General features: G+C 62.6%; 51 protein-coding genes, 1 tRNA gene and 1 pseudogene (1 of these 53 only partly in view). 33 read left to right on the plus strand and 20 right to left on the minus strand.

Translation table 11 applies throughout. From position 1 onward, the window contains the following. Nucleotides 1–79: 79 nt before the first annotated feature. Nucleotides 80–156: transfer RNA gene (locus ACW9IN_RS22730), tRNA-Arg, on the minus strand. 275 nt (nt 157–431) lie between these two features. Between ACW9IN_RS22730 and folD the strand changes: the two genes are divergently transcribed. Next, the gene (gene folD / locus ACW9IN_RS22735; protein WP_457367916.1) at nt 432–1,286 is read left to right on the plus strand and encodes a bifunctional methylenetetrahydrofolate dehydrogenase/methenyltetrahydrofolate cyclohydrolase FolD; all 855 of its coding nucleotides are present in this window, start codon (nt 432–434) and stop codon (nt 1,284–1,286) included. A 42-nt stretch (nt 1,287–1,328) separates the two neighbouring features. Here folD and ACW9IN_RS22740 read toward each other — a convergent pair whose 3' ends face one another. Next, a complete protein-coding gene (locus tag ACW9IN_RS22740) occupies nt 1,329–1,763 on the minus strand; it encodes a hypothetical protein (RefSeq protein ID WP_457367917.1) in 435 nt (144 codons plus the stop codon). A 26-nt stretch (nt 1,764–1,789) separates the two neighbouring features. Next, the gene (locus ACW9IN_RS22745; RefSeq protein ID WP_457367918.1) at nt 1,790–2,257 is read right to left on the minus strand and encodes a Panacea domain-containing protein; all 468 of its coding nucleotides are present in this window, start codon (nt 2,255–2,257) and stop codon (nt 1,790–1,792) included. Nucleotides 2,258–2,582: 325 nt separating this feature from the next. On the opposite strand from ACW9IN_RS22745, the gene pbpG reads away from it, so the two are divergent. Then, nucleotides 2,583–3,506 carry a D-alanyl-D-alanine endopeptidase gene (gene pbpG, locus ACW9IN_RS22750; RefSeq protein ID WP_457367919.1) on the plus strand — a complete coding sequence of 308 codons (924 nt, stop codon included), beginning with the start codon at nt 2,583–2,585 and terminating at the stop codon, nt 3,504–3,506. 58 nt (nt 3,507–3,564) lie between these two features. Here the strand turns inward: pbpG and ACW9IN_RS22755 are convergent, their stop codons facing one another. Further along, the gene (locus ACW9IN_RS22755; protein ID WP_457367920.1) at nt 3,565–4,227 is read right to left on the minus strand and encodes a peptidase C39 family protein; all 663 of its coding nucleotides are present in this window, start codon (nt 4,225–4,227) and stop codon (nt 3,565–3,567) included. Nucleotides 4,228–4,417: 190 nt separating this feature from the next. Here ACW9IN_RS22755 and ACW9IN_RS22760 point away from each other — a divergent pair, with 190 nt between their 5' ends. Continuing rightward, nucleotides 4,418–4,579: a hypothetical protein gene (locus ACW9IN_RS22760; protein WP_457367921.1), complete on the plus strand. Its 162-nt coding sequence runs from the start codon at nt 4,418–4,420 to the stop codon at nt 4,577–4,579. Here ACW9IN_RS22760 and ACW9IN_RS22765 read toward each other — a convergent pair. Further along, nucleotides 4,576–4,986, minus strand: a complete 411-nt coding sequence (locus tag ACW9IN_RS22765) for a PA0061/PA0062 family lipoprotein (protein ID WP_457367922.1) — start codon at nt 4,984–4,986, stop codon at nt 4,576–4,578. The genes ACW9IN_RS22760 and ACW9IN_RS22765 overlap by 4 nt on opposite strands. A gap of 226 nt (nt 4,987–5,212) precedes the next feature. On the opposite strand from ACW9IN_RS22765, the gene ACW9IN_RS22770 reads away from it, so the two are divergent. The 3 genes from ACW9IN_RS22770 to ACW9IN_RS22780 are packed head-to-tail and all read left to right on the plus strand — an operon-like array spanning nt 5,213 to nt 10,995. Beyond that, on the plus strand, nt 5,213–8,434 hold the full coding sequence (locus ACW9IN_RS22770) for an efflux RND transporter permease subunit (RefSeq protein ID WP_457367923.1): 3,222 nt from the start codon (nt 5,213–5,215) through the stop codon (nt 8,432–8,434). Then, nucleotides 8,424–9,593 carry an efflux RND transporter periplasmic adaptor subunit gene (locus tag ACW9IN_RS22775; RefSeq protein ID WP_457367924.1) on the plus strand — a complete coding sequence of 390 codons (1,170 nt, stop codon included), beginning with the start codon at nt 8,424–8,426 and terminating at the stop codon, nt 9,591–9,593. Before ACW9IN_RS22770 ends, ACW9IN_RS22775 begins: the two co-directional genes overlap by 11 nt. Next, nucleotides 9,577–10,995 carry an efflux transporter outer membrane subunit gene (locus tag ACW9IN_RS22780; protein WP_457367925.1) on the plus strand — a complete coding sequence of 473 codons (1,419 nt, stop codon included), beginning with the start codon at nt 9,577–9,579 and terminating at the stop codon, nt 10,993–10,995. Before ACW9IN_RS22775 ends, ACW9IN_RS22780 begins: the two co-directional genes overlap by 17 nt. A 91-nt stretch (nt 10,996–11,086) precedes the next feature. Here ACW9IN_RS22780 and ACW9IN_RS22785 read toward each other — a convergent pair whose 3' ends face one another. Both ACW9IN_RS22785 and ACW9IN_RS22790 read right to left on the minus strand, forming a co-directional pair. After that, a complete protein-coding gene (locus ACW9IN_RS22785) occupies nt 11,087–12,370 on the minus strand; it encodes a Zn-dependent hydrolase (RefSeq protein ID WP_457367926.1) in 1,284 nt (427 codons plus the stop codon). Between the two features lie 154 nt (nt 12,371–12,524). Further along, nucleotides 12,525–14,012 carry an NCS1 family nucleobase:cation symporter-1 gene (locus ACW9IN_RS22790; RefSeq protein WP_457367927.1) on the minus strand — a complete coding sequence of 496 codons (1,488 nt, stop codon included), beginning with the start codon at nt 14,010–14,012 and terminating at the stop codon, nt 12,525–12,527. Nucleotides 14,013–14,602: 590 nt separating this feature from the next. Here ACW9IN_RS22790 and hydA point away from each other — a divergent pair. The 3 genes from hydA (at nt 14,603) to preA (ending at nt 18,830) form a co-directional block, all read left to right on the plus strand. After that, nucleotides 14,603–16,042, plus strand: a complete 1,440-nt coding sequence (gene hydA, locus ACW9IN_RS22795; RefSeq protein ID WP_457367928.1) for a dihydropyrimidinase — start codon at nt 14,603–14,605, stop codon at nt 16,040–16,042. 146 nt (nt 16,043–16,188) lie between these two features. Continuing rightward, a complete protein-coding gene (locus ACW9IN_RS22800) occupies nt 16,189–17,556 on the plus strand; it encodes an NAD(P)-dependent oxidoreductase (protein ID WP_457367929.1) in 1,368 nt (455 codons plus the stop codon). Continuing rightward, entirely contained in the window at nt 17,556–18,830 is a 1,275-nt protein-coding gene (preA, locus tag ACW9IN_RS22805) for an NAD-dependent dihydropyrimidine dehydrogenase subunit PreA (protein WP_457367930.1), read from the plus strand. Before ACW9IN_RS22800 ends, preA begins: the two co-directional genes overlap by 1 nt. Before the next feature lie 150 nt (nt 18,831–18,980). On the opposite strand, the gene ACW9IN_RS22810 is transcribed toward preA, so the two are convergent. After that, the gene (locus ACW9IN_RS22810) at nt 18,981–19,601 is read right to left on the minus strand and encodes a TetR family transcriptional regulator C-terminal domain-containing protein (RefSeq protein ID WP_457367931.1); all 621 of its coding nucleotides are present in this window, start codon (nt 19,599–19,601) and stop codon (nt 18,981–18,983) included. Nucleotides 19,602–19,744: 143 nt separating this feature from the next. On the opposite strand from ACW9IN_RS22810, the gene ACW9IN_RS22815 reads away from it, so the two are divergent. The 10 genes from ACW9IN_RS22815 (at nt 19,745) to ACW9IN_RS22860 (ending at nt 28,879) form a co-directional block, all read left to right on the plus strand. Beyond that, complete coding sequence (locus ACW9IN_RS22815) at nt 19,745–20,203, plus strand: GNAT family N-acetyltransferase (RefSeq protein ID WP_457367932.1); 459 nt, start codon at nt 19,745–19,747, stop codon at nt 20,201–20,203. Then, a complete protein-coding gene (copC, locus tag ACW9IN_RS22820; RefSeq protein ID WP_457367933.1) occupies nt 20,197–20,562 on the plus strand; it encodes a copper homeostasis periplasmic binding protein CopC in 366 nt (121 codons plus the stop codon). Before ACW9IN_RS22815 ends, copC begins: the two co-directional genes overlap by 7 nt. 3 nt (nt 20,563–20,565) lie before the next feature. After that, nucleotides 20,566–21,423 carry a copper homeostasis membrane protein CopD gene (copD, locus tag ACW9IN_RS22825; protein WP_457367934.1) on the plus strand — a complete coding sequence of 286 codons (858 nt, stop codon included), beginning with the start codon at nt 20,566–20,568 and terminating at the stop codon, nt 21,421–21,423. Between the two features lie 291 nt (nt 21,424–21,714). Continuing rightward, complete coding sequence (locus ACW9IN_RS22830) at nt 21,715–22,977, plus strand: OprD family porin (protein WP_457367935.1); 1,263 nt, start codon at nt 21,715–21,717, stop codon at nt 22,975–22,977. A gap of 293 nt (nt 22,978–23,270) precedes the next feature. After that, nucleotides 23,271–24,095, plus strand: coding sequence for an NAD-dependent epimerase/dehydratase family protein (locus ACW9IN_RS22835; RefSeq protein ID WP_457367936.1), 825 nt, complete (start codon nt 23,271–23,273; stop codon nt 24,093–24,095). A 30-nt stretch (nt 24,096–24,125) separates the two neighbouring features. Further along, complete coding sequence (locus ACW9IN_RS22840) at nt 24,126–25,001, plus strand: SMP-30/gluconolactonase/LRE family protein (protein WP_457367937.1); 876 nt, start codon at nt 24,126–24,128, stop codon at nt 24,999–25,001. 50 nt (nt 25,002–25,051) lie between these two features. Then, complete coding sequence (locus tag ACW9IN_RS22845) at nt 25,052–26,014, plus strand: TRAP transporter substrate-binding protein (protein WP_457367938.1); 963 nt, start codon at nt 25,052–25,054, stop codon at nt 26,012–26,014. 64 nt (nt 26,015–26,078) lie between these two features. Continuing rightward, nucleotides 26,079–26,606 carry a TRAP transporter small permease gene (locus ACW9IN_RS22850; RefSeq protein ID WP_457367939.1) on the plus strand — a complete coding sequence of 176 codons (528 nt, stop codon included), beginning with the start codon at nt 26,079–26,081 and terminating at the stop codon, nt 26,604–26,606. Between the two features lies 1 nt (nt 26,607). Beyond that, the gene (locus ACW9IN_RS22855; RefSeq protein WP_457367940.1) at nt 26,608–27,888 is read left to right on the plus strand and encodes a TRAP transporter large permease; all 1,281 of its coding nucleotides are present in this window, start codon (nt 26,608–26,610) and stop codon (nt 27,886–27,888) included. Nucleotides 27,889–27,982: 94 nt separating this feature from the next. Further along, a complete protein-coding gene (locus tag ACW9IN_RS22860) occupies nt 27,983–28,879 on the plus strand; it encodes an aldose 1-epimerase (RefSeq protein WP_457367941.1) in 897 nt (298 codons plus the stop codon). A gap of 143 nt (nt 28,880–29,022) precedes the next feature. Here ACW9IN_RS22860 and ACW9IN_RS22865 read toward each other — a convergent pair whose 3' ends face one another. The 5 genes from ACW9IN_RS22865 to ACW9IN_RS22885 all read right to left on the minus strand — a co-directional run bounded on the left by ACW9IN_RS22865 (nt 29,023) and on the right by ACW9IN_RS22885 (nt 34,322). Next, the gene (locus ACW9IN_RS22865) at nt 29,023–30,168 is read right to left on the minus strand and encodes an HlyD family secretion protein (protein WP_457367942.1); all 1,146 of its coding nucleotides are present in this window, start codon (nt 30,166–30,168) and stop codon (nt 29,023–29,025) included. Next, a complete protein-coding gene (locus ACW9IN_RS22870) occupies nt 30,165–31,808 on the minus strand; it encodes an MFS transporter (RefSeq protein ID WP_457367943.1) in 1,644 nt (547 codons plus the stop codon). The genes ACW9IN_RS22865 and ACW9IN_RS22870 overlap by 4 nt, the downstream gene beginning before the upstream one ends. Nucleotides 31,809–31,886: 78 nt before the next feature. Continuing rightward, the gene (locus ACW9IN_RS22875) at nt 31,887–32,693 is read right to left on the minus strand and encodes a sulfite exporter TauE/SafE family protein (RefSeq protein WP_457367944.1); all 807 of its coding nucleotides are present in this window, start codon (nt 32,691–32,693) and stop codon (nt 31,887–31,889) included. Further along, nucleotides 32,694–33,938: an FAD-dependent oxidoreductase gene (locus ACW9IN_RS22880; RefSeq protein WP_457367945.1), complete on the minus strand. Its 1,245-nt coding sequence runs from the start codon at nt 33,936–33,938 to the stop codon at nt 32,694–32,696. A gap of 48 nt (nt 33,939–33,986) precedes the next feature. Then, nucleotides 33,987–34,322 (minus strand): ArsR/SmtB family transcription factor, encoded by a 336-nt coding sequence (locus ACW9IN_RS22885; protein ID WP_053256978.1) that lies wholly within the window; start codon nt 34,320–34,322, stop codon nt 33,987–33,989. A 95-nt stretch (nt 34,323–34,417) separates the two neighbouring features. On the opposite strand from ACW9IN_RS22885, the gene ACW9IN_RS22890 reads away from it, so the two are divergent. Continuing rightward, on the plus strand, nt 34,418–35,281 hold the full coding sequence (locus ACW9IN_RS22890; RefSeq protein ID WP_457367946.1) for an MBL fold metallo-hydrolase: 864 nt from the start codon (nt 34,418–34,420) through the stop codon (nt 35,279–35,281). Nucleotides 35,282–35,416: 135 nt separating this feature from the next. Here the strand turns inward: ACW9IN_RS22890 and bkdR are convergent, their stop codons facing one another. Next, nucleotides 35,417–35,905 (minus strand): Bkd operon transcriptional regulator BkdR, encoded by a 489-nt coding sequence (gene bkdR, locus ACW9IN_RS22895; RefSeq protein ID WP_457367947.1) that lies wholly within the window; start codon nt 35,903–35,905, stop codon nt 35,417–35,419. Between the two features lie 195 nt (nt 35,906–36,100). On the opposite strand from bkdR, the gene ACW9IN_RS22900 reads away from it, so the two are divergent. From ACW9IN_RS22900 to ACW9IN_RS22920, 5 genes are all read left to right on the plus strand, one after another. Continuing rightward, a complete protein-coding gene (locus ACW9IN_RS22900) occupies nt 36,101–37,336 on the plus strand; it encodes a thiamine pyrophosphate-dependent enzyme (RefSeq protein ID WP_457367948.1) in 1,236 nt (411 codons plus the stop codon). 2 nt (nt 37,337–37,338) lie between these two features. After that, nucleotides 37,339–38,397 carry an alpha-ketoacid dehydrogenase subunit beta gene (locus ACW9IN_RS22905; protein ID WP_457367949.1) on the plus strand — a complete coding sequence of 353 codons (1,059 nt, stop codon included), beginning with the start codon at nt 37,339–37,341 and terminating at the stop codon, nt 38,395–38,397. Next, a complete protein-coding gene (locus ACW9IN_RS22910; RefSeq protein ID WP_457367950.1) occupies nt 38,398–39,657 on the plus strand; it encodes a dihydrolipoamide acetyltransferase family protein in 1,260 nt (419 codons plus the stop codon). Nucleotides 39,658–39,660: 3 nt separating this feature from the next. Then, nucleotides 39,661–41,040: a dihydrolipoyl dehydrogenase gene (lpdA, locus tag ACW9IN_RS22915; protein WP_457367951.1), complete on the plus strand. Its 1,380-nt coding sequence runs from the start codon at nt 39,661–39,663 to the stop codon at nt 41,038–41,040. Between the two features lie 224 nt (nt 41,041–41,264). Next, nucleotides 41,265–42,284, plus strand: coding sequence for a branched-chain amino acid aminotransferase (locus ACW9IN_RS22920; RefSeq protein WP_457367952.1), 1,020 nt, complete (start codon nt 41,265–41,267; stop codon nt 42,282–42,284). A 69-nt stretch (nt 42,285–42,353) separates the two neighbouring features. Here the strand turns inward: ACW9IN_RS22920 and ACW9IN_RS22925 are convergent, their stop codons facing one another. Then, nucleotides 42,354–43,247 (minus strand): GNAT family acetyltransferase, encoded by an 894-nt coding sequence (locus ACW9IN_RS22925; RefSeq protein ID WP_457367953.1) that lies wholly within the window; start codon nt 43,245–43,247, stop codon nt 42,354–42,356. A 241-nt stretch (nt 43,248–43,488) separates the two neighbouring features. On the opposite strand from ACW9IN_RS22925, the pseudogene ACW9IN_RS22930 reads away from it, so the two are divergent. Both ACW9IN_RS22930 and ACW9IN_RS22935 read left to right on the plus strand, forming a co-directional pair. Then, nucleotides 43,489–43,728 (plus strand): annotated as a pseudogene (locus ACW9IN_RS22930) (ornithine cyclodeaminase); the annotation flags it as partial. A gap of 205 nt (nt 43,729–43,933) precedes the next feature. Then, nucleotides 43,934–44,431: an Lrp/AsnC family transcriptional regulator gene (locus ACW9IN_RS22935; protein WP_457367954.1), complete on the plus strand. Its 498-nt coding sequence runs from the start codon at nt 43,934–43,936 to the stop codon at nt 44,429–44,431. A gap of 250 nt (nt 44,432–44,681) precedes the next feature. On the opposite strand, the gene ACW9IN_RS22940 is transcribed toward ACW9IN_RS22935, so the two are convergent. The 4 genes from ACW9IN_RS22940 to ACW9IN_RS22955 all read right to left on the minus strand — a co-directional run bounded on the left by ACW9IN_RS22940 (nt 44,682) and on the right by ACW9IN_RS22955 (nt 48,738). Next, nucleotides 44,682–45,515 carry a TIGR03915 family putative DNA repair protein gene (locus ACW9IN_RS22940; protein ID WP_457367955.1) on the minus strand — a complete coding sequence of 278 codons (834 nt, stop codon included), beginning with the start codon at nt 45,513–45,515 and terminating at the stop codon, nt 44,682–44,684. Next, complete coding sequence (locus ACW9IN_RS22945; RefSeq protein WP_457367956.1) at nt 45,512–46,732, minus strand: putative DNA modification/repair radical SAM protein; 1,221 nt, start codon at nt 46,730–46,732, stop codon at nt 45,512–45,514. The genes ACW9IN_RS22940 and ACW9IN_RS22945 overlap by 4 nt, the downstream gene beginning before the upstream one ends. Nucleotides 46,733–46,798: 66 nt before the next feature. Beyond that, entirely contained in the window at nt 46,799–48,136 is a 1,338-nt protein-coding gene (locus ACW9IN_RS22950) for a lysine N(6)-hydroxylase/L-ornithine N(5)-oxygenase family protein (protein WP_457367957.1), read from the minus strand. Between the two features lie 119 nt (nt 48,137–48,255). After that, nucleotides 48,256–48,738 carry a sigma-70 family RNA polymerase sigma factor gene (locus tag ACW9IN_RS22955; RefSeq protein ID WP_457367958.1) on the minus strand — a complete coding sequence of 161 codons (483 nt, stop codon included), beginning with the start codon at nt 48,736–48,738 and terminating at the stop codon, nt 48,256–48,258. A gap of 257 nt (nt 48,739–48,995) precedes the next feature. Between ACW9IN_RS22955 and ACW9IN_RS22960 the strand changes: the two genes are divergently transcribed. The 6 genes from ACW9IN_RS22960 (at nt 48,996) to ACW9IN_RS22985 (ending at nt 56,409) form a co-directional block, all read left to right on the plus strand. Beyond that, complete coding sequence (locus ACW9IN_RS22960) at nt 48,996–50,168, plus strand: efflux RND transporter periplasmic adaptor subunit (RefSeq protein WP_457367959.1); 1,173 nt, start codon at nt 48,996–48,998, stop codon at nt 50,166–50,168. 1 nt (nt 50,169) lies between these two features. Further along, nucleotides 50,170–52,143 (plus strand): MacB family efflux pump subunit, encoded by a 1,974-nt coding sequence (locus ACW9IN_RS22965; RefSeq protein WP_457367960.1) that lies wholly within the window; start codon nt 50,170–50,172, stop codon nt 52,141–52,143. Continuing rightward, complete coding sequence (locus ACW9IN_RS22970; RefSeq protein WP_457367961.1) at nt 52,136–53,551, plus strand: efflux transporter outer membrane subunit; 1,416 nt, start codon at nt 52,136–52,138, stop codon at nt 53,549–53,551. Before ACW9IN_RS22965 ends, ACW9IN_RS22970 begins: the two co-directional genes overlap by 8 nt. 103 nt (nt 53,552–53,654) lie before the next feature. After that, complete coding sequence (locus ACW9IN_RS22975) at nt 53,655–54,416, plus strand: alpha/beta fold hydrolase (RefSeq protein WP_457367962.1); 762 nt, start codon at nt 53,655–53,657, stop codon at nt 54,414–54,416. Between the two features lie 66 nt (nt 54,417–54,482). Further along, nucleotides 54,483–55,346 carry a LysR family transcriptional regulator gene (locus tag ACW9IN_RS22980; RefSeq protein ID WP_457367963.1) on the plus strand — a complete coding sequence of 288 codons (864 nt, stop codon included), beginning with the start codon at nt 54,483–54,485 and terminating at the stop codon, nt 55,344–55,346. 58 nt (nt 55,347–55,404) lie between these two features. Beyond that, nucleotides 55,405–56,409: a LacI family DNA-binding transcriptional regulator gene (locus ACW9IN_RS22985; RefSeq protein ID WP_457367964.1), complete on the plus strand. Its 1,005-nt coding sequence runs from the start codon at nt 55,405–55,407 to the stop codon at nt 56,407–56,409. On the opposite strand, the gene ACW9IN_RS22990 is transcribed toward ACW9IN_RS22985, so the two are convergent. Beyond that, a protein-coding gene (locus ACW9IN_RS22990) for an SDR family oxidoreductase (protein WP_457367965.1) crosses the window boundary here: on the minus strand, nt 56,406–56,823 show its 3' portion. Its footprint extends 308 nt past the window's final position; 418 of the gene's 726 nt are visible here — the last part of the coding sequence; its start codon lies beyond the right edge, outside the window; it ends in the stop codon at nt 56,406–56,408. The genes ACW9IN_RS22985 and ACW9IN_RS22990 overlap by 4 nt on opposite strands.

Below are 56,823 nucleotides of genomic sequence, written 5' to 3' on the forward strand. Positions count from 1 at the left end.
ACAACAGGAGTCACAATCCTGTGCTCTACCAACTGAGCTACGCCCACCATATTGCGCTACTTGTGCCAAAGCTGCCTAATGGCGCACCCGGCAGGACTCGAACCTGCGACCATCCGCTTAGAAGGCGGATGCTCTATCCAGCTGAGCTACGGGCGCCTTATTAATCTGTACTCTTGGAGGATTACAAACTAAGTGCTTCCAGCCTTGCAGAACAACAATTCCGCTCGACCTTCTTAACCAGTGCTAGGCTGTGCCCGACAAGTGCGACGAATAGTATAGACGGCCTCGAAAGCCGTCAAATCTTTTTTGAAAAAAACTGATTTTATTTAAGGGGTTAGGGCAATTTGCAGACCAAGCGCCTTTGCCCTCACGCCTTGGCGTGCGAGAATGCGCGCACTTTTCTTCCCCCTCTCGATGGTTAATCACGCGTAATGACTGCACAACTTATCGACGGCAAATCAATCGCCGCCAGCCTGCGCCAGCAGATCGCCCAACGAGTCACCGAGCGCCGCCAGCAAGGCCTGCGCACCCCGGGCCTCGCGGTGATCCTGGTCGGCAGCGATCCTGCCTCTCAGGTTTATGTCTCGCACAAGCGTAAAGACTGTGAAGAGGTCGGCTTTATCTCCAAGGCCTACGACCTGCCTTGCGACACCACCCAGCAGGCCCTCACCGAGCTGATCGACGGCCTCAACGATGACCCGAACATCGACGGCATCCTGCTCCAACTGCCGCTGCCCGAGCACCTGGACGCTTCCAAACTGTTGGAGCGCATTCGTCCCGACAAAGACGTCGACGGTTTCCATCCTTACAACGTCGGCCGCCTGGCCCAGCGTATCCCGCTGCTGCGCCCATGCACCCCGAAAGGCATCATGACCCTGCTGGAAAGCACCGGGGTTGATCTGTACGGCCTCGATGCCGTGGTCGTTGGCGCCTCCAACATCGTTGGCCGTCCCATGGCCATGGAATTGCTGCTGGCGGGTTGCACCGTGACCGTCACCCACCGTTTCACCAAGGACCTCGCCGGCCACGTTGGCCGCGCCGATCTGGTGGTGGTCGCCGCCGGCAAGCCGGGGCTGGTCAAGGGCGAGTGGATCAAGGAAGGCGCGATTGTCATCGACGTGGGCATCAACCGCCAGGACGATGGCAAGCTGGTCGGCGACGTGGTGTACGAAACCGCCCTGCCCCGCGCCGGCTGGATCACCCCGGTACCTGGCGGCGTCGGTCCGATGACCCGCGCCTGCCTGCTGGAAAACACCCTGTACGCCGCAGAAACCCTGCACGGCTGATAGCCGGCCGTACTGAAAAGCCCCGCCTTATCGCGGGGCTTTTTATTGTCCAGGCTTTTTATCTTTCTTGAGGGGTGTCTTCGCGTCACCCGACTTTGCTCGTCCGTACAGCCAATAGGCTGCGATGCCGTACAAACCAAGCACCGTGGTCGTGGTAGAGGTCATGAACGCGATCATGACCGCATCCGACACGTTGAATTTTATGTATCTGTAGCTTCCCGGGATTGGAAAGAACCACTGTCCAAACCCGTCCAGAAGCAATGCGACCCACAGAAAAACGATCCATCCGACCGTCAACCCAAACAACAGCCAGGCATGCCATTTGCGCAACCCGTGAATATCATTGTCGTGTCGGCGGCGCTGGTCCTGATCCAGGTTGTTGCGTTCAAACGCAAGCTTCTCCCGATCAAACACATCACGAAGTGGTGACCCGTCAACCGGGGTGGGCGCGTCAAATACACTGGTTGGCGTGATCAATGGCGGCGCCCCCTCGACTTGCCTTGTCATAACATTGAATGAGAAGGCTGGCTCAGGATGTAGCGGTAAAAATTCTTGATGCTCTCATTGGGAATGATCGAGTTCATGCCAGAGGTTGTCCAGGCAACGCTCCAGGGTGTACCCGGTTGGTGTGTGGCGGCGGATAGCTTCACCCCGTCCGCACCGCCATAAACTTGCGCAACCTCTCTCATTACCGCAACTTCCTGAGGCAGAAACTGCTCAGTTGGAGCATAGGGGACATGCGTCACGGGAGCGGAGCGAAAGTCCCTGACAGCCTGATAGACACTCCGTATCACCGGGCCGTATTGCCACGCTTCAACAGGTTCTTTTATCAATGGGGCGTCATTTCTTGCCAGCATGTAACCCTGTGCGATGTACACAAGCTTCAACAACTGCATGGGCGTGACAGCCGTTATTCCAGCAGCCCAGCATTCATTCAGGATCTGCTGGGCGACGGCGCGAGCATCTCTCATCGGTTACCCTCCTGTATAAATTACCAGTCCTGGAAAATGAGGTGCGAGTCTCTCGAAGTCAAGATAGCGTGTCAATCCAATGTTGACACGCTGCTGACCCTAAACACAGACGCCCTTAAAACCTTTCGACAATCCCGATCAACCACAGCCGATTCGAAGCGCCAACCCCAAACTTCGTCGATACAAGCCTCACCAATCATCGTCTTACCGCCTTTATTTAAAGGCTCTCTATCGCTTTCTGATCCATACTCCTAAAATGTAACGGCATTTATCAAAAAGCCGTTCCCGGACGGTATTTCCTTACTTTTTTAGCGAGTTCACCCGCGTGAAAATTCGTCTCTCTATTGTCAGCCTATTTTTTGCACTTACAGGCACTTTCGCACACGCCGCCGAAACCACTTTGGCCCCGCGTGATACTTCCAAACTGCAAATTGCTTCCGGCAGTGCCATGCTGGTGGACCTGCAGACCAACAAGGTCATTTATTCGAGCAACCCCGACGTGGTGGTGCCCATCGCTTCGGTGAGCAAGTTGATGACGGGCCTGGTCGTGCTGGACGCCAAGCAGAACATGGATGAATACATCGACATCAACATCAAGGACACGCCGGAAATGAAAGGCGTGTTTTCCCGCGTGAAAATCGGCAGCGAAATGCCGCGCAAAGAGATGCTGCTGATCGCCCTGATGTCCTCGGAAAACCGCGCCGCCGCCAGCCTGGCCCATCACTACCCAGGTGGCTATCCAGCGTTCATTGCCGCCATGAACGCCAAGGCCAAGGCGCTGGGCATGACCAGCACCCACTATGTCGAACCCACCGGCCTGTCGATCCACAACGTGTCCACCGCCCGTGATCTGAGCAAGCTGCTGGCCGCCGCGCGCCACTACCCGATGCTCAGCCAACTGAGCACCACCAAGGAAAAGACCGTCGCGTTCCGTAAACCCAACTACACCCTGGGTTTCTCCAACACCGACCACCTGATCAACCGCGCCAATTGGGACATCAAGCTGACCAAGACCGGATTCACCAACCAGGCCGGACACTGCCTGGTGCTGGTCACCAGCATGGGTAATCGTCCGGTGTCACTGGTTATCCTGGACGCCTTCGGCAAGTTCACCCATTTCGCCGATGCCGGTCGTATCCGCAACTGGGTCGAGACCGGCAAGAGCGGCTCGGTGCCTGACGTCGCTCTGCGCTACAAGGCCGACAAGAACCTGAAGAACCGCCCGACCGCCGCCGAAGTGCGCCGCTAAACACGCCATGCCTTTGTGAATGCAAGCCCGCTCCCACAGGGGTTTGCAGTGTTCTTTTTTACTTTTTCTCCGCCAACACTTTCAGGGCCTGCGCCGCCGCCTGCTCCTGGCCGGCCTGGGCCGTCGCATTCGCCGCCTCGCGCCAGCGCTGCGCGTCCACATTCGCCGGCAACTGGCTCGGACGCTGAGTCAGGATTGCCCACTGTCCGGCGCTCTTCCACGCCGATTCGAAATCGCTGAACCCCATCAGCAACCGCCGGTCCAGTCCCGAGCGCAACACCAGGGTGCTCTTCTGCTGGTTGAAGCCGACCACCACCACATACCGCGACCCCGACCAGAAGCTCGAATTGATCCGCGCCATCACCGGATACCCCGCCGCCACTTGTGCCAGCACCGCTGTCAACCGGGTATCCAATGGGTACACCATCAGCCCGTACTCACGCGCCAACACCTGCATATTGCGTTCAAGGTCCGCCTCGGCGCCCGGCAAGCGCAAAGGTTTATCCAGCAGACCCGGTGTCATCACAATGCCTTGTTGCGACAGCATGCTGGCCAAAGCCGCAGGACCGCTCTGATACGCCTCACTGCGAAAGGTCGGCACGCCATTGAGCTCGACACGCTCCGGCAAGCCAGGCAGCTTCGACGGGGCCCCGGAGCACGCGACCAGGCCCAAGGCACAGGCCAGCAACACGGATGTTTTAAGGTTCGACCGTAACCGCAATTTTCTACCCTCTTGATCAACTGCCGGTAAGGGCCACGATCATAGCCCAATCGTGTTGATACAACGGGTGCGGATATAGCAAAGAAGTTGGACGGACTCGACCATTGGTCAATAGCACGCAACCGTCAGGTAGCTAGACTGTCCATTGAGAAGACTGTGTGTGCCCCGTACGGGGCGAAAGGAGGCCCGAATGAGCCTTGCAACAACGATTTTCCTGTTGGTCTGCGGTTGGCTGGCGGTAGCCGGCGCCATGTTGTGGGGGGTGTTGCGCATCACCCGTCGGCACCACCACCCCCACGTCAAACCTGCGGTTCGCGCCAAACCCCATAAAGCGGCGGCGCACCACGCTTAGCCCGGCATACAACTGAAGTCTTGAGTCGCCGCCACTTCCTTGCCGTGACCGTCTTTTAGCGAGGCGCGCACGGTGGTACCCAGGCTGGACTCCACCAGGGTGTAATGCTCACCCGCCTTGAAGTGCTTGTACTCGACACGCCCCTGGCAGTCCTGCTGGTTGTCGTCGCCGGGCTCCTCCTCGAACAGCGTCACATCCAGGCTGTGATCACCCGGGGTCACCTCGAAGAAACGTCCGTCATCCACACGCTTGCCATCCACACGTTCCGCCATCAGGTCATTCGGTGCCTCTTCTTTCAGGCCGATCCAGGCTTCGCTCGGATCCGCCTTGGGGATTGGGCCGGCACAGGCCGACAGCAGCAAAACAGCACCCAGGGCGGGGATCAACAACAAAGGTTTAAGTGACATGGCAGGGCTCCAAAAGGACATCGATAAACGCGGTGGACGGCACTCAACTGTGTCGCGTCCGATGGGCTACAAGCTTGAGGAGCCACCCTTTGTAGAACAAATGAATACATATGAAACGATCTTCAGCCCCTGACTAAATGTTCCTTCATATCGCTGAAAGGTGCGTGTTAGGTGGGTCGGGCAAGACTGCCGGGGTTTGCAATTCTGCACCGACGGAGGTTCACGCATGCTCGGGCTGGTAAAGACCGCACTGCAAAAGCCGTACACGTTTATCGTGTTGGCCATATTCATCTGCATCATCGGGCCGATGGCGGCCCTGAGAACCCCCACCGATGTATTCCCCGATATCGGCATCCCCGTGGTCGCCGTGGTCTGGCAGTACAACGGCCTGTCGCCGGACGCCATGGCGGGCCGCGTGATCTACACCTACGAACGTTCCCTGAGCACCACCGTCAACGACATCGAACACATCGAATCGCAATCGCTGCCCGGCATGGGCATCGTCAAAATCTTCTTTCAACCCGGTGTGGACATCCGCACCGCCAACGCCCAAGTGACCGCCGTGTCACAAACCGTGCTCAAGCAGATGCCGCCCGGCATCACGCCGCCGCTGATCCTCAACTACAGCGCCTCCACGGTGCCGATTCTGCAAATGGCGTTCTCCAGCCCCAGCCTCTCGGAAGCCAAAATCCGCGACCTGGTGCAGAACAATATCCGTCTGCCCCTGAGCGCCCTGCCCGGCCTGGCCATGCCTACGCCAATGGGCGGCAAACAACGGCAGATTACCCTCGACCTCGACCCGCAAGCGCTGGCCGCCAAAGGCCTGTCGGCACAGGACGTGGGCAATGCCCTGGCGCTGCAGAACCAGATCATCCCGGTGGGCACCGCCAAGCTCGGTCCCAACGAATACACGATCCTGCTCAACAACAGCCCCAAGGCCATCGATGAACTCAACGAGTTGCCGATCAAGACCGTCGACGGTGCACTGATCACCATCGGCCAGGTCGCCCACGTGCGTGACGGCTCGCCACCGCAGACCAACATCGTGCGCGTCGACGGCCACCGCGCCGTGCTGATGCCGGCATTGAAAAACGGCAGCATCTCCACCCTGTCGATCATCGACGGCATCCGCCAGATGCTGCCGCGCATCAACGAAACCCTGCCGCCGTCATTGAAGACATCACTGCTGGGCGACGCGTCGGTGTTCGTGAAAGAGTCGGTCGGCAGCGTGGCCCAGGAAGGCATCATCGCCGCCCTGCTGACCAGTGCGATGATCCTGCTGTTCCTCGGCAGTTGGCGTTCGACCCTGATCATCGCCGCGTCGATTCCCCTGGCGGTGCTCTCGGCCATCGCACTGCTGGCCGCCACCGGGCAAACCCTCAACGTCATGACCCTCGGCGGGCTGGCGTTGGCGGTGGGGATTCTGGTGGACGACGCCACGGTGACCATCGAAAACATCAACTGGCACCTGGAACAAGGCAAGGCGGTGAAGACCGCGATCCTCGACGGCGCCGCGCAAATCGTCGGCCCGGCGTTCGTTTCGCTGCTGTGCATCTGCATCGTGTTCGTACCGATGTTCCTGCTGCAAGGCATCGCCGGCTACCTGTTCCGGCCGATGGCCCTGGCGGTGATCTTTGCCATGGCCAGTTCGTTCATACTTTCGCGCACACTGGTGCCGACCCTGGCGATGTTCCTGCTCAAGCCCCATGTGCCGGAACAAGGGCCGGGGCATCACCCGGAAGATGCCTTCATCAACCACCACGAGGGCGAGCAGCACACCAAACCGCGCAATGCCGTGCTGCAATCGCTGCTGAATTTCCAGCAGGGTTTCGAGCGGCACTTCTCGAATATCCGCGACACCTACCACGGCCTGCTGACGCTGGCACTGGGCAATCGCAAGCGCTTCATCTTCGGCTTCCTGGCCTGCGTCCTCGCGTCGTTCCTGCTGCTGCCGAGCCTGGGCCAGGACTTCTTCCCGGCCACCGACGCCGGTGCCCTGGCCTTGCACGTGCGCCTGCCGCTGGGCACGCGTATCGAAGAGAGCGCGGCTGCCTTCGACCGCATCGAAGCACGGATTCGCGAAGTCATCCCCGCCGAAGAACTCGACACCATTGTCGATAACATCGGCATCCCGCTCAGCGGCATCGACATGGCCTACAGCAGCAGCGGTACCATCGGCCCGCAGGATGGCGACATTCAGGTCACCCTGAAAAAAGACCACGCACCTACCGCCGACTACGTGAAAAAACTGCGTGAAGCCCTGCCCGAAAGCTTCCCCGGCAGCCACTTCGCCTTCCTGCCCGCCGACATCAGCAGCCAGATCCTCAACTTCGGTGCGCCGGCTCCGCTGGACGTGAAAATCTCCGGACGCAGCGACGCCGAAAACCGCGCCTACGCAGTCGAGCTGGAGCGTCGCCTGTCGCATATCCCGGGCATCGCCGACCTGCGCATCCAGCAGTCCACCGGCTACCCGTCGCTGCAAGTGAACGTGGACCGCCTGCGTGCCAACGGCCTGGGCATCACCGAGCGGGATGTGACCAACAACATGGTCGCCTCCCTCGCCGGCAGTTCCCAGGTCGCGCCAACCTTCTGGCTCAACCCGGCCAACGGCGTGTCCTATTCGATCGTTGCCGCCACCCCGCAATACCGCCTCGACAGCCTGCCCTCGCTGGAAGCCTTGCCGGTCACCGGCGCCGACGGTCAGTCGCAAATCCTCGGTGGCGTGGCAAGCATTTCCCGCGTGGAAAGCCCGGCAGTGGTGACCCACTACAACATCGAACCGACCCTGGACCTGTACGCCAACGTGCAAGGCCGCGACCTCGGCGGCGTGGCGCGTGATGTGCAAAAGGTGCTGAATGACACCGCCTCGATGCGCCCCAAAGGCGCGGTGATCAGCCTGCACGGGCAGATCGATGCACTGCACGAAGCCTTCAGCGGCCTGAGCTTCGGCCTGCTCGGCGCGGTGGTGCTGATCTATCTGCTGATCGTGGTCAACTTCCAGTCCTGGGCCGACCCGTTTGTGATCATCACTGCATTGCCCGCCGCATTGGCCGGCATCGTGTGGATGCTGTTCCTCAGCGGCACATCGTTGTCAGTACCTGCGCTCACCGGGGCGATCCTGTGCATGGGCGTGGCCACCGCCAACTCGATCCTGGTGGTGAGCTTTTGCCGGGAGCGCCTGGCTGAACATGGTGATGCGCTCAAGGCCGCGCTGGAAGCCGGTTACACACGTTTTCGCCCGGTGTGTATGACCGCCCTGGCGATGATCATCGGCATGCTGCCGCTGGCTATCTCCCAAGAACAAAACGCCCCCCTCGGCCGGGCGGTGATCGGTGGCCTGATCTTCGCCACCGTCGCCACCCTGCTGTTCGTTCCCGTGGTCTTCAGCCTGGTCCACGGTCGTCATCCTACTCGCGCCACTGCTGGAGAAACGCCCCATGCCGTCTGATCACAAACCCTCACGCAAGCGTCTGATGCTCATGGGGGCCGGCGGCCTGACTCTGGCCGCCCTGTTGGTCGCCAACGGCCTGCACGCCCGCACCCTGCACGAACAATCGGTGACCGCCTGGACGGAAACCGCCGCCATCCCCCAGGTGATGGTGTTCCAGCCCAGGCAAAACGCTGCGGGTGACACACTGCGCTTGCCGGCGCACCTGGAAGCCTGGAGCAAGGCACCGATCCACGCCCGGGTCAGTGGCTACCTCAAGGACTGGAAAGCCGATATCGGCACCCAGGTCAAAGCCGGGCAAGTCCTCGCCGAGATCGACAGCCCGGACCTGGACCAGCAACTGGCGCAAACCCACGCCCGCCTGGTCCAGGAACAAGCCGACGCACGCTTGGCCGAAACGACTGCCAAGCGCTGGCAGAACCTGCTGGCCAGCCATTCGGTGTCACGCCAGGAAGCTGACGAAAAAACCTCCAACGCCGCTGCCTCCAAGGCCAACGCCGAAGCGGCCGCCGCCGACTACGCGCGCCTCTCGGCGCTGGAAAGCTACAAGACCCTCCGCGCGCCGTTCGCCGGCACCATCACCGCGCGCAACACCGATATCGGCCAACTGATCAAGGCCGATACCGACAGCGATCCGGAGCTGTTCAACATCGCCGACACCCATCAATTGCGCCTCTATGTGCCCGTGCCGCAGAACTATGCGGCAGTGATCCACCCAGGCCTCGAAGCCGAGCTGACCGTACCGGAACACCCGGGCGAGCACTTCAAGGCGCGGCTGATCGGCGACTCCACCGCCATCGACCGACGCTCCGGCACGCTGCTCGCGCAGTTCGTCGTCGACAATCCCAACGACGCCTTGCTGCCCGGTGATTACGCAGAAGCGACCCTGCCGATTCCGGCAGACACCCATGGCGTGAGCATCCCGGCCAGTGCGCTGATCTTTCGTGCCCAAGGCACTCAGGTTGCGGTGCTGGATGCGCAGAACCATGTGCACCTGCAAGCCATCCATATCGGCCTCGACCTGGGCGAACGACTGGTGATCGATCAGGGCCTGAAACCTGCCGATCGCGTGATCGACAACCCACCTGATGCGCTGCGCGAAGGCGACCCGGTGCAACTGGCCGATGCCTCGGGAGGTGCGCATGCGCCCAAGGCTTAAGCTCCTCGCGGCCTTGATGCTGCTGGCGTTGCAAGGCTGCTCTATGGCGCCCACGTACAAGGTGCCAAGCGCGGACCTGCCCGCCAACTATCGCGAGCAGACCCTCAACGGCCCCTGGCACAGCGCGCAACCATCCGACCGACTCGCGCCCGAGTGGTGGAAGCTCTACCACGATTCACGCCTGAATGACCTGCAACAGCAACTGCTCAAGGCCAACCCGGACCTGGCAGCGGCGCTGGCGCACTTCGATGCCTCCCAGGCGTATGCCAGCCAGTTGCACGCCGGCCTGTTCCCGCAGATCACCGCCAGCGCACAACCCCTGCGCCAGCGGCAATCGGACTCGCGACCGCTGCGCGGCGACACGCAGCCTTCGGTGTACAACAGCAACACGGCCGGGTTTTCGTTGAGCTACGACCTGGACCTGTGGGGCAAAATCCGCAACCAAGTAGCGGCCGGCGATGCCCAGGCGCAAGCGTCCGGCGATGACCTGGCCGTAGCGCGTTTGAGCCTGCAGCATCAGTTGGCGACCTTGTACGTGCAGCTCAACGGGCTGGATGCACAGAGCCGAATCCTCAACAGCTCACTGGAGGATTTCAGCCAGGCGTTACAACTGACCCGCAGCCGCTACGAAGGCCAGATTGCCTCGGAACTGGACCTGACCCGCGCGCAAAACCAGCTGGCCGAAGCCAAGGCGCAACTGGATGAGGTGCGTGGCCAGCGCAACCTGACCGAACATGCGATTGGCGAACTGGTGGGGGTGGCAGCCAGCAACTTCACGCTGCCGCCGAGCCAACAATTGATCGTGTTGCCTGGCATCCCTTCGCAGTTGCCGAGCCACCTGCTGCAACGGCGTCCGGATATCGCCGCAGCCGAGCGCCGGGTGTTCGCCGCCAACGCCAACATCGGCGTGGCCAAGGCGGCGTGGTACCCGGACTTCAGTTTGACTGGGCTGATTGGCGGACAGACCCAAGGGGTTGGCAACCTGCTTTCGGCTGGCAATCGATATTGGGCGCTGGGACCTTTAGTCAATCTGCCGATCTTTGACGGCGGGCGCTTGAGCGCCAATGAACGCCAAGCCAAAGCCGAATTCGAAGAGGCCTCGGCGCAGTACCGCAGCCAGGTGCTGAAAGCGGTGCGCGAAGTGGAGGATAACCTGGGGCAACTGCGAGACCTGCAACAGGAGGCGCAGGATGAACAAGCGGCAGCAGATGCGGCGCTGCACACCCAGGCGCTGGCGATGAACAGCTACCAGGCGGGAGCGGTGAGTTATCTGGATGTGGTGACCGCCCAGACGGCGGCGTTGCAGGCGCAGCGCACGTTGCAAGCGGTGCAGACGCGGCAGTTGCAGGCGAGCGTGGGATTAGTCACAGCGCTGGGCGGCGGCTGGCAACCCGGCGCCTGATCGAACGCCATCGCGGGCAAGCCCGCTCCCACATTCGATCGGGTTCACACCGTTCAATGTGGGAGCGGGCTTACACTGCGATGACGGCATTTCAGGCGGCGAGCTTGCCGCTGGCAATTGCGGCGGACGCGGCCACCATCGCCCGCAACAATACCGCACACCCCGCCGCCAGATCATCCGGCGCGGCGTTCTCGATTTCGTTATGGCTGATGCCCCCTTCGCACGGCACGAAGATCATCCCCGCCGGGCCCAGTTCGGCCACGAAGATCGCGTCGTGCCCTGCCCCGCTGACGATGTCCATGTTCGACAAACCCAAGCCATTTGCCGCATCACGCACGGCACTCACGCAGCCTTTGTCGAAGTACAACGGCGGGAAGTCCGCCGTGGGTTCCATCTCGAAACTCAAGCCATGTTTGGCGCAAGTCTCGTCGATCACCTGACGCACCTGGGCAATCATCGAGTCCAGCCGGGCTGGTTCCAAGTGACGGAAATCCAGAGTCATGCGCACTTCACCCGGAATCACGTTGCGCGACCCCGGATACGCCTGCAGGCAACCCACCGTGCCGCACGCGTGGGGCTGATGCCCCAGCGCCGCCGCGTTCACCGCCGCCACCACTGCGGCCGCGCCGACCAGGGCGTCCTTGCGCAGGTGCATCGGAGTGGGGCCCGCGTGAGCTTCAACGCCACGCAGTTTCAAGTCGAACCACTTCTGCCCGAGGGCCCCCAGCACCACGCCGATGGTTTTCTTTTCGTCCTCAAGGATCGGGCCTTGTTCGATATGCGCCTCGAAATACGCCCCCACCTTGTGCCCACTGACGGCACGCGTGCCGGCATAGCCAATCGCGCTCAACGCATCCCCCACGCTGACGCCGTCCGCATCGACCTTGGCCAGGGTGTCGGCCAGGGTGAATTTCTCGGCAAACACGCCGGAGCCCATCATGCACGGCGGAAAGCGCGAACCCTCTTCATTGGTCCACACCACCACTTCCAGCGGCGCCTCGGTTTCCACGTTCAGATCGTTAAGGGTGCGCAGAACCTCCACGCCGGCCAGCACGCCGAAACAACCGTCGAACTTGCCACCGGTGGGCTGGGTGTCGATGTGGCTGCCGGTCATCACCGGTGGCAGGTTGGGATTGCGCCCGGGGCGACGCGCGAAGATGTTGCCGATACCATCGACCGTGACGGTGCAGCCGGCGTCCTCGCACCATTGCACGAACAGGTCGCGGGCCTTGCGGTCGAGATCGGTCAGTGCCAGACGACACACACCGCCCTTGGGCGTGGCGCCGAGTTTGGCCAGGTCCATCAGGGACTGCCACAAACGGTCGCGGTTGATGTGCTGATGGGTGGATTGCAGAACGTCGAGCGCAGCGTTCATGGGGATCTCCTCAGGCTACATTTTTATGGACTGACTCAAAACTTGGAACTGGCTTGTGTGGGAGCTGGCTTGCCTGCGATAGCGGTGTATCAGTTGACCCTGTTTTAGCAGCCACTCCGCCATCGCAGGCAAGCCAGCTCCCACATTGAACGCATTACAACGGGGATTTGACGGTGACCGGGCTGGCCGCGCGCTTGGCATTCAGGCCGTAATACATCAACCCGCCCAACGCCGAACCGGTGAACCAGCCATAGCTGTAGAACCAGTTGAACGCATCGCTGCCCAGCGACAGCAGCGTCAGCACCACCGGCACACCAAAGGCGATGAAACCGCTCCAGTTCCACGCCGGGTACACGTCATCGCGGTACAAACCGGCCAGGTCGAGTTGTTGTTTGCGGGTAATGAAATAGTCCACCACCATGATCCCGGCGATGGGCCCCAGCAGGCTCGAGTAGCCCAGCAACCAGTTGGAATAGACCGTTTCCAGGCTGACGTCCGAGATGATCAGCCCGAGTTTTTTCAGCAGCTCATGCCCCATCAGCGCCAGCCCCACCAGCCCGGTGAGGATCACCGCCGTGGTGCGGTTGATCAGTTTGGGCGCGATGTTCTGGAAGTCGTTGGTGGGCGAAACGATGTTCGCCGCCGTGTTGGTGGACAAGGTGGCGATGATGATCAGCAACATCGCGATGGCCACCCACACCGGGCTCTGGATATGCCCGATCAGAGTCACGGGGTCGGACACACTGACGCCCACCAGTTTCACCGAAGCGGCGGTCATGATCACGCCGAGGGCCGCGAACAGGAACATGGTCAGCGGCAGGCCGAAGATCTGCCCGAGGATCTGGTCCTTCTGGCTTTTGGCGTAGCGGCTGAAGTCGGGAATGTTCAGGGACAGGGTGGCCCAGAACCCGACCATGGCAGTGAGACCCGCCATGAAGTACCCCGTGAGGCTTGCGCCTTCAGGGCGTTTGGGCGGGATCGCCATCAGCTCGCTGATCGACACATTGGGCATCGCCCACACCAGCAAACCAATACCCACCGCCACCAACAGCGGTGCCGACAGGGTTTCCAGACGCTTGATCGACTCGGCACCGCGCAGCACCACCCACAGGTTGAGGGTCCAGAAAATCATGAAGCCGATCACTTCACCGGTGCCGCCCAGGGACTTCCAACCCTCGAAAATCGAGCCCAGGAACAGGTGAATCGCCAGCCCGCCGAACATCGTCTGGATACCGAACCAACCGCACGCCACCAGCGCGCGGATCAGGCACGGCACATTGGAACCCAGGATGCCGAAGGAGGAGCGCAGCAATACCGGAAACGGAATGCCGTACTTGGTACCCGGGAACGCGTTGAGGGTCAGCGGCAGCAGCACGACGATGTTGGCGAGCAGAATCGCCATCAGTGCCTCGCCCACCGACAAACCGAAATACGCGGTGAGTACGCCGCCCAGGGTGTAGGTGGGTACGCAGATCGACATGCCGACCCACAGCGCAGTGATGTGCCACTTGTTCCAGGTGCGTTCGTGCACCTTGGTCGGTGCCATGTCGTGGTTGTAACGAGGGCTGTCGAGGACGTCGGGGCCGGCGTCGAGTTCGTACAGGCCGTTGCGCTCAATGACTTGCGATCTGTTCTGTTGCATGGCCGCTCCACGGTTTTTTCGAATTATTGTTGCTCACCCAACGCTTCGCGCCGGATGGCCGGAGTACCTCGTAAACAACATGACATCACGGGTCCGGCCAGCCGCCAGTGCACTCAATATCCGTGCCGACAACCCCTTCCGAACTCGCACCGCTTATATAACGTGCTGATGTTTATCAGCTTTCCGATCGAACCTGCGGTACTTCTCACGGGGCTCAGGCTAAACCCGATGGAAGTGACTCGAACTGCCAGGACTCAATCTGGTGCAACACAATTATTTTTATTTACCAGCCCCGTCAAGAGGCATGTCTCAAGCGGCTGATTTGCAATAGGAAATGTTGCTCAAATCGATAACCTGTCAAGTGCGTCAAAATGGTGTGAGCACGCTACATTTTGGTGATTTTCATAATTTATACTTAAAAATCAATAAGTTAATATATGAATAAGCTTATAAAAAATCTTCTTGATCAATCTAAAAACTAGGACTAGTTTCTATTCCTGTCACTCATGACAGGATTTAATCGGCCACCGGTTAATCCATGACAACACTTAGAACTGGCACAAGCCGGTCATGCCTGTGAGGAACTCGACATGTCGCTGTTGATCCGTGGCGCCACCGTTGTTACCCATGATGAAAGTTACCGCGCCGATGTGTTATGCGCTGACGGTCTGATACGCGCCATTGGCACGAACCTGGATATTCCCGCCGGCGCTGAAATACTCGACGGCAGCGGCCAATACCTGATGCCCGGCGGCATCGACCCCCACACCCATATGCAATTGCCCTTCATGGGCACCGTGGCCAGCGAGGACTTTTTCAGCGGCACGGCGGCGGGCCTCGCGGGTGGCACCACGTCGATCATCGACTTTGTGATTCCCAATCCACAGCAATCCCTGTTGGAAGCCTTCCACCAGTGGCGCGGCTGGGCGGAAAAATCCGCCTCGGACTACGGCTTCCACGTGGCGATCACCTGGTGGAGCGAGCAGGTGCGCGAGGAAATGGCCGAGCTGGTCAGCCATCATGGCATCAACAGCTTCAAGCACTTCATGGCCTACAAGAACGCGATCATGGCCGCCGACGACACCCTGGTCGCCAGCTTCGAACGCTGTCTGGAACTGGGCGCAGTGCCCACCGTGCACGCGGAAAACGGCGAGCTGGTGTATCACCTGCAACGCAAGTTATTGGCCCAGGGCATCACGGGGCCGGAAGCCCACCCGTTGTCGCGCCCCTCACAGGTGGAAGGCGAAGCGGCCAGCCGCGCGATTCGCATCGCCGAAACCATCGGCACACCGCTGTACCTGGTGCATGTGTCCACCCGGGAAGCGCTGGATGAAATCACCTACGCCCGTGGCAAAGGCCAGCCGGTGTACGGCGAAGTGCTCGCCGGCCACCTGTTGCTGGACGACAGCGTGTACCAGCATCCCGACTGGCAAACCGCCGCCGGCTACGTGATGAGCCCGCCGTTTCGCCCGCGCGGGCATCAGGAAGCACTCTGGCACGGCCTGCAATCGGGCAACCTGCACACCACCGCCACCGACCACTGCTGTTTCTGCGCCGAGCAAAAAGCCGCCGGGCGTGACGACTTCAGCAAGATCCCCAACGGTACCGCAGGCATCGAAGACCGCATGGCACTGCTGTGGGACGAAGGCGTCAATACGGGGCGCCTGTCGATGCAGGACTTCGTGGCGCTGACCTCCACCAACACTGCGAAAATCTTCAACCTCTACCCGCGCAAAGGCGCGATCCGCGTGGGTGCGGACGCCGACCTGGTGCTGTGGGATCCCCAGGACACGCGGACCATTTCCGCCAAGACCCACCATCAGAAAGTCGACTTCAACATCTTCGAAGGCAAGACCGTGCGCGGCGTGCCCAGCCACACCATCAGCCAGGGCAAGCTGGTCTGGGCCGATGGCGACCTGCGCGCCGAACGCGGCGCCGGGCGGTATGTGGAGCGGCCGGCGTATCCGGCGGTGTTCGAGCAGTTGAACAAGCGGGCGGAGCAGTCCAGGCCCACTGCCGTAAAGCGCTGAGACCGCCAATCGCGGGCAAGCCCGCTCCCACATTTTGATTTGCGAACCCATTTCAAATGTGGGAGCTGGCTTGCCTGCGATGAGGCCAGTACAGACAACAAAGATGCCCGCCAGAGGCAGCCCAAAAAAACCGTGAGGCCAAAACCGTGATCCAGACCCTGACCCATCTCCCCCATCCCCATGAAGATGGGGCAACGCTCGCCAGCCACTTCACCGACCTGGCACCACCGCTCAACGCGCGCCAGGCCCAGCTGGAAGCCTCGCGCTGCCTGTATTGCTACGACGCGCCGTGCGTGAATGCGTGCCCCAGCGAGATCGATATCCCCTCGTTCATCCGTAATATCCACACCGAAAACGTGCAAGGTGCCGCACAGAAAATCCTCTCGGCCAATATCCTCGGCGGCAGTTGCGCCCGGGTGTGCCCGACGGAAATCCTCTGCCAGCAAGCCTGCGTGCGCAACAATGCCGAAGAATGCGCCCCGGTGCTCATCGGCCTGCTGCAACGCTACGCGGTGGACAACGCCCACTTCAGCGAACACCCCTTCCACCGCGCTGCGCCGACCGGCAAGCGCATCGCCGTGGTCGGCGCCGGGCCCGCCGGGTTGGCTTGCGCCCATCGCAGCGCGATGCACGGCCATGACGTGGTGATCTTCGAGGCCCGGGAAAAAGCCGGCGGTCTGAATGAATACGGGATCGCCAAATACAAACTGGTCGACGACTTCGCCCAGAAGGAACTGGAGTTCCTCCTGCAGATCGGCGGCATCGAGATTCGTCACAGCCAGCGCCTGGGCGACAACCTGACCCTGAGCGAGCTGCACCAACAGTTCGATTCGGTGTTTCTCGGCCTGGGCCTTGCGGCCAGCAAACAGCTCGGCCTGCCCCATGAAGACGCCCCCGGCCTGCTCGCCGCCACCGAATACATCCGCGAACTGCGCCAGGCCGACGACCTGACCCAACTGCCGCTGGCCGACCGCTGCATCGTGCTCGGCGCCGGCAACACCGCCATCGACATGGCCGTGCAAATGGCCCGTCTCGGCGCCCGGGATGTGAACCTCGTGTACCGTCGCGGCCTGGCGGACATGGGCGCCACCCACCACGAACAGGACATCGCCAAGGCCAACCAGGTGCGCCTGTTGACCTGGGCCCAGCCTGAAGCCGTGTTGCTGGATGAGCAGGGCCATGTACGCGGCATGCGTTTTTTGCGCACGCGCATGGAAAACGGTCGCCTGCACCCCACCGGCGAAACCTTCGAACTGGCCGCCGATGCGATCTTCAAGGCCATCGGCCAGGGCTTCGACAACGCGGCCTTGCATGATCCGCTGGCCCAGCAACTGCACCGCGTGGGTGAGCGGATTTTCGTCGACGAACAGCTGCGCACCAGCATCCCCGGCATATATGCCGGTGGTGACTGTGTCAGCCTCGGCCAGGACCTCACGGTGCAAGCGGTACAACACGGCAAGCTGGCCGCCGAGGCCATGCACGCCCAACTCATGCTGAATGTGGAGGCTGCGTAATGGCCGATCTCTCGATTGTGTTCGCCGGCATCAAAGCCCCCAACCCGTTCTGGCTGGCCTCTGCGCCGCCCACCGACAAGGCCTACAACGTCGTGCGCGCCTTTGAAGCCGGCTGGGGCGGCGTGGTCTGGAAAACCCTCGGTGAAGACCCGGCGGCGGTCAACGTGTCATCACGCTACTCGGCCCACTACGGCGCCAACCGTGAAGTGCTGGGCATCAACAATATCGAGCTGATCACCGACCGCTCCCTGGAGATCAACCTGCGGGAAATCACCCAGGTGAAAAAGGACTGGCCGGACCGCGCCCTGATCGTGTCGCTGATGGTGCCGTGCGTCGAGGAGTCCTGGAAACGCATCCTGCCCTTGGTGGAAGCCACCGGCTGCGACGGCATCGAACTGAACTTCGGCTGCCCCCACGGCATGCCCGAACGCGGCATGGGCGCAGCGGTTGGCCAGGTGCCGGAGTATGTGGAACAGGTGACGCGCTGGTGCAAGACCTATTGTTCACTGCCGGTGATCGTCAAGCTCACGCCGAACATCACCGACATCCGTGTGGCGGCGCGCGCGGCCTATCGCGGCGGCGCCGATGCGGTGTCGCTGATCAACACCATCAACTCCATCACCAGCGTGGACCTGGAACGCATGGTCGCCCTGCCGGTGGTCGGCACTCAAAGTACCCACGGCGGCTATTGCGGCTCGGCGGTCAAGCCGATTGCGTTGAACATGGTCGCCGAAATCGCCCGCGACCCGCAGACCCACGGCCTGCCGATCTGCGGCATTGGCGGTATCGGCAACTGGCGCGATGCCGCCGAGTTCGTCGCCCTGGGCTGCGGCGCGGTGCAGGTGTGCACGGCAGCGATGCTGCATGGCTTTCGCATCGTGGAAGAAATGAAGGACGGGCTGTCGCGGTGGATGGACAGTCAGGGTTACACCAGCTTGCAGGCATTTTCCGGGCGCGCGGTAGGCAACACCACAGACTGGAAGTACCTGGACATCAACTATCAGGTCATCGCCAAAATCGATCAGGAAGCCTGCATTGGCTGTGGCCGCTGCCATATTGCCTGCGAAGACACGTCACACCAGGCCATCGCCAGTTTGAAACAGGCCGATGGCACGCATAAATACGAAGTGATAGATGACGAGTGCGTGGGCTGCAACCTGTGCCAGATCACCTGCCCGGTGGCGGACTGTATCGAGATGGTGCCGATGGACACCGGCAAGCCGTTTCTGAACTGGACGCAGGATCCGCGCAATCCCTATCGGGAGGCTGTGTAGGCCTGATCGTTCCCACGCTCCGCGTGGGAATGCATCCAGTGACGCTCCGCGTCGCGCGCTCAACAGCGGACGCAGAGCGTCCATGCCAGCATTCCCACGCGGAGCGTGGGAATGATCGTATCCACAACAGCCCACCTCACTGCAAACCGCTCAAGGCTCCAGGCCAATCCCCCGCAAGATCACCCCGGTCACCGACTGAATCGCCTTTTCGAACTGCATGTCCGACAGCGGCTGGTGATCGTTCAAAATCTTCACCTGGTGATCGAAGTCGGCATAGTGCTGGGTCGAGGCCCAGATCATGTACAGCAGGCTCGACGGTTCCACCGGCAGGATGCGTTTGTCGTCCACCCACTGACGAATTTTCGCTTCCTTCATCTTGGCCCAGTCGTACAGGCTTTCATCCAGCGCCTCACCCAAGGTCGGTGCGCCGTGGATGATTTCATTGGCCCAGACTTTGGATCCATAGGGCCGCGTGCGCGAGCGCTGCATCTTGGCGCGGATATAACTGCTGAGCACCACGCGCGGGTCATCGAAGGTTTCGAAACTCAGGGCGTCCTGTTTCCACACTTCGAGCAAGTCGAACAATACCGCGCTGTACAGCTCACTCTTGGTGGTGAAGTAGTAATGCAGGTTGGAACGCGGCAGTTGCACTTCTTCGGCGATATCGGCCATGGCGGTGCTGCCATAGCCCTTCTCGGCGAAGATCTTCTCCGCCGCCAACAGGATTTTTTCGACGTTGACCCGACGAATACCAATCTTGTGATTGCCCATAAGGGCTCCCTGACAACAATATGGCGTCAAGACTACCACCGGCTCTAGATCGGGGCGACAGGCCTTAATGAAACTTCTTACGCGAACCTTCCCGGTCGAATTCGGATTGGTTAGCATCGCTGTCCCCATGAAGGATCATTGCCATGACTATCCGACCTCGTGTGGCCGCTGACGACCCAGTGCTTGGAGCACTGTGGGAGCGCTCGGTACGGGCCACCCATGATTTTCTCCCTGAAGATGACATCCAGCGCCTGCTGCCCCTGGTGCGCGACACCTACCTGCCCATGCCCGCTCTCGATGTGTGGGTGTACGAAGACGCCTCTGGCATCGCCGGGTTTGTCGGCACCGGCGGGCACAACGTGGAGATGTTGTTCATCGACCCCGACCGCCGTGGCCAGGGCATTGGTCGTCAGTTGCTCGACCACGCCCGCGCACGCCATGACACGCTGACTGTTGATGTGAACGAGCAAAACCCACAGGCCGTGGGCTTCTACCTGCACTATGGTTTTATCCAGGTCGCGCGCTCGCCGCTGGACGGCGAGGGCAAGCCCTTTCCCTTGTTGCACATGGCGCTACCCACCGAAGGTATTGAACAATGCTGATCAAGAAAACCCTCACCACCGTCACCCTGCTGGCCTCCCTGTTCGGCGCATCGGCGGTGTTCGCCCATGCTCACCTGAAGAGCTCGGAGCCGGCCGCTGACAGCAGCGTCGCCGCACCAAAAGACCTGCGCCTGACGTTCAGCGAAGGCGTCGAAGCCACCTTCACTAAAGTGTCCCTGAGCAAGGACGGCACCGAAGTCGCCATCAAGGGCCTGGAAACACCGGACACCGACAAGAAGGTGCTGGTGGTCACGCCTGCCGCGCCTTTGGCTGCCGGCAACTACAAAGTGGTGTGGAACGCCGTTTCGGTCGACACCCACAAGAGCAACGGTGAATACAGCTTCAAGGTCGGCCAATAACCCATGGCGACCCTGCTGGTGCTGTGCCGCTTACTGCATTTCAGCGTCGTGTTGTTGATGTTCGGGGCCTGGGTATTCAGGCCCTGGCTGTTGGGCGCTGAACCGCAACCGGCCCTCGACCGGCAGTTGCTGCGCATCACCCGTGGCCTGGCCTGGCTCGGGCTGGGTTCCGGCGTGGCCTGGTTGCTGCTGATCACCGCCAGCATGGCCGGAGGTTGGGACGCGGCGGCCCAACCGGACACCGTTAGGCTGGTGCTGAGTAACACCTTTTTCGGAAAGGTGTGGGTCTGGCACCTGCTGCTGAACCTGCTGCTGGTGATCGTACTGATCAAACCCTGGCCCGCGTTGCGCCTGCCATTGCTCGCCCTGCTGCTGGGCACCCTTGCCCCTGTCGGCCATGGCGCCATGCTCAGCGGGCTGGACGGGCAATTGCTGATCCTCAACCAAGTGGTGCATCTGGTGTGCGTCGGCGCCTGGCTCGGCGGCCTGCTGTTGCTGGTGCTGATCCTGCGGCACACGCCACGCCTGGCCCTGGCGCCGATTCTCAAACGCTTCAGCGGCGTGGGTTACGGGTTGGTCGCCGGCTTGCTGGTCACCGGGCTGATCAACGTGCGCGTACTCACCGGCCAGTTGTGGCCGACGCCCTTGTTCGACGGCTTTGCGCTGATTCTGCTGATCAAGGTGATGCTGGTACTGGGCATGCTGGCCCTGGCCCTCTTGAATCGCCTGCGCATCGAGCACTGCGAACAACGCCTGGGCAGCTTGAAGGCCAGCGTGTTGCTGGAATGGTTACTGGGTGTTTCAGCAGTAGCCGCGGTTTCCCTCCTTGGCACCCTGCCGCCCATGGTCATTGCGGGCTGAAGACGCTCGCCGAATTGCATCCAGCGTGTGAGCCGGCTTGTGTGGGAGCCGGGCTTGCCCGCGATGCAGGCACTGCGGTGCGTCAGTTACACCGTGATGAAGCTATCGCAGCGGTGCGGCAATCCGCCAAGCCAGCTGCCACACGGGCAGTACTTGCATTGCAAGCAACATCACCCTAGTCATCGTATAACTTCTGCTTGACAGCCTAATAAAACCCCGCAAATATTCGCGCAATGTTGTACGACGACGTACGACAAATAATAAAAACAACAAAAGAAAGGGAGCTTCACTGTGAGTCAACTCGCCCGCAATTCTTCCTCGCGTCTCGGTCTTATCGGCTTCAGCAGCCTGGCGTTCACCCTCCCCCTGACCGCCCAGGCCGAAGGGTTTGTCGATGACACCAAGGCCACACTCAATCTGCGCAACGCCTACTTCAACCGGAATTTCACCAACGCCAGTAACCCCCAGGCCAAGGCCGAAGAATGGACACAGAACTTCATTCTCGACGCCAAGTCCGGCTACACCCGGGGCACCGTCGGCTTTGGCATCGATGTGCTTGGCCTGTATTCGCAAAAGCTCGATGGCGGCAAAGGCACCGCCGGTACCCAGTTGCTGCCGACACACGACGATGGCCGCCCGGCCGACAATTTCGGGCGCCTGGGCGTGGCGTTGAAAACCAAGCTGTCGAAGACCGAACTGAAGGTCGGCGAATGGATGCCGGTGCTGCCGATCCTGCGTTCCGACGATGGTCGCTCCTTGCCCCAGACCTTCCGTGGCGGGCAGGTCACCTCCAGTGAAATCGCCGGGCTGACGCTCTACGGCGGGCAGTTTCGCGGCAATAGCCCACGCAACGACGCGAGCATGGAAGACATGTTCATGAACGGCAAAGCCGCGTTCACGTCAGACCGCTTCAACTTCGGCGGCGGCGAATACACCTTCAACGACAAACGCACCCAAGTCGGCCTGTGGTACGCCGAACTCAGTGATATCTACCAGCAACAGTATTTCAACCTGACCCACAGCCAGCCGGTGGGTGACTGGACCCTGGGCGCCAACCTGGGTTTCTTCCACGGCAAGGAAGACGGCAGCGCCCTGGCCGGCGACCTCGATAACAAGACCGCCTTCGCCCTGCTCTCGGCCCGTTACAACGGCAACACCTTTTATGTGGGCCTGCAAAAACTCACCGGCGACAGTGTATGGATGCGCGTCAACGGCACCAGCGGCGGCACCCTGGCCAACGACAGCTACAACGCCAGCTACGACAACGCCAAGGAAAAGTCCTGGCAAGTGCGCCATGACTTCAACTTCGTGGTGCTGGGCATTCCGGGGCTGACCATGATGAACCGCTACATCAGCGGCAGTAATGTGCACACCGGGGCGATCACCGATGGCAAGGAATGGGGGCGAGAATCGGAGCTGGCCTACACGGTGCAGAGCGGTGCGTTGAAGGACTTGAATATCAAATGGCGCAATTCGACGATGCGTCGGGATTTCAGTAATAACGAATTCGATGAGAATCGGATCTTTATCAGCTACCCGATTTCGCTGCTGTAACCTGGGCAATGTGGCTGGCTTATGTGGAAGCCAGGCTTGCCCGCGGGTATTTTGATTGTTCCCACGCTCCGCGTGGGAACACCGCCCTGGACGCTCCGCGTCCGCTTTTGAAGTCGTGACGCGGAGCGTCACAGGATGCGTTTCCACGCAGAGCGTGGGAACGATCGGTCATCAAGACAGTTGCTCCCACATTTCTGGCCATCACATGACCGAACGGGCGTTGACAACCGGGGGAATCACTAACGATACTTTCGCCAAGTCATACGACAACCTACAACAACAATGGAACCCTCATGAATACCACTACCGCCCTGCCCGTTCCATTCAACCGCCTGTTGCTCACCGGTGCCGCCGGCGGCCTGGGCAAAGCCCTGCGCGAGCGCCTGCGCCCCTACGCCCAGGTGCTGCGCCTGTCGGACATCGCCGACATGGCCCCGGCAGCCGATGACACCGAAGAAGTGCAAACCTGCGACCTCTCCGACAAACAAGCCGTGCACCATCTGGTGGAAGGCGTCGACGCCATCCTGCACTTTGGCGGCGTCTCCGTGGAGCGCTCCTTCGAGGAAGTCCTGGGCGCCAATATCTGCGGCATTTTCCACATCTATGAAGCCGCGCGCCGCCACGGCGTCAAGCGCGTGATCTTCGCCAGTTCCAACCACGTGATCGGTTTCTACAAGCAGGGCGAAACCCTCGACGCTCACTCGCCGCGCCGCCCGGACAGCTACTACGGCCTGTCCAAGTCCTACGGCGAAGACATGGCCAGTTTCTACTTCGACCGCTATGGCATCGAGACCGTGAGCATCCGCATCGGCTCCTCGTTTCCCGAGCCGCAGAACCGCCGGATGATGCACACCTGGTTGAGCTTCGATGACCTGACCCAACTGCTCGAACGCGCGTTGTACACCCCGAACGTCGGCCACACCGTGGTCTACGGCATGTCGGATAACCTCGACACCTGGTGGGACAACCGTTACGCCGCCCACCTGGGCTTTGCGCCCAAGGACAGCTCCGAAGTGTTCCGCGCCCAGGTGGAAACCCAACCGCCGGTGGCCGTCGACGACCCGGCCAAGGTTTATCAGGGTGGCGCGTTCTGCGCGGCGGGGCCGTTCGGTGACTGAGTTCACATCAACCCAAGGGAATGAGTTGCAATGACCGCTGAACTGATCGTCGATGCCCGCAATGCCGTGGGCGAATGCCCGGTGTGGGTACCGCAGGAAAACGCGCTGTACTGGGTGGACATCCCCAACGGTGGCCTGCAACGCTGGAGCGCCAGCACCGGCCATCTTGCCGCCTGGAAAGCCCCGCAGATGCTCGCCTGCATGGCCCGCACCCAAGCGGGCAATTGGGTCGCGGGCATGGAAACCGGCTTTTTCCAGCTCACCCCGCACGATGACGGCAGCCTCGACACTGCGCTCCTGGCCAGTGTCGAACACCCACGCGCGGACATGCGCTTGAATGACGGACGCTGTGACCGCCAGGGTCGGTTCTGGGCCGGCAGCATGGTATTGAACATGGGCCTGAACGCAGCCGAGGGTACCCTCTATCGCTACGCTTCAGGCGCGGCGCCCCATGCCCAGCTGGACGGTTTCATCACCCTCAACGGCCTGGCCTTCAGCCCGGACGGACGCACGATGTACGCCTCGGATTCCCACCCGCTGGTGCAGCAGATCTGGGCGTTCGACTACGACATCGACACCGGCACGCCCTCCAACCGGCGGGTGTTCGTCGACATGCATCAGTACCTGGGCCGCCCTGACGGCGCCGCGGTCGATGTCGACGGCTGCTACTGGATCTGCGCCAACGATGCCGGCCTGATCCACCGCTTCACCCCCGACGGTCGCCTCGACCGTTCCCTCGTCGTCCCGGTGAAAAAACCCACCATGTGCGCCTTTGGCGGCAGCCGGCTGGACACCCTGTTCGTCACCTCGATTCGTGATGACCAACGTGCCGAGTCGCTGTCCGGCGGCGTATTCGCCCTCAACCCCGGCGTACAAGGACTGGCCGAACCCTGCTTCACCCTCTAGCTGCATCGCGGTGCCTTGAATACAACAATAACAAGACGGAGACACACCCCATGGACTTCAAACGCACGTTGCTCGCCGCTTCAATTTTCACCCTCTCCAGCGTCGCCCACGCGCTGGAAATCAAAATCGCCGACATCCATCCCGCCGGCTACCCCACTGTCGTCGCCCAGGAAAACATGGGCAAGGCCCTCACCAAAGAGAGCAACGGCGAACTGACCTTCAAGTACTTCCCCGGCGGTGTGCTGGGCTCGGAAAAAGAAGTGGTCGAACAGGCCCAGGTCGGCGCGATCCAGATGGCCCGGGTCAGCCTCGGCATCGTCGGGCCGGTGGTGCCGGACGTGAACGTGTTCAACCTGCCGTTCGTGTTCCGTGACCAGGCGCACATGCGCAAAGTCATCGACGGCGAAATCGGCGACGAGATCCTCGCCAAGATCACCAACTCCGAGTTCGGCCTGGTCGCCCTGGCCTGGATGGATGGCGGCACCCGCAACATCTACACGAAGAAACCGGTGCGCACGATCGCCGACCTCAAGGGCATGAAAATTCGTGTGCAGGGCAACCCGCTGTTCATCGAAGCCTTCAATGAAATGGGCGCCAACGGCATTGCCATGGACACCGGCGAGATCTTCAGCGCCTTGCAGACCGGCGTGATCGACGGCGCGGAAAACAACCCGCCGACTCTGCTCGAACACAACCATTTCCAGAACGCCAAGTTCTACACCCTCACCGAGCACCTGATCCTGCCCGAGCCCATCGTGATGTCGAAAATCACCTGGAACAAGCTCACCCCCGCGCAGCAAGTCATGGTGAAAAACGCCGCCAAGGCCGCCCAGGCCGACGAACGCGTGCTGTGGGACGCCAAGTCCGCGAGCAGCGAAACCAAGCTCAAGGCTGCCGGCGTCGAGTTCATCACCGTCGACAAAAAGCCCTTCTATGACGCCACGGCGCCCGTGCGCGCGAAATACGGTGCGGCCTTCGCCGACATCATCCAGCGCATCGACGCGGTCGAGTAATCACCCTCCTCTTTAGCTAGGCCCGGCGCGGTCGGCACCGACGCGCCCGGTTACGGTGAACGCCATGAAGAATCTATTGCTGCGCTTTAATGATCGCCTGTACATGACCTGCATCTGGGTCGCCGGTCTGTCGGTCCTGGGGGTGGCCCTGATCATTCCCTGGGGCATCTTCGCCCGCTACATCCTCGGCACCGGCTCCAGTTGGCCGGAACCCACCGCCATCCTGCTGATGCTGGTGTTCACCTTTATCGGCGCCGCCGCCAGCTACCGCGCCGGCGCACACATGTCGGTGGCCATGATTACCGACCGCCTGCCGCCCGCGCAGCGGCGCATCGTCGGCATCGTTTCCCAACTGTTGATGGCGACCATCTGCCTGTTCATGACGGTGTGGGGCAGCAAGTTGTGCCTGTCCACCTGGAACCAGTTCATGAGCGCCATCCCCTCCCTGCGCGTGGGCATCACCTATATGCCGATCCCGATTGGCGGGCTGCTGACCCTGATATTCGTGCTGGAAAAACTCCTGCTGGGCGACCAGAGCCAGCGGCGCGTGGTGCGCTTCGACCTGGTTGAAGAAAGCGAAGGGGCTGCCTGATATGGACGCATTGATTCTGCTGGGCAGTTTTATCGCCCTGATCCTGATCGGCATGCCGGTGGCCTACGCCCTCGGGCTGTCGGCGCTGATCGGCGCGTGGTGGATCGACATCCCGTTCCAGGCCCTGATGATTCAGGTGGCCGGCGGGGTGAACAAGTTTTCGCTGATGGCGATCCCGTTCTTCGTGCTGGCCGGGGCGATCATGGCCGAAGGCGGCATGTCGCGCCGGCTGGTGGCGTTCGCCGGGGTGCTGGTGGGTTTCGTGCGCGGCGGTCTGTCGCTGGTGAACATCATGGCCTCGACGTTTTTCGGCGCGATTTCGGGCTCGTCGGTGGCGGACACCGCCTCGGTGGGCTCGGTGCTGATTCCGGAAATGGAACGCCGTGGCTACCCGCGCGAATTCGCCACCGCCGTGACCATCAGCGGTTCGGTCCAGGCGCTGCTGACCCCTCCCAGCCATAACTCGGTGCTCTACTCGCTGGCCGCCGGCGGCACCGTATCCATCGCCTCACTGTTCATGGCCGGCGTGGTGCCGGGCCTGCTGATGAGCGCGTGCCTGATGGTGCTGTGCCTGATCTTCGCCAAGAAGCGCGACTACCCCAAGGGCGAGGTCATTCCACTCAAGCAAGCGCTGAAGATCTGCGCCGATGCGCTCTGGGGCCTGATGGCCATGGTGATCATCCTCGGCGGCATCCTTTCCGGCATCTTCACCGCCACCGAGTCCGCCGCCATCGCCGTGCTGTGGGCGTTCTTCGTGACCATGTTCATCTACCGCGACTACAAATGGAGCGAGCTGCCCAAGCTGATGCACCGCACGGTGCGCACCATTTCCATCGTGATGATCCTGATCGCCTTCGCCGCCAGCTTCGGCTACATCATGACCCTGATGCAGATCCCGGCGAAGATCACCACGATGTTCCTGACCCTGTCGGACAACCGCTACGTGATCCTGATGTGCATCAACATGATGCTGCTGTTGCTCGGCACAGTGATGGACATGGCGCCGCTGATCCTGATCCTCACGCCGATTCTGCTGCCGGTGATCCTCGGCATCGGCGTCGACCCGGTGCATTTCGGCATGATCATGCTGGTCAACCTCGGCATCGGCCTGATCACTCCGCCGGTGGGCGCGGTGCTGTTCGTCGGCGCGGCGGTGGGCAAGACCACCATCGAGCGAACCGTGAAGGCCCTGTTGCCGTTCTATGGCGTATTGTTCCTGGTGCTCATGGCCGTGACCTATATTCCGGCACTGTCGTTGTGGCTGCCGGGGGTGGTCCTGTAAAACCCGATCCATCCGACAATGAAGATCAAAAGGTGGGAGCAAGCCCCACCTTTTGATCCCCAGTGTTTGTTCTATTTTCACAGGGCGCAAAACCATGCCTGCAACCCTTATTGAACTACGCGATCAGCTCACTCACCTCACCCTGGCCCCCGCCATCGGCGGCAGCATCGTCAACTGGCACGTCACCGCCACCGGCCAACCGTTGTTGCGCCACAACGATGAACACGCCCAGTTGCCCGGAAAATTGGGCTGCTACCCGCTGGCGCCCTGGTCCAACCGCATCGCCGAAGGTGGCTTCGACAACCCCGGCGGTTGGCTGGCGCTGGCGCCCAACAGCCTCACCGATCCACTGCCCATCCACGGCTCGGCCTGGCAACAGGCGTGGCAGGTTGTCAGCCAGTCGGCGAATGAAGCGGTGCTTGAAGTGGTCTGCGACACCCCGTTCGCCTATCGCGCCGAGCAGCGGTTCCGCCTGGATCACGGCGAGTTGAGCATGACCTTGCAGGTGACTCACCTGGCGGAAGAAGCCGCCTGGCATGGCTTGGGTTTACATCCCTATTTCCCTCGCGCAGCTGGCACACGTTTGCAGGCCAAGGCGACCCATGTGTGGCTGAGCGATGCGTCCAAGCTGCCGACGGGGCTGGCGCCGATTCCGGCGCAATGGGATTTCCAACAGCTCAAGGCCTTGCCGGAAGGCCTGGTAGACAACGGCTTTTGCCAGTGGGACGGACACTGTGTGATCGAACAGCCGGAGTTGGGATATACGCTGGAGTGCCGGGCCAGTGGCAGCGAGTATTTTTTGCTGTACTGCCCGCCGGGGTTGGGGTTCTTTTGTGTCGAGCCGGTGAGTCATCCGGTGAATGCCCATCACCTGCCGGGCAGGCCAGGCTTGAAACTGCTGGAACAGGGCCAGTCAACCCACCTCGGATTCACGTTGAAACACACTCCAATTGTGGGAGCGGGCTTGCCCGCGAATGCGGAGGGTCAGTAACACATTTTTTGATTGTTCCCACGCTCTGCGTGGGAACACATCCTGTGACGCTCCGCGTCACGACTTCAAAAGCAGACGCGGAGCGTCCAGGGCGGCATTCCCACGCAGAGCGTGGGAACGATCGGCACAAACCGCCCAGCGTGTCAGGGTGGGCTGTTTTTCAGCCGCCCTGCCGTGTCGATACTCACCACCACCGACAACCCAGGCCGCAACCGCTCGCTTTCGGCCTGGTCAGGGTCGACGGTAATCCGCACCGGCACCCGCTGGGCGATCTTCACGAAATTGCCGGTGGCGTTGTCCGCCTGCAACAGGCTGAACTCGGAACCGGTGGCCGGGGAAATGTGCTGCACCGTACCGCGAAACTTGCGGTGGTTCAGCGCATCCACGGTGAAGGTCACCGGCTGGCCGACCTGCACGTTGTCCATCTGGGTTTCTTTCATGTTGGCGATCACCCACAACTGCGGCGGCACCAGCGCCATCAGTTGGGCGCCGGAATTGACGTAGGCCCCCAGCCGCACACCGATCTGCCCCAACTGGCCGTCACGCGGTGCGGTGATGCGGGTGTTGGACAGGTCGATGCGCGCCAACTCCACCGCGGCATCGGCGCTGGCCACCGCCGCTTCCAATGAACCGCGATTGACGATCACCGTTTGCAGGTCCTGGCGCGCAATTTCCAGGTTCGCCTGGGCTTGCGCAACGCCGGCGATGGTCTGCGCGTTGGCCGCACGGGTCACGTCCAACTCGCGCCTGGACACCGAGCCGTCGCGGATCAGCTCTTCATTGCGACGCAGGTCGGCGGTGCTTTTACGCGACTGCGCCTCGCTGTCCGCCAAGGCCGCCTGACGCAGCTTGATGGTCGCTTCGGCGCTGTTGCGCTGCTGCACCACGTTGGCCAGCGCCGCTTTCTGCACCGCCAGTTGCGCCAGGGCCTGATCCAGGCGCTGCCTGTAGATACGGTCATCCAGGCGCACCAGCAGATCGCCGGCCTTCACATACTGGAAGTCCTGCACCGGCACCTCGAACACATAGCCGCTCAGTTGCGGGCCGATGATCGTCACCTGGCCGCGCACCAGGGCATTCTCGGTGGTTTCCACCGCACTGCTGAACGGCGGCAATTGCCAGGCGTACAGCACGATCAGCACACCCACGATGGCAATCGCGGCAAAGCCCAGGGACGAAAGAATGCGCACCCGCAGCGGGCGCAACTCAGTGGGTACGGCACCGGGTGGCGTGCTGCCTTCCGGCGTGGAGGCGATGGCGGTGGTCGTGGTGGTCGAGGGTTCGGTCATGAGGGTGCGCCGCTGGGTTGAACGGGAGGGGCTGCTCGGGTGGTGCTCATCAGCCACAGGCTGCGGATAAAGATCCAGATCATGGTCAGTATCGCGATGATCGCGATCAGCATGAAGACATCGTTGTAAGCCATGACATTCGCTTCGCGGGTCGCCGCCGTGGCCAGGCTGCGCATGCCCATGAGGTTGCGCAGCTCGGGGTCGGCGACCACGCCGCCATAGGCCGAGCCGCCACCGGACACCCGCGCGGCCACACGCGGGTCGAGCAGGGTCAGGTGTTCGACGATCATGCTCGAGTGGTATTTCTCTCGCACCACCTGGAAGGTACCCAGCAACGCCGCGCCGATCAGGCCACCGAGGTTCTGGCAGATCCCGAACATCACCGAGAAACTCACCAGGTTGCGCGGGTTGGTCAACACGTTTTTGGTGCCCAGCACCATGGTCGGCCCCAGGAAGAACGTACCGCCGAAGCCCAGCAGGAACTGGCTGATATACAGGTTCTGCGGGCGCGTCAGGTTGCTGGAAAAACTGTCCATCACCGAACCCACCGCCATCAGCGCCAGGGAGATGATCAGCGGCATCAGCAGGTGCGCCGGGTTGATCGTCAGTGCGCTGACCGCCAGCCCGGCAACCGCGCCGGCCAGCATCACCAGATAAAGGGTATGCATCTGCTGGTAGCTCATGTTCAACATCTGCATGAAACCCACCGCGCCGGTGGACTGCTCGGACAGCACCATGCGGATCAGGATCACCGCCAGCGCCAGGCGAATCATCACCCCGCTGCCCAGCCAGCGGGTCATCAGCATCGGGTTGGCGCGGTTATGCTCGATGGCCAGCCCGGCCATGATCAGCACCAGCGAACACGCCGAGGCGATGCCGATCCACGGGGCCTCCAGCCACCAGTCGATGCGCCCCAGCGACAGCACCGCGCACAGCAAGGCCACGCCGCTGGCGAGCAAGGCGAAGGTCAGGAAGTCGAGCTTTTCGAAGGTCTTGAAACGGTCTCCGGGCGGCAACTTGAGCAGGAACACGCAACCCAGGCAGATTAGCGCCATGCCCAGCTCGAACAGGTACAAACCGCGCCACTCGGCGATTTGCAGCAAATCTTCGGAAAACAGCCGTGCCAGGGGTAACGCCAACTGCGCGGTGCCCAGCCCCAGTACCAGTGCCTTCAAGCGCCACTTGGCCGGGAATGCCTGGATCATGTAGTACAAGCCCAGCGAACTCAGCGCCGCGCCGACCATGCCGTGGGCGGCCCGCACCGCAATGGCCGAATTGAGGTCGTTGACGAACAGGTGGCCGAAGGTCACCAGCGCATACAGCACCAGAAACACCTCGGTAAACGCCCGCAAGCCGAACTGCTGGCGAAACTTCACCAGCAGCAGGTTCATGCACACGTTGGTCATCACATAGGCAGCAGGCAGCCAGGCCATTTCGGCGGTGGTCGCCCCCAGCGCGCCTTGCAGGTATTGCAGGTTGGCGATGACCAGCGCGTTACCCAAGCCCCCGGTGATCGCCACCAGCACGCCCACCAGCGCGAACAGCCAGCGCTTGTGCGTAGGGTGCAGCGGCGTCGACGGCGAACCGGGCAGGCTCGGGCGCTCGTGGGGCTGCCAGGTGTGGGGGGTGTATTTGTCCATTCAATGACTCAGGTAAACCGATACTCAGAGACAGTAAACCTGAGCAGAGTTCATCTTGCCATCATGCGCAAGCATCGATTAGAGCGCCGCCTTGATCAGCATCCCGGCAGCCACCACCACACACAGGCTGGCAAACCCTACTTGCAGCGTCCGCGCCTTGACCCTCGCGCACAGGCGCCGACCGATCAGCATGCCGACGATGCTGGCACCGATGAACATCCAGCCTACCGGTTCGATGCTGACACCCGCATGAAACGCGCCGGCCACGCCAATCAATGAAATCAGGCTGATCACCATCAACGAGGTGGCGACGATGCCGCGCATCTGCACATCGGTGAGTTGCTTGAACGCCGGCACGATCAGAAAACCGCCGCCCACCCCGAGCAGTCCCGACACCGCGCCGGTCACCGCGCCCAACGCGGCCAGGGTGGCGCTGCACTTGGCGGTCCAGGCCAGGCGCCCAGTCTGCTGGTTGAGCATGCAGTTCTTCTGGCCCCACGAAGCGGCGCCATGGTCACTGGGCCCGGCTTCGTTCTTTTCCCGTTGCAGCATGCGCCAGGCCACCAGCACCATCAGCGCGCTGAACAGCCCCATCAGCAAGGCTTCGGGCAATTGGTGGGCGACATACACCCCCAATGGCGAGAACAGCCCGCCCAGCAAGGCGATCAGCAACGCGGCTCGATAACGCACCAGGCCGTGGCGCAAGCCATCCACCGCCCCCACCGCCGCCGCCGCGCCCACGGCCAGCAGCGACACCGGCGCGGCCTGGGTCATGCTCAGGCCGAGCCCGAGTACCAGCGCCGGCACACTGAGGATGCCGCCGCCGGCGCCCGTCAGGCCCATGACCAGCCCCATCAACACGCCCAACACACTCGCCAGCAGCATTCAGTCCACCTTGCTCAGGCGGGTCAACCACTCGCGGCCCTTGAGCATGCCGTTCCAGTAGAACCACGGCAGCAACGTGGCCTTGAGGAACCACATCGAACGCCGCGCCTGGGTCGGGTCGAGGGGAAAGGTCGGCAGCAGCTTGCCGCCATACCCGAACTCGGCCAGCACCACCTTGCCCTTCTCCACCGTCAGCGGGCAGGAGCCATATCCGTCGTACTTGAGCGGCAGTGGCGCCTGTTTGCGCAGGGCCAGCAGGTTTTCCGCAACCACCACGATCTGCTTGCGCACCGCTGCGGCGGTCTTGGCGTTGGTGGTGCCGCACACATCGCCCAGGCCGAAGATGTGCGGGTAACGCAGGTGTTGCAGGCTGTGGGGGTTCACTTCGCACCAGCCTGCGGCGTCGGCCAACGGGCTCTGGCGGATGAAATCCGGGGAGACCTGCGGCGGGACCACGTGCAGCAGGTCGAAGGATTTTTCCTCGACAGTGACGGTGCCCTCGGCGTCCTTCACCTCGAACCAGGCTTTGCGCGCCGGGCCGTCGACCTTGATCAGGTTGGAGTTGAACGCCAGGCGCGCGTTGTATTTCTCGACGTATTTCATCAGCGGCGGCACAAAGGTCGCGACGCCGAACAGCGCAGCACCGGCCAGGTTGAATTCGACGTCGATAGTGTTCAGCGTCCCCTGTTTGAGCCAGTGGTCGCAGGACAGGTACATGGCCTTCTGCGGCGCGCCCGCGCATTTGATCGGCATGGCCGGCTGGGTGAAGATCGCCTTGCCGCCCTTGAGCTGCTGCACCAACTGCCAGGTGTACGCGGCGTGCTGGTAGCTGTAGTTGGACGTGACGCCGTGCTGGCCGAGGGTATCTTGCAGGCCCTCGACTTTTTCCCAGGCCAGGCGCAGACCGGGGCAGACGATCAAGTTTTTCCAGGTCACGCGCTGACCGCTGTCGAGCACCAGGGTCTGCTCGTCGGGCAACAATTCGGTGACCGCGGCCTGCACCCAGGCCACGCCATTGGGCAATACATCGGCCAGGGGGCGCCGGGTCTTTTCCACGGCGTAGGCGCCGCCGCCCACCAGGGTCCAGGCCGGCTGGTAGCAGTGGTAGTCGTTGGGTTCGATCAGGGTGATGTTGAGAGAGGGGTCGCGCTTGAGCAGGCTGGCCAGCAGGCCGATGCCCGCCGAGCCGCCGCCGATGACTACGATATCGCCACTGATGGTCGGTCCCCAGTGTTGGTCATTCATGGTCGATCGCCTTTTTGTTGTGCACACAAGGGGCGTTGCCGGATGGCGTCACGCCCAGCTTTTCATGACCGCGCCGCAGTACAGCCCGGACAGGGTCTTCATCACTTGAATCACTTCGTGGCTGGCCAGCCCGTAGAAAATGTATTTGCCTTCCCGACGGGTGGCGACCAACCCTTCATCGCGCAGGATGCCCAACTGTTGTGACAGCGTGGGCTGGCGTACGCCGGTCATGGTTTCCAGCTCGCCGACGTTGCGCTCGCCCTGGGTCAGCTGGCAGAGGATCAGCAAGCGGTCCTCATTGGCCAGGGCCTTGAGCAAGGAACAGGCTTTGGACGCCGACGCCCGCAACTGCGCGACTTCGCCTTCACTCAGAGTAGATTCCATTTGCCTCGGGTCCTTTGTGTCACTTAAGCTCAAAACATTATGTGTAAATATAAACTGATTGTAACCCCCTTTTTTCAGGATCAAGGACAGCCGCCATGCCCGCGTTGATTCAAGCCTTTCTGGACGAGGCGTCGTCGACTTACACCTACGTCGTCTATGAGGCGGACGGCGGTCCCTGCGCCATCGTCGACTCGGTGCTCAACTACGACCCCGCCTCCGGGCGCACCGACACCCGCCAGGCCGACACGGTCATCGGGTTTGTGCGCGAACATGGCTTGCAGGTGCAGTGGCTGCTGGAAACCCACGCCCACGCCGACCACTTGTCCGCCGCGCCTTACCTGCGCCGCACCCTGGGCGGCAAGATCGCCATCGGGCAGTCCATCAGCAAGGTGCAGGACGTGTTCAAGCACCTGTTCAACCTGGAACCGGAGTTTCGGGTAGATGGCTCGCAGTTCGATCATTTGTTTGCGCCGGACGAGGTGTTTCATATCGGCAACCTCAAGGCCCAGGCGTTGCATGTGCCGGGGCATACACCGGCGGACATGGCCTATTTGATCGATGACAGGCTGATCCTGGTGGGTGACACCTTGTTCATGCCCGACGTCGGCACCGCCCGTTGCGACTTCCCGGGAGGCGATGCGCGACAGTTGTACGCGTCGATGCGCAAGTTGCTGGCCTTTGCGCCGGAAACCGAACTGTACGTTTGCCATGACTACCCGCCCGAAGGCCGCGCGGCGAAATGCCTGACGACCGTGGGCGAACAGCGCGCGGGAAATATCCATGTGCATGACGGCGTGGATGAAGCCGCGTTTGTCGAAATGCGCACCCGGCGGGATGCCGGATTGGGCATGCCGACGCTGTTGCTGCCGGCGATCCAGGTGAATGTGCGGGCGGGGAATATGCCGCCGGCGGAAGACAACGGCGTTGTCTACCTCAAGATCCCCCTCAACCAACTTTGAAATGTTGAACCCTGTGGGAGCTGGCTTGCCTGCGATGGCGGTACATCAGGCAATGACCGGTTGGCTGGCAGTGCGCTATCGCAGGCAAGCCAGCTCCCACTGGGGCGAGCATTTCACAGTTGGAGGTGTGTCAGGTCAGCTACCCAGGCTGATGCCATTGGCCGGCAACGGCAGCGCGGTCTTGTAGCGCACCTGTTTCAAGGCAAAGCTCGACCGAATGTTCGCCACCCCCGGCACCTTGGTCAGAAAATCCATCATGAAGCGCTCCAGCGACTGGATCGTCGGCACCAGCACCCGGATCAGGTAGTCCGGGTCGCCGGCCATCAGGTAGCACTCCATCACTTCCGGCCGGTCGGCAATCGCGCCTTCGAACTGCTGCAATGCCAGCTCGTTCTGTTTTTCCAGGCTGACGTGGATGAACACGTTGACATGCAGCCCCAGCAAATCGGCATCCAGCAGCGTGACCTGGTCGCGGATCAGGCCCAGTTCTTCCATGGCTTTGACCCGGTTGAAACACGGCGTGGGCGACAGGTTCACCGAACGCGCCAGGTCGGCGTTGGTGATGCGGGCATTCTCCTGCAAGGCATTGAGAATGCCGATATCGGTACGGTCCAGTTTGCGCATGAGACAAAATCACCTGTTTATTATGTTTATGCAGTTTTTTTATCCGCAAATGAGCGCAAGCGCAACGAAACACAGATAAATATTCTTCTACGCCCCGCCTATGATTGTTGTAGGACAAGATTTCCCCTACCCGGGGACTGACTGTCAGCTAGCGCGCCCACTACAAGAAATTCACAAGATAGAGCGTAGAAAGCCATGACTCAGCAGTACGAACCGCTGCGCCTGCACGTCCCTGAACCCTCGGGACGACCAGGTTGCAAGACCGACTTTACCTACCTGCGCCTCACCGACGCCGGTAGCGTGCGCAAACCCGCCATCGACGTAGAACCCGCCGACACCGCCGACCTGGCCCGTGGCCTGATCCGCGTGCTCGACGACCAGGGCCAGGCCCTGGGGCCGTGGGCCGAAGGTGTTCCGGTCGAGGTCATGCGCACAGGCATGCGCGCGATGCTCAAGACGCGCATCTTCGACAACCGCATGGTGGTCGCCCAACGCCAGAAAAAAATGTCGTTCTACATGCAGAGCCTCGGCGAAGAAGCCATCGGCAGTGCCCAGGCCCTGGCCCTGAACATCGACGACATGTGCTTCCCCACCTACCGCCAGCAAAGCATCCTGATGGCCCGCGACGTACCGCTGGTCGACCTGATCTGCCAACTGCTGTCCAACGAGCGCGATCCGCTCAAGGGGCGCCAGTTGCCGATCATGTACTCGGTCAAGGACGCCGGCTTCTTCACGATTTCCGGCAACCTCGCCACCCAATTCGTACAAGGTGTGGGCTGGGGCATGGCTTCGGCGATCAAGGGCGACACCAAGATCGCCTCGGCCTGGATCGGCGACGGCGCCACTGCTGAATCCGACTTTCACACCGCCCTCACCTTCGCCCACGTGTACCGCGCGCCGGTGATCCTCAACGTGGTCAACAACCAGTGGGCCATCTCCACCTTCCAGGCCATTGCCGGCGGCGAAGCCACCACTTTCGCCGGACGCGGCGTAGGGTGCGGTATCGCCTCCCTGCGCGTGGACGGCAACGACTTCATCGCGGTGTACGCCGCCTCCGCCTGGGCCGCCGAGCGTGCGCGCCGCAACCTGGGCCCGACCCTGATCGAATGGGTCACCTACCGCGCCGGCCCGCATTCCACCTCGGACGATCCATCCAAATACCGTCCCGCCGACGACTGGAGCCACTTCCCGCTGGGCGACCCGATTGCCCGCCTCAAGCAGCACCTGATCAGAATTGGCCGGTGGTCCGAAGAGGAACATGCGGCGGTCAGTGCCGAGCTGGAAGCCGAAGTGATTGCCGCGCAGAAACAGGCCGAACAGTTCGGCACCCTCGCCGGCGGCCAGATTCCAAGCGCCGCGACCATGTTCGAAGACGTTTACAAAGAGATGCCGGAGCACTTGAAGCGCCAGCGTCAGGAGTTGGGGATCTGACCATGAACGATCACAACAACAGTATCGAATTGGAAACCGCCATGACCACGACCACCATGACCATGATCCAGGCGCTGCGCTCGGCCATGGATGTGATGCTCGACCGTGACGACAATGTGGTGGTGTTCGGCCAGGACGTGGGTTACTTCGGCGGCGTGTTCCGCTGCACCGAGGGCCTGCAGGGCAAGTACGGCAGCTCGCGGGTCTTCGACGCTCCGATTTCCGAAAGCGGCATCATCGGCGTGGCCGTGGGCATGGGCGCCTATGGCCTGCGCCCGGTGGCCGAAATCCAGTTCGCCGACTACGTCTACCCCGCCACCGACCAGATCATCTCCGAAGCCGCACGCCTGCGGTATCGCTCCGCCGGCCAGTTCACCGCGCCATTGACCATGCGCATGCCCTGCGGCGGCGGTATCTACGGCGGCCAGACCCACAGCCAGAGCATCGAAGCGGTGTTCACCCAGGTCTGCGGCCTGCGCACGGTGATGCCGTCCAATCCCTACGACGCCAAGGGCCTGCTGATCGCGTCCATCGAAAACGATGACCCGGTGATCTTCCTGGAGCCCAAGCGCCTGTACAACGGCCCGTTCGACGGCCATCACGACCGCCCGGTGACGCCGTGGTCGAAACACCCGCAGGCGCAAGTGCCGGACGGTTACTACACCGTGCCCCTGGACGTGGCCGCCATCGTGCGTCCGGGTTCAGCCGTGACCGTGCTGACCTACGGCACCACCGTGTATGTGTCGCAAGTGGCGGCCGAAGAAACCGGCATCGACGCCGAAGTCATCGACCTGCGCAGCCTGTGGCCGCTGGACCTGGACACCATCGTCAAGTCGGTGAAAAAGACCGGCCGTTGCGTGGTCGTGCATGAAGCCACCCGAACCTGCGGTTTTGGTGCCGAGCTGGTATCGCTGGTGCAGGAACACTGCTTCCACCACCTGGAAGCGCCGATCGAGCGCGTGACCGGCTGGGACACCCCCTACCCGCACGCGCAAGAGTGGGCGTATTTCCCAGGGCCGTCCCGAGTGGGTGCGGCGTTGAAACGGGTCATGGAGGTCTGAATGGGCACGCACGTTATCAAGATGCCGGACATCGGCGAAGGCATCGCGGAAGTTGAGCTGTCGGTGTGGCATGTGAAGGTCGGTGACCTGGTGGTGGAAGACCAGGTGCTGGCGGATGTGATGACCGACAAGGCGATGGTGGATATTCCCTCGCCGGTGCACGGCAAAGTCATTTCCCTCGGCGGCGAGCCGGGCGAAGTCATGGCCGTGGGCAGCATTCTGATCAGCATCGAAGTGGAAGGCGCCGGCAACGCCAAGGAAGCCCCCGCCGTGAAGGAAGCGGTGAAGGCGACACCGGTGGTTGAAGCCAAACCCGCGCCGGCGAAGGTCGAAGGCAAACCGGCTCCGGTTGTCGAAGCCAAGGCCCCCGTGGCCCGCGCGGCTGACGAACGCCCCTTGGCTTCCCCTGCCGTGCGCAAGCACGCACTGGACGCCGGCATTCAGTTGCGCCTGGTCCAGGGCACGGGCCCGGCGGGCCGGATTCTGCATGAAGACCTGGAGACTTACCTGCTCCAGGGCCCGGCAAAAACCAGCTCGGCGGCCAACCCCTACGCCGAGCGCAACAGCGAAGAACAGATCCCGGTGATCGGCATGCGCCGCAAGATCGCCCAGCGCATGCAGGACGCCACCCAGCGTGCCGCGCACTTCAGCTATGTAGAAGAAATCGACGTCACCGCCCTCGACGAACTGCGCGTGCACCTCAACGAGAAGCACGGTGCGACACGCGGCAAGCTGACCCTGCTGCCGTTCATCATGCGGGCGATGGTCGTGGCCTTGCGCGAGTTTCCCCAGATCAACGCGCGTTATGACGACGAAGCCCAGGTCATCACCCGCCTCGGCGCGGTGCACGTGGGGGTCGCGACCCAGAGCGATGTGGGCCTGATGGTGCCAGTGGTGCGCCACGCCGAAGCCCGCAGTCTGTGGGGCAACGCCGAAGAAATCACCCGCCTGGCCAACGCTGCGCGCAAGGGCAAGGCCAGCCGCGACGAGCTCTCGGGCTCCACCATTACCCTGACCAGCCTGGGTGCCTTGGGCGGTATCGTCAGCACGCCGGTGCTGAACCTGCCAGAAGTGGCCATCGTCGGCGTCAACCGCATTGTCGAGCGGCCCATGGTGATCAAGGGCCAGATCGTGGTGCGCAAGATGATGAACCTCTCCAGCTCGTTCGATCACCGGGTGGTCGACGGCATGGATGCGGCGCAATTCATCCAGGCCATTCGCGGCCTGCTCGAACAACCCGCCAGCCTGTTTCTGGAGTAAGGCATGTCTGAGACATTGAACACTACGCTGCTGATCATCGGCGGCGGTCCTGGCGGCTATGTGGCAGCCATTCGCGCCGGCCAGCTGGGCATCCCGACGATTCTGGTGGAGGGCCGGGCGCTGGGCGGTACCTGCTTGAACATCGGCTGCATTCCGTCCAAGGCACTGATTCATGTGGCCGAGCAGTTCCAGCAAACCCTGCATCACAGCCAGGGTTCGAAACTGGGCATCAACGTGGCGCCGCCGAGCCTGGACATCGGCAAGAGCGTGGAATGGAAAGACGGCATCGTTGACCGCCTGACCAGCGGCGTTGCGGCGTTGCTGAAAAAGCACAAGGTGCAGGTGATCCACGGCTGGGCCAAGGTGGTGGACGGCAAGACCGTCGACGTCGGCGACCAGCGCATCCACTGCGAGCACCTGCTGTTGGCCACCGGTTCCACCAGCGTCAACCTGCCAATGCTGCCGATTGGCGGACCGATCATTTCCTCCACCGAAGCCCTGGCACCGAAAAGCGTGCCCAAGCGCCTGATCGTGGTGGGTGGCGGCTACATCGGCCTGGAACTGGGCATTGCCTACCGCAAGCTGGGCGCCGAAGTGAGTGTGGTCGAGGCGCAGGAGCGCATCCTGCCGGCCTACGATGGCGAACTGACTGCGCCAGTGGCCGACTCCCTCAAGCAACTGGGAGTCAAGCTGTACCTCAAGCACAGCGTCACCGGGTTTGCCGATGGCCAGTTGCAAGTGCGTGACCCGAACGGCGACACCCTGTCGCTGGCCACCGACCAGGTGCTGGTGGCCGTGGGTCGCAAACCCAACACCCAGGGCTGGAACCTCGAAGCGCTGAACCTGGAGATGAACGGTTCGGCGATCCGGATCGACAGCCGTTGCCAGACCAGCATGCGCAACGTGTACGCCATCGGCGACCTGAGCGGCGAGCCGATGCTGGCGCACCGGGCCATGGCCCAGGGCGAAATGGTCGCCGAACTGATCAGCGGTCTGTCCCGCGAGTTCAACCCCGCCGCGATCCCGGCGGTGTGCTTCACCGACCCGGAACTGGTGGTGGTCGGCAAGACCCCGGACGAAGCCCGGGCGGCGGGCCTGGACTGCATCGTGGCGAGTTTCCCGTTCATGGCCAATGGCCGGGCGATGACCCTGGAATCGAAAAGCGGCTTCGTGCGCGTGGTCGCGCGGCGGGACAACCACCTGATCGTCGGCTGGCAGGCGGTGGGGGTCGGCGTGTCCGAGCTGTCCACGGCATTTGGGCTGAGCCTGGAAATGGGCTCGCGCCTGGAAGACGTGGCCGGCACCATCCACGCCCACCCGACCCTGGGTGAGGCGGTGTTGGAGGCCGCGTTGAAAGCATTGGGCCACGCGCTGCACCTGTAAAACCGCAGCGGGGCCATCGCAGGCAAGCCAGCTCCCACAGGGGATTGCATTCCAAATGTGGGAGCTGGCTTGCCTGCGATAGCGGTGGATCAACCAACAGAGAGGCTGAATGGTCCGCCCACCCGCTCCCACACCGGCCGAGAATGAAGTATTGTTGCGCCCATCCAGAAAAAAACCGACAAGCCTGCCTTAGACCAGGCGGTTGAACAGAGATAGAGGGTGTCATGGGTAACGAAAGCATCAATTGGGACAAGCTGGGTTTTGACTACATCAAGACCGACAAACGGTTTATCCAGACCTTTAAGAACGGCGAGTGGCAAGCAGGCACCCTGACCGACGACAACGTGCTGCACATCAGCGAGGGCTCCACCGCCCTGCACTATGGCCAGCAGTGCTTCGAAGGTCTCAAGGCCTACCGCTGCAAGGACGGTTCGATCAACCTGTTCCGCCCGGACCAGAACGCCGCGCGCATGCAACGCAGCTGCGCCCGCCTGCTGATGCCCCATGTGCCCACCGATGTGTTCATCGACGCCTGCAGACAAGTGGTCAAGGCCAACGAGCGGTTCATCCCGCCGTACGGCAGCGGCGGCGCGCTGTACCTGCGCCCGTTCGTGATCGGCACCGGTGACAACATCGGCGTGCGTACCGCGCCGGAGTTCATCTTCTCGGTGTTCGCGATCCCGGTCGGCGCCTACTTCAAGGGCGGCCTGGTGCCGCACAATTTCCAGATTTCCACCTTCGACCGCGCCGCGCCACAAGGCACCGGCGCCGCCAAGGTCGGTGGCAACTACGCCGCGAGCCTGATGCCGGGTTCCGAAGCGAAGAAATCCGGTTTCGCCGATGCGATCTACCTGGACCCGATGACCCACTCGAAAATCGAAGAAGTCGGTTCGGCCAACTTCTTCGGGATCACCCACGACGACCAGTTCATCACGCCGAAGTCGCCTTCGGTGCTGCCAGGCATCACCCGCCTGTCGCTGATCGAACTGGCCCAGACCCGCCTGGGCCTGAAAGTGGTCGAGGGCGAAGTGTTCATCGACAAACTGGACCAGTTCAAGGAAGCCGGTGCCTGCGGTACCGCCGCCGTGATCTCGCCGATCGGCGGGATCCAGTACAACGGCAAGCTGCACGTGTTCCACAGCGAAACCGAAGTCGGCCCGATCACCCAGAAGCTCTACAAGGAGCTGACCGGTGTGCAGACCGGCGACGTCGAAGCGCCGGAAGGCTGGATCGTCAAGGTCTAAGCCTCCCAAGCGACACCACAACCCTTGTGGGAGCTGGCCTGCCTGCTCCCACATTGGTTTTCGTTGTTCTCAAGGTTGGGTGGGAATGTTTTCCACAATCTTCTTGCCCATGCTGATCCTCGGCTCCACCCCATACCCCAACGCCTCGTAAAACCCCACCACCCCATCATTGCCGCCGGTGACCTGCAGGTTGATCTTCATGCAGCCCAGCGCCGTCAACGCCTGCTCCGCATGGCGCACCAGCGAAGCGCCCAGCCCCTGGCGCCGATAATCGGCGTGCACCGCCACTGAATACAGCCAGCCGCGATGGCCGTCGTAACCGGCGAGCACCGTACCGACCACGGCTTTTTTATCGGTCGCCACAAAAAACAGCCCGTCGTTTACCGCCAGCTTCCTGTCGATCGCCAGGGCCGGCCGATTGTGTGCGGTGTCATAGCCGAAGGCGTCCTGCCACAGGGCGATCACCTGGCTACGATGCAGGCGGTCACGGTAGGACCCGATGGGGTGACGCGACGACAGGGCCTTTTCCATCACCAGGGTGCGTTCGTTGCCGTGGTAGACATCACGCACCGTGTGGAAACCCAGCTTGGTGTAGAACGGCTCGGCGGTCAGCGAAGACGGCACGCTCAGCACCGTCACACCGGCGTCCCGCGCGCGCAATTCGATCTCGAGCATCAGCAGCCGGCCAATGCCCTGCCCTTGCAGCGATGGGTTGACGAACACCGAGCGCACCACATTGCCCTCCAGCGCAGCCGTGGCGACGATCACCTCGCCCTGCACCGCCACCAGCACCACGCGGCGCTTGAGCAACGCCAACACGGCTTGCGGCGTGAAGTTAGCGGCGACCCGGGCAATGACGTCCGCTGGATAATCCCGCGCATTGCTGCTGTGCAGGGCCGCCAGGATGACCTGGCTGATGCCTTCGGTATCGGTTGCCTGGGCGAGACGAACGGCGGTGGACATGCTTCCTCCTGGCTGAGGGGTCAATGGCAGATCGCACAATAGCAATTTATGGCCTGCCCGCGCGCACAGCCGATTCGGCTGCCAAACCGCCTTTTTCAGCTTTCCCGGCTGAGCTGCCGCCCTGTTTCAGCCGGGATACCACCGCCAGAACCTCCACAATAGCGGCATTGAACCGGCCTGCGGCCCTGTTCCGGCTACAGCGGAAAACGCTGGCTGTCTTCCAATAAGAAGGAGCATTTCCATGACGCGCTATATCGATGTGAACGACCTCAGCTACCTCGTCTCGCAAAAAGGCTTGCCGACCTGCATTCGCGAGATGGCCGAGTACATCCGCGCCGATTACCTGCGCTGGCAGGACTTCGAGAAATGCGCCCGCCTGGCCAACCACTCCCCGGACGGCGTGATCGAACTGATGCCGGTGTCCGATGCCTCCCTGTATGCCTTCAAGTACGTGAACGGCCACCCGAAGAACACCCAGGAACTGGTGCCGGACATCGCCGACTCCAAGGACCTGTTTGCCCGACTGGCCCGGCAACCCGGCGTGCCACAGAAAAAGCGCGCCTAAGCTGAACCGGCACGCCCTCACCCGCATACAGACGTTGACGGAGGAAGGCCGTACCATGTGATGGGTCAGGCAAATGCGCCCGGTTTGCCACCCTTTCTTTCCAACCGCTTGAAGTGAACCCATGGATACCAAGGCCCCCGGACCCCATTCCCCTCCCGTGCTGGACCGCATCGACGAAGCCATCATCGAAGTGTTGCGCCACCAGGGACGCATCACTTATGAAAAGCTCTCGTCCCTCGTGCACCTCACGCCCCGGCCCTGCCTGGAGCGCGTGCGCAAACTGGAGCGACGCGGGGTGATTCGCGGGTACGGGGCGATCATCGATGTGCAGATGGTCTCGCCGGGGCTGTCGTTACTGGTGCTGGTGGCGCTGTCCAACCAGAGCGAGCGCTCGGCACAGAAGGCGTTCGAAGCCTGCATCAAAGCCTGCCCCCAAGTGTTCGACTGCCAGCTGATCAGCGGACCGTTCGACTACAGCCTGCGCATGCGCTGCCGGGATATGGAACACTATCGAGTACTGACCGAAACCTGGCTGAACAACGCCGACCTGCACATCGACAAGCTGGTGGCGCACCCGGAGCTGGCCATAGTCAAGAACACCGCCACGGGGTTGGCCTGATCGGATGGGCGAGCAGGCCTTTTGTGGTGAGCAGGCTTGTCATATGTGAGCTGGCTTTTTGTGGTGAGCAGGCTTGTCCTGCGCTGGGGCGCGAAGCGGCCCTGAAACCGAACGATGAGGTTTGTCTGAAACGGCGCGGTGTCCTTGTTAGGGCTGCTTCGCAGCCCGGCGCGGGCGGTGCGACGATTCGACAAGCCCGCTCACTACAAAAGCCGGCTGAACCTCAGAACATTGAGCAGGCTCACCCGCTTCAAACAGGCCCGCTTGAAATACGTTTGCCAGGCTTGGCGCCGATCAATTTTGCCTGCCCGTCCCTCTGCTTCCCCGTCCGCGCTTCGCTGATCAGCCCCGGGATCAACTTGCCCTCCGGCAGGTTCTTCCAGAACCGGCTCGGCAAGTGCCCTTCCATCACCTTGGGGTTCAACCGCGCCGGGTTGAAGATGTGGCTGTAGTAGGTCAGCCACATGGCGCTGTGAGGGTCATCGACGTTCTGCGCCAGTTGTCGCCACGCCTCTGGGCATTCACGCTGGTGAATCAATTGCTCGCCGTCGTAATACACCCCGTCCAGGGGCGTTGCGATCATCCAGCGATGACGGCCCATGCGCCCGATGAAATGCTCGCTGGCGCTGCGCAGGATGTCGTGGGCCGGCTCATGCCAGGCCACGTATTCCGGCAGCTCGGGCCCTGCATCTACCGGCAACGCGATAAACCGCACAAAGGCATGCAGGTGGTGCGCCTCGCGGCTGACCTGCTTGAGCCGCCGCTGCAATTCGCTGCCCAGCTTGTCCCCCGCCAACATCGCCGTGCGGTCACCGTGGCTGACTCGCCACAGCACTTCATACAGCAGGCTCCAGCGCTGCTCACCGTGGTAGCACGCCGCCGACTCCAGCAACGCCAGCAGTGTCTTGGGAATCCGGGCCTGAAACGGACCCAACCCTTCGGGTCGCGGGTCATCGGTGGCGAACAGGTCCGCCACTTCAGCCTCGCCCCAGCTCACCTGGCTGGGGTCGATTTGATGGCTGAGCAGCCAGCGCGCCTGTTCGCGCCAGGTGTCGAACCGGTTGTCGCATTCCAGGCTGATCATGCCCACAGCCCCATCTGTTGCGGTTGCGGACGGTCGCGCAATTGTTCGCGCAGCAACACGCTGCTGCTGTCCGCCTGTTGCGGGTGATAGTCGCTGGTGATGAAAAACGGCTTGGCCTTGGCCAGCACGCAGCGCATGCGCGCCAGGTCTTCGAAGCGGATCTTGCGTTCGCGGCGCAGGTCCACTAACCGCTGGGTGGTGCGCAGGCCAATCCCGGGAATGCGTGCGATCAGCGTGGGCTCGGCGCGGTTCAGGTCCAGGGGAAAGACCTCGCGGTGTTCCAGGGCCCAGGCCAGTTTGGGGTCGATATCCAGCGCCAGGTGGCCAGGGCCTTCGAACAGTTCATTGGCGCTGAAGCCATAACTGCGCAGCAGGAAGTCGGCCTGGTACAAGCGGTGCTCCCGCATCAGCGGTGGCGCCGCCAGGGGCACGCTTTTCGGGCTGTTGGGGATGGGACTGAACGCCGAGTAATACACCCGACGCAGTTTGAAGTTGCCATACAACGCCTCGGCGCCATGCAGGATGGTGCTGTCGTCGGTGTCGTCGGCGCCGACGATCATCTGCGTGCTCTGCCCGGCGGGGGCGAAACGCGGCGCGCGCGGCTCGTTGAACACGGTCTGTTCGCCGGTGTAGATGGTGCGCATGGCCTGCTTGATCGAACCGATCTGCTTCTCCGGCGCCAGGGTCTGCAGGCTGGCATCGGTGGGCAGTTCGATGTTCACGCTGAGGCGGTCGGCATAACGCCCGGCCTCGGCGATCAGCGCCGGGTCTGCATCGGGAATGGTCTTGAGGTGGATATAGCCGCGAAAGTCATGTTCTTCGCGCAGCAGCCTGGCCACGCGCACCAACTGCTCCATGGTGTAGTCGGACGAACGGATGATGCCCGAGCTGAGGAACAGCCCGCTGACGCAATTGCGCCGGTAGAAATCCAGGGTCAGGGTGACCACCTCCTCGGGGCTGAACCGTGCGCGGGGCACGTCGCTGGAGCGGCGGTTGACACAGTATTGGCAGTCGTAGAGGCAGAAATTGGTGAGCAACACCTTGAGCAACGACACACAGCGCCCATCAGGTGTGTAGCTGTGGCAGATGCCCATGCCGTCGGTGGAGCCCAGCCCCGCCTTGCCCTCGGAACTGCGCTTGGGCGCCCCGCTGCTGGCGCAGGAGGCGTCGTACTTGGCGGCGTCGGCGAGGATGCTGAGTTTTTCGATCAACTGCATGGAGGGCTACCGATACTGGTTTTATGTACAGTATCAGCCACCACTCCATGTCACAAGCGTCGCCTGTCAGCTGGCGGTGGCCAACAGCAGGTCTTGCACCGAACGCGCCTTGCCGCGATGGCGGTCATGCTCGTACAGCGACGCCGCAATCTCGTCCGCGCGAATCGGCAAGACCGACAGCAAGGTATCGCTCAGGCCATGGCTGGCCTGGCTGAAGCCCTGAATGTAAATGCCCGCCTTGCAGCGCTCGTCGGTAACGATGCGGTAGTCACGCGTCACGTCGAAGTCACCCATGTAGGTTTCCAGTGGCGCCAGCAGTTCGCGGTGCATCTGACGCTCGTAACCGGTGGCCAGGATCACCGCGTCGTAGTGGCTCACGCTGGTTTCGCCCGTGGCGTTGTTGCGCAGGGCCAGTTCGATGCCCAGCGGGCCGGCGGTGGCTTTCTCGACCACGGTCATGGTGCGGAACGCCTGGCGTGCGATGCCGGAAACTTTCTGGCGATAGAAGATGCCGTAGATGCGCTCGATCAGGTCCAGGTCCACCACCGAATAGTTGGTGTTCTGGTATTCGGCCACCAAGCGCTCGCGCTCGGCGCCGACTTGCTGGAACACCAGGTCGGTGAAGGCCGGCGAGAACACTTCGTTGACGAACGGGCTGTCATCGGCCGGCTTCAGCGCCGAACCCCGCAGAATCATGTCGACTTGCACCGAAGGGAAGCTGTCGTTCAGGTCGATGAAGGCTTCAGCCGCGCTCTGGCCACCGCCGATCACCGCAATGCGCATCGCTTTGCCATCGACGCACGGCTGCGTGGCCATGCGCGCCAGGTACTGGGAATGGTGGAACACCCGGCCATCGTCCTTGAGGGCCTTGAATGCGTCGGGAATGCGCGGCGTGCCGCCGGCGCTGACCACCACCGAGCGGGTGGTGCGCACATGCTGCTCGCCCTGGGCGTCACGGGAGATCACGCGCAGCGCCTCGACGTGCTGCTGGTGCAGGATCGGCTCGATGGCCAGCACTTCCTCGCCGTAGCGGCTCTGCGCCTGGAACTGCGCCGCGACCCAGCGCAGGTAGTCGTTGTACTCCATGCGGCAGGGATAGAAAGTGCCCAGGTTGATGAAGTCCACCAGGCGGTCGTGGGCCTTGAGGTAATTGACGAACGAGTAAGGGCTGGTGGGGTTGCGCAGGGTCACCAGGTCCTTGAGGAAGGAAATCTGCAACTCGCTCTGGGTGACCAGGGTATTGCCGTGCCAGCGGTAGTCGGCCTGTTTGTCGAGAAATAGCACGTCCAGTTTGCCCTGCGCCTTTTCGCGCTCCTGCAAAGCGATGGCCAGCGCCAGGTTCGAAGGGCCGAAACCGATACCGATCAGGTCGTGAACCGCGGGCGAAGCAATTGCCTGTGTCATTCCAGTGTCCTCTGGATAAGCCCCTTGGCGGTGGGGCGGGAATACCTTCAAGACCTGCTCAACAGGCCATGTGTTGATAGGAAACGAGGACAATGAAACAAAATTTAATTGATCATCGATCAGTGCGCTTCCCACTCGCGCATCCGCACGCGGCAGTGCTTCATGGCATTGACGATGTGTTTTTCTACCAGGGCGCGGGAAATGCCCAGGCGTTCGGCGATCTGCACGTGGGTCAGGCCCTCCAGCTTGCGCAGCAGGAAACTGTCACGGCAGGCCGTCGGCAGTTCGGCCAGGGCACGCTCGAGCATCTCCAGGCGCAGGCTGTGGTCGTGGGTGGCCTGGGGCGAACTGACGGCGAAGCGCTCTTCGGCGTCCAGCACGTCCAGCGGTTCGACCTGGCGCAACGCGTTGCGCCGATGGCCGTCGATCACCAGGTTCAGCGCGGTGCGGTAAAGAAAAGCCCTGGGCTGCTCGATGGGAGTACTGCTGTCGCGCTCCAGCACTCGCACATAAGCGTCATGCACCACATCCTCGGCCACCTGACGGTTGCCCAGCTTGGCGTTGAGGAAACACACCAGCTCGCGATAGTAGTTTTCCAACATGACTCCCGACCGCCGAGGAGGCGGCATTAGGTCCTTGAGTGCGTGAGATGACGGCCGATTCGGTAATGGCAGTTTGGGTGCGTGCAATTTATAGTAATTCTCATCTACTTTTAAAGCAGACTTGCATCCACAGCCGTTTTTTTTCGCTCGGCGCGCTGTAACTGCTTGTGTAACAGCCTAAATCCGCGCGCATTTCCCTCGTTTAACTGTCAGCTCTGCGCAACTGCGCTCCGAACTTTCCTGGCTGGAACCTAAGCATGAAACGCCCTCGACCCGCCCGACGCGCCCTGCTTGTGGTGGCGTGCCTGATCCCTGTCATCGCCGTCGCCGCCTGGCAGGTACTCCCGCCGGGCCGCGACACCCTGACCACCGTGACCGTGACGCGCGGCAATATCGAGAGCAGCGTCACCGCCCTGGGCACCCTGCAACCGCGCCGTTATGTGGACGTCGGCGCCCAGGCGTCCGGGCAGATCCAGAAGATCCACGTCGAGGCCGGCGACCAGGTCAAAGAGGGCCAGTTGCTGGTGGAAATCGACCCTTCCACTCAGAAGGCCAAGCTCGACGCCAGTCGCTACGCCATCGAAAACCTCAAGGCGCAATTGCAGGAACAACGCGCCCTGCATGAACTGGCGCGCCAGAAGTACCAACGCCAGCAGCGCCTGGCCGCCGGCAATGCCACCCGCGAAGAAGACGTGCAGACCGCCAAGGCCGAACTGAGCGCCACCCAGGCGCGGGTCGACATGTTCCAGGCGCAGATCCTTCAGGCCCAGGCCAGCCTGCGCAGTGACGAAGCCGAGCTCGGCTACACGCGGATCTATGCGCCGATGGCCGGCACCGTGGTGGCGGTGGACGCCCGCGTCGGCCAGACCCTCAACGCCCAGCAACAGACACCATTGATCCTGCGCATCGCCAAATTGTCGCCAATGACCGTGTGGGCCGAAGTCTCGGAAGCCGATATCGGCCACGTCAAACCCGGCATGAGCGCCTACTTCACCACCCTCAGCGGCGGCAACCGGCGCTGGACCAGCACCGTGCGGCAGATCCTGCCGATCCCGCCCAAGCCCCTCAACGAAACCAGCCAGGGCAGCGGCAGCCCCACCAGCTCGAGCAAGAGCGGCACCGGCCGCGTGGTGCTGTACACCGTGCTGCTGGACGTGGACAACACCGACAACGCACTGATGGCCGAAATGACCACCCAAGTGTTTTTCGTCGCAAGCCAGGTCAAGGACGCCCTCACCGCCCCTGTCGCCGCTCTGTTGGGCACCAGCAGCGCCGACCGCCAGATCGCCCGCGTGGTGGCCGAGAATGGGCGTATTGAAGAACGTGAAGTGCGCCTGGGCATCAGCGACCGCTTGCGGGTGCAGGTGCTCGACGGCCTCAACGAAGGTGATCACCTGTTGATCGGCCCGGCTGACGGCAACGGGGGTTGAGGTGACCACGCCCCTGATCGAACTCAAGAACATCCGCAAGTCCTACGGCGGCGGCGACAGCCCGCAGGTCGATGTGCTGCGCGGGATCGACCTGTCGATCCACGCCGGGGAATTCGTCGCGATTGTCGGCGCTTCCGGTTCCGGCAAGTCGACGCTGATGAACATCCTCGGTTGCCTCGACCGCCCCAGCGTCGGCGACTACCTGTTCGCCGGGGAAAACGTCGCCCGCCTGGACAGCGACGAACTGGCGTGGCTGCGCCGTGAGGCGTTTGGTTTCGTGTTCCAGGGCTACCACCTGATCCCGTCGGGCTCGGCCCAGGAAAACGTCGAGATGCCGGCGATCTACGCCGGTATCAGCGCCGCCGAGCGCCACGCCCGCGCCCACGCCCTGCTCACCCGCCTGGGGTTGGCCGAGCGCACGGGCAACCGGCCACACCAGTTGTCCGGTGGTCAGCAACAACGCGTGTCGATCGCCCGCGCGCTGATGAACGGCGGCCATATCATCCTCGCCGACGAACCCACCGGTGCCCTCGACAGCCACAGCGGCGCCGAGGTGATGACCCTGCTCGACGAACTGGCCGGCCAGGGCCACGTGGTGATCCTGATCACCCACGACCGCGAAGTGGCGGCGCGGGCCAATCGCATCATCGAGATCCGCGACGGCCTGATCATCAGCGACTCCGCCGCCAGCGACAGCCACGTACCGGCACCGGCCAACGCCGGCGCCCTGCAAGCGGTGGACCTGCGCCAGCGCCTGGCCGACGGTGCCGAACACAACGGCGCCTGGAAAGCCGAACTGGCCGATGCCGTGCAGGCCGCCTGGCGGGTGATGTGGATCAACCGCTTTCGCACCGCGCTGACTCTGCTGGGCATCATCATCGGCGTGGCGTCGGTGGTGGTGATGCTGGCGGTGGGCGAAGGCAGCAAGCGCCAGGTGATGGCGCAGATGGGCGCGTTCGGTTCCAACATCATCTACCTCAGTGGCTCCTCACCTAACCCACGTACACCGCTGGGCATCGTCACCCTCAATGACGTCAATGCACTGGCAGCCCTGCCCCAGGTGCAGCGCATCATGCCGGTCAACGGCAGCGAGGCCGGGGTGCGTTTCGGCAATGTGGACTACATGGCCTACGTGGGCGGCAACGACACCAACTTCCCGGATATCTTCAACTGGCCGGTGGTCGAGGGCAGTTACTTCACCGCCGCCGATGAACGCGCCGGGGCCACGGTCGCGGTGATCGGCCACCGGATCCGCGAAAAACTGTTCAAGGGCCAGGTCAACCCGATCGGCCAGTACATCCTGATCGAAAACGTGCCGTTCCAGGTGATCGGCGTGCTCGCGGAAAAAGGCGCCACCTCCGGCAACAAAGACAGCGACGACCGCATCGCCATCCCGTATACCGCCGCCAGCGTGCGCCTGTTCGGCAGCTACAACCCCGAATACGTAGTGATCGCTGCGGCCGATGCCCGCAAGGTGCATGACGCCGAAGTGGCCATCGACCAATTGATGCAGCGCCTGCACAACGGCAAGCGCGACTACGAGCTGACCAACAACGCCGCGATGATCCAGGCCGAAGCGCGCACGCAGAATACGCTGTCGCTGATGCTGGGCTCGATCGCGGCGATTTCCCTGCTGGTGGGCGGGATCGGCGTGATGAACATCATGCTCATGACAGTGCGCGAGCGTACCCGCGAAATCGGTATTCGCATGGCCACCGGCGCACGTCAGCGCGACATCCTGCGTCAGTTCCTCACCGAAGCGGTGATGCTTTCGGTGGTCGGCGGCCTGTGCGGCATCGGCCTGGCCCTGCTGGTGGGCGGCGTGCTGGTGCTGGCCAAGGTGGCGGTGCAGTTTTCCCTGGTGGCCGTGCTGGGCGCGTTTGGCTGTGCGCTGGTCACCGGCGTCGTATTCGGCTTCATGCCGGCCCGTAAAGCAGCCCGGCTCGATCCGGTTAAGGCGTTGACCAGTGAATAAACGATCCCTTCCTTCGCACCTGTCGCTGATCAGCCTGGGCCTGTTGCTCAACGCCTGCACAGGCAACCCGGCAGCCGTCGACAGCGGCATCGCAGCGCCAGCCGCCTGGCAGTTCGCCGAGCGTGAAGCGGCCCAGGCCACCAACCAGCGCTGGTGGACCCAATTCGGCAGCCCGCAGTTGAACCGGCTGGTCGATCAGGCGCGCCGTGACAGTTTCGATGTGGCCGCGGCCATCGCCCGTGTACGCCAGGCCCAGGCCAGCGCGGTGATCGCCGGGGCGCCGCTGCTGCCGGAGGTGAAGTTCAACCTCACCGCCAGCCGCGAACGGCTGCTGCGCGGCAGCGGCAACTCGGACCTGAATGCCACGCAAAGCAACCGGACCGTGAACAGCTACGATGCCAACCTCAGCGCCAGCTACGAGGTGGACTTCTGGGGTGGCCGTGCCGCCGCCCGGGACAGCGCCTTGCACAGCCTGCGGGCCAGCGAGTTCGACCAGGCCACCGTGGAACTGACCTTGCTCGGCAACGTCGCCGACCGCTACGCGCAAACCCTTGCCGCGCGTCAACGCCAGCAGATCGCCGAGTTGAACCTGGCCAACGCGCGCAATGTGCTCGAACTGGTCCAGACCCGCTACGCCGCCGGTTCCGCGACGGCCCTGGAACTGGCCCAGCAAAAGAGCCTGGTGGCCAGCCAGCAACGGCAGTTGCCATTGATCCAGCAACTGGCGGAAGAGTCCCTGATCACCCTGGCCGCGCTGCTCGGCCAACCGGTACAGGCGCTGCAGTTGGGCGACGAGCCGTTCCAGGCCCTCACCTGGCCGAGCATCGGCCCGGGCGTGCCCAGCCAGTTGCTGAGTCGCCGTCCCGATATTGCCCAGGCCGAGGCTCAACTGGCGGCGGCGAGTGCTGACGTCACTGTCGCCCGTGCCGCGATGCTGCCCACCTTCACGCTGGGAGCGACCCTCGGTTCCGGCGCCTACAAGGCCGAGGACATTCTGCGCAGCCCGTTCTACACCCTGACCTCGGGGCTGGTAGCGCCGATCTTCAACAATGGCCGCCTGAGCGCCGAGCGCGACAAGGCCCGTGCACGCCAGGACGAGCTGTTGCAAACCTATCGCGGCGCAATCATCAACGGCTTTGCCGACGTGGAAAAGGCCCTCGCCAGCATCACCCGTCTCGACCAGCAACGCCAATGGCAGGGTGAAGAGCTGCAGGAGGCGCAATCGGCCTTTCAAATCGCCGAGAGCCGCTACCAGGCCGGTGCCGAAGACTTGCTGACCGTACTCGAAACCCAACGCACGCTGTACGCCGCCCAGGACCTCACCGTGCAACTGCGCCTGTCACGCCTGCAAGCCAGCATCGCCTTGTACAAGGCATTGGGCGGCGGCTGGCAAAGCGAAGTCCGATAAACGAAAGTCTGGTTTCGTACACCAACCGTTTAATCACCTTACATTTTTCTACCCGGGGTCCTTGGTAAAAAAGCCGCTATCTCACGGCTGACCGGACCCTTCGATGAAACCCCGCCCCCTTGCAAGTAGTCTGCTGGCCGGCTGCGTCTGGTTCGCAGCGAGCCTGGCCCCGGCCCAAACGCTGATCACCCCAACCACCATCGACTGGCTGCTGGACTGCCCCCTTCCCGACTTCGAGCGCCTGGACCCCGAGGTCATCGGGCGCACCCAGTGCGGCACCGTGAGCGTGCCGCGCGACCATGCCCGACCCGGGCGCGGCAGCCTGCGCCTGAAACTGACCCGCGTCGGCGCCCGCGATCCGCTGAACCGCGAAGGCGTGGTATTCACCCAATCGGGCGACCTGAAGATCGCCCGGGACGGCACCTTCGCCATTCATCTGGCCAGCCGCTGGGAGTCCTACGCCACTCCGGCCTACCGTACCCTGGTCAACCGCTACGACGTGATCGAGCTGAGCCCCCGCGACCTGGCTCAAACCGCCGGTGTCGAACAGGCCGCCCGGGACATGGAGTATGTGCGCGCACAACTGGGCGAGGCGCAACTCAACTTCCTCGGCAACGCCGAAGCCACCCGGCTCGGCAGCCGCTACGGCACGTTGTTTCCGGAGCGTGTCGCGCGCATGGTGCTGGTCAATACCGAGCCTGGGGAGCCGCTGGCGTCCGGTGTCGAGCAGCTGTTGCTCAAGGAACCCACCCAGTCCTCTGCCCTGGCCCGGGACTGCGTGCAGCAATGGCTGGGCGGTTTTCTGGTCGACGGTCGGCAACCACCGCCGTCGGCACGCTGCCTGGACACCGGCATCTGGGAATGAGCCCCGCACGGATCGCATTCCCCGCCGGCATCGCTCTACAATGACCGCCTTCACTCCGGGGGCTTCATGGACATCGAACTGGCACGCACCTTCCTCGAAATCACCCGCTGCGGCAGCCTGGCTGCCGCCGCCGAGAAACTGCACGTCACCCAGACCGCCATCACCGCAAGGGTCAAGAGCCTGGAAAGCCAACTGGGCAGCACGCTGTTCGTGCGCAACCGCGCCGGTGCGCGGCTGACCGCCGACGGCGAGGCGTTCGTGGTGTACGCCAACCAGTTGCTGCAAACCTGGGAAGCCGCGCGGCGTGACCTGCCGCTGCCCGACGGCTACCGCAACGTGCTGCATATCGGCGGCGAAGTCAGCCTGTGCAACCCATTGATGCTCGGTTGGGCCCAGGCCCTGCGCGAACACATCCCCGGGCATGCCCTGCGCACCGAAGTGCGCGAAGGCGACTACCTGCTGCGCCAGCTGGAGCTGGGCGTGCTCGATGCGGCGCTGGTGTTCCAGCCGCAATACTGGCCGGGGTTGCAGGTGGAGCAGGTGCTGGAAGAAAAACTGATCCTGGTGCAACTGGTGAGCAAGCCCGAGCCCTACGTGTACATCGACTGGGGCCCGGGCTTTCGCCAGCAGCATGACACCGCCCTGCCCGACAAGGCTCGCGCCGCGCTGAGCTTCAACCTCGGCCCGCTGGCGTTGCAGTACATCCTGGAAAATGGCGGTGCCGGCTACTTCCGCACCCGCGTGGTCCAGAGCTACCTGGACAGCGGCGTGATGCAGCGCGTGCCCAAGGCCCCGGAGTTCAACTTCCCGACCTTCCTGGTGTATTCGCGGGCGCGGGATTCGGCGGTGCTGCAACAGGCCCTGGGGTTGCTGCGCGATGTGGTCAAGGCGGAAAGTGACTGGTCGCAGCGCTGGGACCCGCTGATTTGAACCACCAACTCCCGCCGCGCGTGCTAGCCTGCGGGTGTTTTCCTTTGCAGCCTTGCCGATGAACAAGAAAAAGTCCGTCACCATCAGTGACATCGCCAAACGGGTCGGCATGACCACCATCACGGTGTCCCGTGCACTGAGCAAGCCCGACCTGGTCAAGCCGGCCACCCTGGCGCGCATCCTCGAAGTGGCGCGGGAGCTGGACTACGTGCCCAACGCCTTCGCCCGCGGGCTCAAGCGCAGCGAAAGCCTGATCATCGGCGTGATCACCGCCTCGGTGGACAACCCGTTCTACAGCGAAATGATCAAGGCGATTTCCCGCGAGGCCAAGCAACACGGCTACACCATCATGCTGGTGGACACCGATGAACTGGAAGAGCTGGAAAGCAAGGCGGTGGACACCCTGCTGGGCTACCGCGTGGCGGGGATCATCCTGTCGCCGGTCTCGGATGAACCGAACTACCAGCCCGATTACCTGGAGCGCCTGGGCAATGGCAAGACCCCGGTAGTGCTGCTCGACCGGACGATCCATGACAGCCCGTTCAGCCGCGTGGTGCTCGACAACTACCACAGCGGTATCCAGGCCGCACACTACCTGCTGCGCCAGACCCCCAACCTCAAGCGCCTGCTGGTACTGACCGGCCCCGAACATTCGCGCATCACCGTCGAACGCCTCAAGGGCCTGCGCGAAGTGCTCGCCGAACACCCCCAGGTGCAGGTCGAAGTGCAGGCCGGCGACTACACGCTGATGCCCTCTTACCTGCACACCCTCGACTACCTGGCCGAACACGCCGCGCCGGACGCGATCATGGGTTTCAACCAGTTGATCACCCTGGGTGCGCTGCGGGCGCTGCGCATGCACAACATCCCCCACGACAGCCTGACCATCTGCGGCATCGACCGCTTGCCCTTCGCCGACATCTTCGGCGTGCCTATCGCCTGCGTCGCCCACGACGCCTCCCTGGCCGGCAGCAGCGCGGTGCGCCTGCTGCTCGACCGCCTGGAAGACCCGTACAAGCCGCGCGACAAGGTGGTGATTGCCGGTCGGCTGGAAAACGGCTAGCGGCTGGTGTAGCCGCCATCGACCGGCAGGCTGACCCCGCTGATCATGCTCGCGGCCTGGCTCAACAGGAACAACACCGGCAGCGCCACTTCCGCCGTTTCGGCGAAACGCCCGAGCGGAATGGCGGCCAGCGCCGGGTCACGCTTGGCCGGATCGGACCAGGCCATGGCGGCCATCGGCGTGAGCGTCACCGTAGGGTTGACGCTGTTCACGCGAATGCCAAAGCGGCCCCATTCGGCGCACTGCACCCGGGTGATCGCATCCAGCGCGGCCTTGGAAGCGCAATAACCGAGGTGGTCATCCAGCGCTACCAACGAGGCCTGGCTGGAGACATTGACGATACTGCCGGCGATCTGCGCGTCGATCATCCTCATCACCACGCGGCTGGCGACTTGCGCTGCGGCGCGGGCGTTG

This window comes from Pseudomonas sp. SDO5271_S396 (assembly GCF_054071795.1).

Excerpts from the sequence above, each read along its gene's own strand:
- folD (WP_457367916.1), top strand. The coding sequence starts at position 432 with ATGACTGCACAACTTATCGACGGCAAATCAATCGCCGCCAGCCTGCGC.
- ACW9IN_RS22745 (WP_457367918.1), bottom strand. The coding sequence starts at position 2,257 with ATGAGAGATGCTCGCGCCGTCGCCCAGCAGATCCTGAATGAATGCTGG.
- ACW9IN_RS22760 (WP_457367921.1), top strand. The coding sequence starts at position 4,418 with ATGAGCCTTGCAACAACGATTTTCCTGTTGGTCTGCGGTTGGCTGGCG.
- ACW9IN_RS22765 (WP_457367922.1), bottom strand. The coding sequence starts at position 4,986 with ATGTCACTTAAACCTTTGTTGTTGATCCCCGCCCTGGGTGCTGTTTTG.
- ACW9IN_RS22770 (WP_457367923.1), top strand. The coding sequence starts at position 5,213 with ATGCTCGGGCTGGTAAAGACCGCACTGCAAAAGCCGTACACGTTTATC.
- ACW9IN_RS22775 (WP_457367924.1), top strand. The coding sequence starts at position 8,424 with ATGCCGTCTGATCACAAACCCTCACGCAAGCGTCTGATGCTCATGGGG.
- ACW9IN_RS22780 (WP_457367925.1), top strand. The coding sequence starts at position 9,577 with ATGCGCCCAAGGCTTAAGCTCCTCGCGGCCTTGATGCTGCTGGCGTTG.
- ACW9IN_RS22785 (WP_457367926.1), bottom strand. The coding sequence starts at position 12,370 with ATGAACGCTGCGCTCGACGTTCTGCAATCCACCCATCAGCACATCAAC.
- ACW9IN_RS22790 (WP_457367927.1), bottom strand. The coding sequence starts at position 14,012 with ATGCAACAGAACAGATCGCAAGTCATTGAGCGCAACGGCCTGTACGAA.
- hydA (WP_457367928.1), top strand. The coding sequence starts at position 14,603 with ATGTCGCTGTTGATCCGTGGCGCCACCGTTGTTACCCATGATGAAAGT.
- preA (WP_457367930.1), top strand. The coding sequence starts at position 17,556 with ATGGCCGATCTCTCGATTGTGTTCGCCGGCATCAAAGCCCCCAACCCG.
- ACW9IN_RS22810 (WP_457367931.1), bottom strand. The coding sequence starts at position 19,601 with ATGGGCAATCACAAGATTGGTATTCGTCGGGTCAACGTCGAAAAAATC.
- ACW9IN_RS22815 (WP_457367932.1), top strand. The coding sequence starts at position 19,745 with ATGACTATCCGACCTCGTGTGGCCGCTGACGACCCAGTGCTTGGAGCA.
- copC (WP_457367933.1), top strand. The coding sequence starts at position 20,197 with ATGCTGATCAAGAAAACCCTCACCACCGTCACCCTGCTGGCCTCCCTG.
- copD (WP_457367934.1), top strand. The coding sequence starts at position 20,566 with ATGGCGACCCTGCTGGTGCTGTGCCGCTTACTGCATTTCAGCGTCGTG.
- ACW9IN_RS22835 (WP_457367936.1), top strand. The coding sequence starts at position 23,271 with ATGAATACCACTACCGCCCTGCCCGTTCCATTCAACCGCCTGTTGCTC.
- ACW9IN_RS22840 (WP_457367937.1), top strand. The coding sequence starts at position 24,126 with ATGACCGCTGAACTGATCGTCGATGCCCGCAATGCCGTGGGCGAATGC.
- ACW9IN_RS22845 (WP_457367938.1), top strand. The coding sequence starts at position 25,052 with ATGGACTTCAAACGCACGTTGCTCGCCGCTTCAATTTTCACCCTCTCC.
- ACW9IN_RS22850 (WP_457367939.1), top strand. The coding sequence starts at position 26,079 with ATGAAGAATCTATTGCTGCGCTTTAATGATCGCCTGTACATGACCTGC.
- ACW9IN_RS22855 (WP_457367940.1), top strand. The coding sequence starts at position 26,608 with ATGGACGCATTGATTCTGCTGGGCAGTTTTATCGCCCTGATCCTGATC.
- ACW9IN_RS22860 (WP_457367941.1), top strand. The coding sequence starts at position 27,983 with ATGCCTGCAACCCTTATTGAACTACGCGATCAGCTCACTCACCTCACC.
- ACW9IN_RS22865 (WP_457367942.1), bottom strand. The coding sequence starts at position 30,168 with ATGACCGAACCCTCGACCACCACGACCACCGCCATCGCCTCCACGCCG.
- ACW9IN_RS22870 (WP_457367943.1), bottom strand. The coding sequence starts at position 31,808 with ATGGACAAATACACCCCCCACACCTGGCAGCCCCACGAGCGCCCGAGC.
- ACW9IN_RS22875 (WP_457367944.1), bottom strand. The coding sequence starts at position 32,693 with ATGCTGCTGGCGAGTGTGTTGGGCGTGTTGATGGGGCTGGTCATGGGC.
- ACW9IN_RS22880 (WP_457367945.1), bottom strand. The coding sequence starts at position 33,938 with ATGAATGACCAACACTGGGGACCGACCATCAGTGGCGATATCGTAGTC.
- ACW9IN_RS22885 (WP_053256978.1), bottom strand. The coding sequence starts at position 34,322 with ATGGAATCTACTCTGAGTGAAGGCGAAGTCGCGCAGTTGCGGGCGTCG.
- ACW9IN_RS22890 (WP_457367946.1), top strand. The coding sequence starts at position 34,418 with ATGCCCGCGTTGATTCAAGCCTTTCTGGACGAGGCGTCGTCGACTTAC.
- bkdR (WP_457367947.1), bottom strand. The coding sequence starts at position 35,905 with ATGCGCAAACTGGACCGTACCGATATCGGCATTCTCAATGCCTTGCAG.
- ACW9IN_RS22900 (WP_457367948.1), top strand. The coding sequence starts at position 36,101 with ATGACTCAGCAGTACGAACCGCTGCGCCTGCACGTCCCTGAACCCTCG.
- ACW9IN_RS22905 (WP_457367949.1), top strand. The coding sequence starts at position 37,339 with ATGAACGATCACAACAACAGTATCGAATTGGAAACCGCCATGACCACG.
- ACW9IN_RS22910 (WP_457367950.1), top strand. The coding sequence starts at position 38,398 with ATGGGCACGCACGTTATCAAGATGCCGGACATCGGCGAAGGCATCGCG.
- lpdA (WP_457367951.1), top strand. The coding sequence starts at position 39,661 with ATGTCTGAGACATTGAACACTACGCTGCTGATCATCGGCGGCGGTCCT.
- ACW9IN_RS22920 (WP_457367952.1), top strand. The coding sequence starts at position 41,265 with ATGGGTAACGAAAGCATCAATTGGGACAAGCTGGGTTTTGACTACATC.
- ACW9IN_RS22925 (WP_457367953.1), bottom strand. The coding sequence starts at position 43,247 with ATGTCCACCGCCGTTCGTCTCGCCCAGGCAACCGATACCGAAGGCATC.
- ACW9IN_RS22935 (WP_457367954.1), top strand. The coding sequence starts at position 43,934 with ATGGATACCAAGGCCCCCGGACCCCATTCCCCTCCCGTGCTGGACCGC.
- ACW9IN_RS22940 (WP_457367955.1), bottom strand. The coding sequence starts at position 45,515 with ATGATCAGCCTGGAATGCGACAACCGGTTCGACACCTGGCGCGAACAG.
- ACW9IN_RS22945 (WP_457367956.1), bottom strand. The coding sequence starts at position 46,732 with ATGCAGTTGATCGAAAAACTCAGCATCCTCGCCGACGCCGCCAAGTAC.
- ACW9IN_RS22950 (WP_457367957.1), bottom strand. The coding sequence starts at position 48,136 with ATGACACAGGCAATTGCTTCGCCCGCGGTTCACGACCTGATCGGTATC.
- ACW9IN_RS22955 (WP_457367958.1), bottom strand. The coding sequence starts at position 48,738 with ATGTTGGAAAACTACTATCGCGAGCTGGTGTGTTTCCTCAACGCCAAG.
- ACW9IN_RS22960 (WP_457367959.1), top strand. The coding sequence starts at position 48,996 with ATGAAACGCCCTCGACCCGCCCGACGCGCCCTGCTTGTGGTGGCGTGC.
- ACW9IN_RS22975 (WP_457367962.1), top strand. The coding sequence starts at position 53,655 with ATGAAACCCCGCCCCCTTGCAAGTAGTCTGCTGGCCGGCTGCGTCTGG.
- ACW9IN_RS22980 (WP_457367963.1), top strand. The coding sequence starts at position 54,483 with ATGGACATCGAACTGGCACGCACCTTCCTCGAAATCACCCGCTGCGGC.
- ACW9IN_RS22985 (WP_457367964.1), top strand. The coding sequence starts at position 55,405 with ATGAACAAGAAAAAGTCCGTCACCATCAGTGACATCGCCAAACGGGTC.